Origin of the sequence: Bradyrhizobium erythrophlei (assembly GCF_042430365.1) — a bacterium.
Classification (GTDB): domain Bacteria; phylum Pseudomonadota; class Alphaproteobacteria; order Rhizobiales; family Xanthobacteraceae; genus Bradyrhizobium; species Bradyrhizobium erythrophlei.
The window spans coordinates 57,672-109,655 of sequence record NZ_JBHMET010000013.1 but is presented as its reverse complement, the minus strand read 5'-3'; the positions used below and the strand labels follow the sequence as shown (position 1 = coordinate 109,655).

At 61.5% G+C, this 51,984-nt stretch carries 53 protein-coding genes and 1 pseudogene (1 of these 54 cut by a window edge); 30 read left to right on the top strand and 24 right to left on the bottom strand.

Going from position 1 to position 51,984, the window contains the following annotated elements:
* Nucleotides 1-116 precede the first annotated feature (116 nt).
* Together ACFFWD_RS01905 and ACFFWD_RS01900 are read left to right on the top strand one after the other, a co-directional pair.
* On the top strand, nucleotides 117-566 hold the full coding sequence (locus ACFFWD_RS01905) for a hypothetical protein (protein WP_376960870.1): 450 nt from the start codon (nucleotides 117-119) through the stop codon (nucleotides 564-566).
* Between the two features lie 152 nt (nucleotides 567-718).
* The gene (locus tag ACFFWD_RS01900; protein WP_376960868.1) at nucleotides 719-1,294 is read left to right on the top strand and encodes a cytochrome b; all 576 of its coding nucleotides are present in this window, start codon (nucleotides 719-721) and stop codon (nucleotides 1,292-1,294) included.
* 104 nt (nucleotides 1,295-1,398) lie between these two features.
* Here ACFFWD_RS01900 and ACFFWD_RS01895 read toward each other — a convergent pair whose 3' ends face one another.
* The gene (locus ACFFWD_RS01895) at nucleotides 1,399-1,962 is read right to left on the bottom strand and encodes a hemerythrin domain-containing protein (protein WP_376960866.1); all 564 of its coding nucleotides are present in this window, start codon (nucleotides 1,960-1,962) and stop codon (nucleotides 1,399-1,401) included.
* A gap of 286 nt (nucleotides 1,963-2,248) precedes the next feature.
* Here ACFFWD_RS01895 and ACFFWD_RS01890 point away from each other — a divergent pair, with 286 nt between their 5' ends.
* The 9 genes from ACFFWD_RS01890 (at nucleotide 2,249) to ACFFWD_RS01850 (ending at nucleotide 13,631) form a co-directional block, all read left to right on the top strand.
* The gene (locus ACFFWD_RS01890; protein ID WP_376960864.1) at nucleotides 2,249-4,993 is read left to right on the top strand and encodes a nitrate/nitrite transporter; all 2,745 of its coding nucleotides are present in this window, start codon (nucleotides 2,249-2,251) and stop codon (nucleotides 4,991-4,993) included.
* A gap of 11 nt (nucleotides 4,994-5,004) precedes the next feature.
* Nucleotides 5,005-8,757: a nitrate reductase subunit alpha gene (locus ACFFWD_RS01885; RefSeq protein WP_376960862.1), complete on the top strand. Its 3,753-nt coding sequence runs from the start codon at nucleotides 5,005-5,007 to the stop codon at nucleotides 8,755-8,757.
* A complete protein-coding gene (gene narH / locus ACFFWD_RS01880; RefSeq protein ID WP_376960860.1) occupies nucleotides 8,754-10,274 on the top strand; it encodes a nitrate reductase subunit beta in 1,521 nt (506 codons plus the stop codon). Before ACFFWD_RS01885 ends, narH begins: the two co-directional genes overlap by 4 nt.
* Nucleotides 10,274-10,984 (top strand): nitrate reductase molybdenum cofactor assembly chaperone, encoded by a 711-nt coding sequence (narJ, locus tag ACFFWD_RS01875; RefSeq protein ID WP_376960858.1) that lies wholly within the window; start codon nucleotides 10,274-10,276, stop codon nucleotides 10,982-10,984. The genes narH and narJ overlap by 1 nt, the downstream gene beginning before the upstream one ends.
* Nucleotides 10,985-10,995: 11 nt before the next feature.
* Nucleotides 10,996-11,727, top strand: coding sequence for a respiratory nitrate reductase subunit gamma (narI, locus tag ACFFWD_RS01870; RefSeq protein WP_376960856.1), 732 nt, complete (start codon nucleotides 10,996-10,998; stop codon nucleotides 11,725-11,727).
* A gap of 4 nt (nucleotides 11,728-11,731) precedes the next feature.
* Nucleotides 11,732-12,556 (top strand): peptidylprolyl isomerase, encoded by an 825-nt coding sequence (locus ACFFWD_RS01865; protein WP_376960854.1) that lies wholly within the window; start codon nucleotides 11,732-11,734, stop codon nucleotides 12,554-12,556.
* A gap of 11 nt (nucleotides 12,557-12,567) precedes the next feature.
* On the top strand, nucleotides 12,568-12,903 hold the full coding sequence (locus tag ACFFWD_RS01860) for a hypothetical protein (RefSeq protein WP_376960852.1): 336 nt from the start codon (nucleotides 12,568-12,570) through the stop codon (nucleotides 12,901-12,903).
* A gap of 180 nt (nucleotides 12,904-13,083) precedes the next feature.
* On the top strand, nucleotides 13,084-13,296 hold the full coding sequence (locus ACFFWD_RS01855; RefSeq protein ID WP_376960850.1) for a DEAD/DEAH box helicase family protein: 213 nt from the start codon (nucleotides 13,084-13,086) through the stop codon (nucleotides 13,294-13,296).
* On the top strand, nucleotides 13,281-13,631 hold the full coding sequence (locus ACFFWD_RS01850) for a DUF2478 domain-containing protein (RefSeq protein ID WP_376960849.1): 351 nt from the start codon (nucleotides 13,281-13,283) through the stop codon (nucleotides 13,629-13,631). Before ACFFWD_RS01855 ends, ACFFWD_RS01850 begins: the two co-directional genes overlap by 16 nt.
* Nucleotides 13,632-13,674: 43 nt before the next feature.
* On the opposite strand, the gene ACFFWD_RS01845 is transcribed toward ACFFWD_RS01850, so the two are convergent.
* The gene (locus tag ACFFWD_RS01845) at nucleotides 13,675-14,181 is read right to left on the bottom strand and encodes a Spy/CpxP family protein refolding chaperone (protein WP_376960847.1); all 507 of its coding nucleotides are present in this window, start codon (nucleotides 14,179-14,181) and stop codon (nucleotides 13,675-13,677) included.
* 263 nt (nucleotides 14,182-14,444) lie between these two features.
* Here ACFFWD_RS01845 and ACFFWD_RS01840 point away from each other — a divergent pair, with 263 nt between their 5' ends.
* The 3 genes from ACFFWD_RS01840 to ACFFWD_RS01830 all read left to right on the top strand — a co-directional run bounded on the left by ACFFWD_RS01840 (nucleotide 14,445) and on the right by ACFFWD_RS01830 (nucleotide 16,005).
* Nucleotides 14,445-14,753: an SHOCT domain-containing protein gene (locus tag ACFFWD_RS01840; RefSeq protein ID WP_376960844.1), complete on the top strand. Its 309-nt coding sequence runs from the start codon at nucleotides 14,445-14,447 to the stop codon at nucleotides 14,751-14,753.
* Nucleotides 14,750-15,103: a DsrE/DsrF/TusD sulfur relay family protein gene (locus ACFFWD_RS01835; protein WP_376960842.1), complete on the top strand. Its 354-nt coding sequence runs from the start codon at nucleotides 14,750-14,752 to the stop codon at nucleotides 15,101-15,103. The genes ACFFWD_RS01840 and ACFFWD_RS01835 overlap by 4 nt, the downstream gene beginning before the upstream one ends.
* A 260-nt stretch (nucleotides 15,104-15,363) precedes the next feature.
* A complete protein-coding gene (locus tag ACFFWD_RS01830) occupies nucleotides 15,364-16,005 on the top strand; it encodes a phosphoribosyltransferase (protein ID WP_376960841.1) in 642 nt (213 codons plus the stop codon).
* A gap of 24 nt (nucleotides 16,006-16,029) precedes the next feature.
* Here the strand turns inward: ACFFWD_RS01830 and ACFFWD_RS01825 are convergent, their stop codons facing one another.
* Together ACFFWD_RS01825 and ACFFWD_RS01820 are read right to left on the bottom strand one after the other, a co-directional pair.
* Nucleotides 16,030-16,248 (bottom strand): ChaB family protein, encoded by a 219-nt coding sequence (locus ACFFWD_RS01825; protein WP_376960839.1) that lies wholly within the window; start codon nucleotides 16,246-16,248, stop codon nucleotides 16,030-16,032.
* 7 nt (nucleotides 16,249-16,255) lie between these two features.
* On the bottom strand, nucleotides 16,256-16,672 hold the full coding sequence (locus ACFFWD_RS01820) for a DUF3775 domain-containing protein (protein ID WP_376960837.1): 417 nt from the start codon (nucleotides 16,670-16,672) through the stop codon (nucleotides 16,256-16,258).
* Between the two features lie 251 nt (nucleotides 16,673-16,923).
* Here ACFFWD_RS01820 and ACFFWD_RS01815 point away from each other — a divergent pair, with 251 nt between their 5' ends.
* On the top strand, nucleotides 16,924-18,777 hold the full coding sequence (locus tag ACFFWD_RS01815) for a heavy metal translocating P-type ATPase (RefSeq protein ID WP_376960835.1): 1,854 nt from the start codon (nucleotides 16,924-16,926) through the stop codon (nucleotides 18,775-18,777).
* A gap of 68 nt (nucleotides 18,778-18,845) precedes the next feature.
* Here the strand turns inward: ACFFWD_RS01815 and ACFFWD_RS01810 are convergent, their stop codons facing one another.
* On the bottom strand, nucleotides 18,846-19,250 hold the full coding sequence (locus tag ACFFWD_RS01810; protein ID WP_376960833.1) for a thiolase C-terminal domain-containing protein: 405 nt from the start codon (nucleotides 19,248-19,250) through the stop codon (nucleotides 18,846-18,848).
* Between ACFFWD_RS01810 and ACFFWD_RS01805 the strand changes: the two genes are divergently transcribed.
* Genes ACFFWD_RS01805 through meaB (ACFFWD_RS01795) form a run of 3 tightly spaced genes read left to right on the top strand, consistent with a single transcriptional unit; the run spans nucleotide 19,161 to nucleotide 21,388 of the window.
* Nucleotides 19,161-20,060 (top strand): amidase family protein, encoded by a 900-nt coding sequence (locus ACFFWD_RS01805; protein WP_376960831.1) that lies wholly within the window; start codon nucleotides 19,161-19,163, stop codon nucleotides 20,058-20,060. The two genes, ACFFWD_RS01810 and ACFFWD_RS01805, sit on opposite strands and share 90 nt — an antisense overlap.
* Entirely contained in the window at nucleotides 20,057-20,470 is a 414-nt protein-coding gene (locus tag ACFFWD_RS01800; RefSeq protein WP_376960829.1) for a cobalamin B12-binding domain-containing protein, read from the top strand. The genes ACFFWD_RS01805 and ACFFWD_RS01800 overlap by 4 nt, the downstream gene beginning before the upstream one ends.
* A 39-nt stretch (nucleotides 20,471-20,509) precedes the next feature.
* Entirely contained in the window at nucleotides 20,510-21,388 is an 879-nt protein-coding gene (meaB, locus tag ACFFWD_RS01795; RefSeq protein WP_376960827.1) for a methylmalonyl Co-A mutase-associated GTPase MeaB, read from the top strand.
* A gap of 14 nt (nucleotides 21,389-21,402) precedes the next feature.
* Here the strand turns inward: meaB (ACFFWD_RS01795) and ACFFWD_RS01790 are convergent, their stop codons facing one another.
* The 10 genes and pseudogenes from ACFFWD_RS01790 to ACFFWD_RS01745 form a co-directional block, all read right to left on the bottom strand.
* Entirely contained in the window at nucleotides 21,403-21,645 is a 243-nt protein-coding gene (locus ACFFWD_RS01790; protein ID WP_376960825.1) for a TetR-type transcription factor C-terminal domain-containing protein, read from the bottom strand.
* Nucleotides 21,578-21,790, bottom strand: a complete 213-nt coding sequence (locus tag ACFFWD_RS01785) for a recombinase family protein (protein ID WP_376960823.1) — start codon at nucleotides 21,788-21,790, stop codon at nucleotides 21,578-21,580. Before ACFFWD_RS01785 ends, ACFFWD_RS01790 begins: the two co-directional genes overlap by 68 nt.
* Nucleotides 21,791-22,102: 312 nt before the next feature.
* A pseudogene (locus tag ACFFWD_RS01780) lies at nucleotides 22,103-22,198 on the bottom strand (integrase); the annotation flags it as partial.
* Between the two features lie 228 nt (nucleotides 22,199-22,426).
* Nucleotides 22,427-23,602, bottom strand: a complete 1,176-nt coding sequence (locus tag ACFFWD_RS01775) for an ABC transporter substrate-binding protein (RefSeq protein WP_376960877.1) — start codon at nucleotides 23,600-23,602, stop codon at nucleotides 22,427-22,429.
* Between the two features lie 73 nt (nucleotides 23,603-23,675).
* Entirely contained in the window at nucleotides 23,676-24,428 is a 753-nt protein-coding gene (locus ACFFWD_RS01770) for an enoyl-CoA hydratase/isomerase family protein (protein WP_376960821.1), read from the bottom strand.
* Nucleotides 24,429-24,485: 57 nt separating this feature from the next.
* Entirely contained in the window at nucleotides 24,486-26,486 is a 2,001-nt protein-coding gene (locus ACFFWD_RS01765) for an acetyl/propionyl/methylcrotonyl-CoA carboxylase subunit alpha (protein ID WP_376960819.1), read from the bottom strand.
* 16 nt (nucleotides 26,487-26,502) lie between these two features.
* On the bottom strand, nucleotides 26,503-28,110 hold the full coding sequence (locus ACFFWD_RS01760) for a carboxyl transferase domain-containing protein (RefSeq protein ID WP_376960817.1): 1,608 nt from the start codon (nucleotides 28,108-28,110) through the stop codon (nucleotides 26,503-26,505).
* A 205-nt stretch (nucleotides 28,111-28,315) separates the two neighbouring features.
* Nucleotides 28,316-28,732 (bottom strand): Zn-ribbon domain-containing OB-fold protein, encoded by a 417-nt coding sequence (locus tag ACFFWD_RS01755; protein WP_376960815.1) that lies wholly within the window; start codon nucleotides 28,730-28,732, stop codon nucleotides 28,316-28,318.
* A complete protein-coding gene (locus tag ACFFWD_RS01750) occupies nucleotides 28,732-29,913 on the bottom strand; it encodes a thiolase C-terminal domain-containing protein (RefSeq protein ID WP_376960813.1) in 1,182 nt (393 codons plus the stop codon). Before ACFFWD_RS01750 ends, ACFFWD_RS01755 begins: the two co-directional genes overlap by 1 nt.
* Nucleotides 29,910-31,451 (bottom strand): class I adenylate-forming enzyme family protein, encoded by a 1,542-nt coding sequence (locus ACFFWD_RS01745; RefSeq protein WP_376960810.1) that lies wholly within the window; start codon nucleotides 31,449-31,451, stop codon nucleotides 29,910-29,912. Before ACFFWD_RS01745 ends, ACFFWD_RS01750 begins: the two co-directional genes overlap by 4 nt.
* Nucleotides 31,452-31,580: 129 nt before the next feature.
* Here ACFFWD_RS01745 and ACFFWD_RS01740 point away from each other — a divergent pair, with 129 nt between their 5' ends.
* Nucleotides 31,581-32,390: an enoyl-CoA hydratase/isomerase family protein gene (locus ACFFWD_RS01740; protein ID WP_376960808.1), complete on the top strand. Its 810-nt coding sequence runs from the start codon at nucleotides 31,581-31,583 to the stop codon at nucleotides 32,388-32,390.
* Nucleotides 32,391-32,452: 62 nt separating this feature from the next.
* On the opposite strand, the gene ACFFWD_RS01735 is transcribed toward ACFFWD_RS01740, so the two are convergent.
* On the bottom strand, nucleotides 32,453-34,399 hold the full coding sequence (locus ACFFWD_RS01735; protein ID WP_376960806.1) for an AMP-binding protein: 1,947 nt from the start codon (nucleotides 34,397-34,399) through the stop codon (nucleotides 32,453-32,455).
* A 66-nt stretch (nucleotides 34,400-34,465) separates the two neighbouring features.
* On the opposite strand from ACFFWD_RS01735, the gene ACFFWD_RS01730 reads away from it, so the two are divergent.
* Nucleotides 34,466-35,278: an enoyl-CoA hydratase/isomerase family protein gene (locus ACFFWD_RS01730; RefSeq protein ID WP_376960804.1), complete on the top strand. Its 813-nt coding sequence runs from the start codon at nucleotides 34,466-34,468 to the stop codon at nucleotides 35,276-35,278.
* Nucleotides 35,279-35,284: 6 nt separating this feature from the next.
* On the opposite strand, the gene ACFFWD_RS01725 is transcribed toward ACFFWD_RS01730, so the two are convergent.
* On the bottom strand, nucleotides 35,285-35,839 hold the full coding sequence (locus ACFFWD_RS01725; protein WP_376960802.1) for a TetR/AcrR family transcriptional regulator: 555 nt from the start codon (nucleotides 35,837-35,839) through the stop codon (nucleotides 35,285-35,287).
* Nucleotides 35,840-35,982: 143 nt separating this feature from the next.
* On the opposite strand from ACFFWD_RS01725, the gene ACFFWD_RS01720 reads away from it, so the two are divergent.
* Complete coding sequence (locus ACFFWD_RS01720; RefSeq protein ID WP_376960800.1) at nucleotides 35,983-36,165, top strand: hypothetical protein; 183 nt, start codon at nucleotides 35,983-35,985, stop codon at nucleotides 36,163-36,165.
* A gap of 90 nt (nucleotides 36,166-36,255) precedes the next feature.
* Here ACFFWD_RS01720 and paaI read toward each other — a convergent pair whose 3' ends face one another.
* Both paaI and meaB (ACFFWD_RS01710) read right to left on the bottom strand, forming a co-directional pair.
* On the bottom strand, nucleotides 36,256-36,720 hold the full coding sequence (paaI, locus tag ACFFWD_RS01715; protein WP_376960798.1) for a hydroxyphenylacetyl-CoA thioesterase PaaI: 465 nt from the start codon (nucleotides 36,718-36,720) through the stop codon (nucleotides 36,256-36,258).
* Nucleotides 36,704-37,708, bottom strand: a complete 1,005-nt coding sequence (gene meaB / locus ACFFWD_RS01710) for a methylmalonyl Co-A mutase-associated GTPase MeaB (RefSeq protein WP_376960795.1) — start codon at nucleotides 37,706-37,708, stop codon at nucleotides 36,704-36,706. Before meaB (ACFFWD_RS01710) ends, paaI begins: the two co-directional genes overlap by 17 nt.
* A gap of 21 nt (nucleotides 37,709-37,729) precedes the next feature.
* Between meaB (ACFFWD_RS01710) and ACFFWD_RS01705 the strand changes: the two genes are divergently transcribed.
* The gene (locus ACFFWD_RS01705) at nucleotides 37,730-38,371 is read left to right on the top strand and encodes a phenylacetate--CoA ligase family protein (protein WP_376960793.1); all 642 of its coding nucleotides are present in this window, start codon (nucleotides 37,730-37,732) and stop codon (nucleotides 38,369-38,371) included.
* A gap of 319 nt (nucleotides 38,372-38,690) precedes the next feature.
* Here the strand turns inward: ACFFWD_RS01705 and ACFFWD_RS01700 are convergent, their stop codons facing one another.
* Nucleotides 38,691-39,212, bottom strand: a complete 522-nt coding sequence (locus tag ACFFWD_RS01700; protein WP_376960791.1) for a TetR/AcrR family transcriptional regulator — start codon at nucleotides 39,210-39,212, stop codon at nucleotides 38,691-38,693.
* Nucleotides 39,213-39,472: 260 nt separating this feature from the next.
* On the opposite strand from ACFFWD_RS01700, the gene ACFFWD_RS01695 reads away from it, so the two are divergent.
* The 3 genes from ACFFWD_RS01695 (at nucleotide 39,473) to ACFFWD_RS01685 (ending at nucleotide 42,926) form a co-directional block, all read left to right on the top strand.
* A complete protein-coding gene (locus tag ACFFWD_RS01695; RefSeq protein ID WP_376960789.1) occupies nucleotides 39,473-41,395 on the top strand; it encodes a class I adenylate-forming enzyme family protein in 1,923 nt (640 codons plus the stop codon).
* A 35-nt stretch (nucleotides 41,396-41,430) separates the two neighbouring features.
* Nucleotides 41,431-41,604, top strand: coding sequence for a hypothetical protein (locus tag ACFFWD_RS01690; protein ID WP_376960786.1), 174 nt, complete (start codon nucleotides 41,431-41,433; stop codon nucleotides 41,602-41,604).
* A gap of 68 nt (nucleotides 41,605-41,672) precedes the next feature.
* Nucleotides 41,673-42,926, top strand: coding sequence for a thiolase family protein (locus ACFFWD_RS01685; RefSeq protein WP_376960784.1), 1,254 nt, complete (start codon nucleotides 41,673-41,675; stop codon nucleotides 42,924-42,926).
* A 158-nt stretch (nucleotides 42,927-43,084) separates the two neighbouring features.
* Here the strand turns inward: ACFFWD_RS01685 and ACFFWD_RS01680 are convergent, their stop codons facing one another.
* Together ACFFWD_RS01680 and ACFFWD_RS01675 are read right to left on the bottom strand one after the other, a co-directional pair.
* Complete coding sequence (locus ACFFWD_RS01680) at nucleotides 43,085-43,381, bottom strand: hypothetical protein (RefSeq protein ID WP_376960781.1); 297 nt, start codon at nucleotides 43,379-43,381, stop codon at nucleotides 43,085-43,087.
* The gene (locus ACFFWD_RS01675; protein WP_376960778.1) at nucleotides 43,333-44,352 is read right to left on the bottom strand and encodes an AraC family transcriptional regulator; all 1,020 of its coding nucleotides are present in this window, start codon (nucleotides 44,350-44,352) and stop codon (nucleotides 43,333-43,335) included. Before ACFFWD_RS01675 ends, ACFFWD_RS01680 begins: the two co-directional genes overlap by 49 nt.
* A 160-nt stretch (nucleotides 44,353-44,512) precedes the next feature.
* On the opposite strand from ACFFWD_RS01675, the gene ACFFWD_RS01670 reads away from it, so the two are divergent.
* From ACFFWD_RS01670 to ACFFWD_RS01655, 4 genes are all read left to right on the top strand, one after another.
* Nucleotides 44,513-44,692 (top strand): hypothetical protein, encoded by a 180-nt coding sequence (locus tag ACFFWD_RS01670; protein WP_376960776.1) that lies wholly within the window; start codon nucleotides 44,513-44,515, stop codon nucleotides 44,690-44,692.
* A 113-nt stretch (nucleotides 44,693-44,805) separates the two neighbouring features.
* Nucleotides 44,806-45,672 carry a TauD/TfdA dioxygenase family protein gene (locus tag ACFFWD_RS01665; RefSeq protein WP_376960774.1) on the top strand — a complete coding sequence of 289 codons (867 nt, stop codon included), beginning with the start codon at nucleotides 44,806-44,808 and terminating at the stop codon, nucleotides 45,670-45,672.
* Between the two features lie 110 nt (nucleotides 45,673-45,782).
* Nucleotides 45,783-46,577 (top strand): SDR family NAD(P)-dependent oxidoreductase, encoded by a 795-nt coding sequence (locus ACFFWD_RS01660; RefSeq protein WP_376960772.1) that lies wholly within the window; start codon nucleotides 45,783-45,785, stop codon nucleotides 46,575-46,577.
* A gap of 65 nt (nucleotides 46,578-46,642) precedes the next feature.
* Nucleotides 46,643-47,914 (top strand): MFS transporter, encoded by a 1,272-nt coding sequence (locus ACFFWD_RS01655; RefSeq protein WP_376960770.1) that lies wholly within the window; start codon nucleotides 46,643-46,645, stop codon nucleotides 47,912-47,914.
* Between the two features lie 1,177 nt (nucleotides 47,915-49,091).
* Here ACFFWD_RS01655 and ACFFWD_RS01650 read toward each other — a convergent pair.
* Nucleotides 49,092-49,244, bottom strand: a complete 153-nt coding sequence (locus tag ACFFWD_RS01650; RefSeq protein ID WP_157860843.1) for a hypothetical protein — start codon at nucleotides 49,242-49,244, stop codon at nucleotides 49,092-49,094.
* An 874-nt stretch (nucleotides 49,245-50,118) separates the two neighbouring features.
* Between ACFFWD_RS01650 and ACFFWD_RS01645 the strand changes: the two genes are divergently transcribed.
* The gene (locus ACFFWD_RS01645) at nucleotides 50,119-51,402 is read left to right on the top strand and encodes an adenylate/guanylate cyclase domain-containing protein (RefSeq protein ID WP_376960768.1); all 1,284 of its coding nucleotides are present in this window, start codon (nucleotides 50,119-50,121) and stop codon (nucleotides 51,400-51,402) included.
* Between the two features lie 404 nt (nucleotides 51,403-51,806).
* On the opposite strand, the gene ACFFWD_RS01640 is transcribed toward ACFFWD_RS01645, so the two are convergent.
* On the bottom strand, nucleotides 51,807-51,984 hold the 3' portion of the coding sequence (locus ACFFWD_RS01640; protein ID WP_376960766.1) for an AfsR/SARP family transcriptional regulator. Its footprint extends 3,758 nt past the window's final position; 178 of the gene's 3,936 nt are visible here — the last part of the coding sequence; its start codon lies off the right edge, out of view; its stop codon occupies nucleotides 51,807-51,809.

Genomic DNA, 51,984 nt, shown 5'->3' with positions numbered 1-51,984 from the left:
GGGGGGGCGCGCGTCGCGAGCGGCTTCGCTCCAGCTACACCACCAGCTGGGACACGACCTGGCTGGGCTAGATGTTGACTACGACCCGCTCAAGCCACAATAGAAGGATGAGGGGTATGGCATCGGCAACAAAAGCCGGATCGATCGCGGGTAGATTGATCGACAGGATTTCGGACTGGCTCGGCAGGTCCCGCGACGTCTCTGACATCCGCAGTCTCAGCGCCGCCGAGATCGGATCCATCGCGCGTGATCTCCGCATCTCGCGGGCAGAGCTCGAAACTCTCGCTGCTTACGGACGGCAAGGCCGCGAGGAACTGACGCGGCTGCTCAAGGCGCTCGGGATTGACGAGGCAATGATTGCGCACCAGGAGCCAGGTGTGCTGCGCGACTTGGCGGTGGTATGCGCGCTCTGCGTCGCAAAATCGCGCTGCAATCGCGAGATCGAGGCTGGGACGGCAGCGCTCCGTTACCGGGAATACTGCGCCAACAGCTACACACTGGACGCGCTCAAGACGAAACCAAAGCCCGGCGCTGTCGATACTCTTCACGGTCCCAACCGGCGCTAAGCGGCATCGTTCGCCACCTGTTTGTCGCTATCCGTTGTGCCCGGCGCGAGCACGATGCGAGGTGTCCGCCAACCAAATCGATACCTTCTGTTGATTTTGATCAGCTTCGTCCGCGTGGGCTGGCCTAATCTGCAAACGAGAGAGGCGAGGTCATGAAAAGCCCAACGAGCGACGCCTACGGCGCTATTGCCAAGACGTTCCATTGGGCCATGGTCCTCCTTGTCGTCGTCGCCTGGGCGTCAGGAACGTTCGGCGACGGATTGTCCCAGGGAGCGGGGCAGGACAACTGCCTTCGTGCGCACGTCTGGATCGGGCTAACGGTTCTAGCGCTCGCAGCGGTGCGGATAACATGGCGTATTGCAAATCCGCCGCCAAAAGTCGTTCCCACCGAATTCGGCAGGTGGCTGATCGAATGGACCGATCCAGCATCCCGGACCATGCACTATGTCCTCTATGTATTATTGGTGGTCGTACCCGCTTTTGGTATTGCGCTGCTGTTCGCGCGAGGGCATCCGCTGCCGCTGTTCGGACTTGCCGAAATTCGATCACCGTGGCCGGCGGACAAGGCATCTGCGCGCAACTTGGAGACAGCCCACGAAATTCTCGCCAATCTCCTCGTCATTCTGGCGCTATTTCACATGCTGGCCGCGCTGCTCCATCATTGGGTCTTTGGTGACAATACCCTGAAGCGGATGCTTCCGCACTCACGTAATCCGAATGCCGATTAAGCGGGGAGTCCCACCATCCGGCGCAAAGTTCGCGGAGAACCTTGATGCGGATCCGCACACCATGAGGCAGTGCGGTTCACTCGAAGGTTAGGGGGCGCGCTCTACTAATGCCGCTCTGCTTCAGCCTCTTGCTCCAACCGCAAGATATGCGCTCGCAGTGCATCGAACGTCTCTTCGGCCGCCTCGCTAAACAAAGGATCCTCATGACTGATCATGGCCGAAGCAATCTCTGTCCAATCCTGAGGTTCTAGAGCTTTGAGGGCAGCAGGGAAGAAGTCACGTTCTTCCATCATCATGTGATGTCGCTCTTGAACAATGAAATCGCGAACGATGTTGTCCACATTTTGCCTAAGGATTTCACGATCCGCGAGGACACTATCGACCGCTTGAGCGACGCGGTGCAAGCGCTCGGTTCCCTGTTCGTGCTCACGCGCGAGATCGCCGACTTTTGCAGCCGCAGCTGGATCGCGAATCTTTAGTTTGGCAAAGACCAGGTCTTCCTGAGGATGGTGGTACACCTCCGGGTAAACCTCGAAGTAGCTGATGATGGCCCGAATGATCTCATAATCGGGGCGATCCCCGCGGTCAAAGATCGCTAACTCACGCTCAAGGACAGCTAGCAGCAACTCGATGTTGTGATGCTCTCGGCGCAAAAGCTCAATGATCATTGCAGCGCTCCATAGAGGGAGCCAGTCTAACCTCCAGGCGATCTCAGCTTTTGCGCTAGATCAAATCAGGGTCGCTAATCCTTCCGGCCCTCACTGCGCCCAAGGGACATTGAAAGGTTGCGACATCTGATAAATCAGCGCTAATCAAAGGGCGGTCGTTGTGCTAAATCGGAAACTCGCAGTGCAGCCAACAGGAGCGTTACGGCCGCTCGATTGATCCAGCGCAAATTACCTCGCCCCAAACCTTGCGATCTTGTCTCCGAAGCAATCCCTTGGAGATCCCACTATGGGCGCCGCAAGTTTGAGCTCGGCTCGCGAAGGCAGGGCACTCTGGCTATCGACCATCGCGTTTACGATTTGCTTTGCCGTCTGGACGATCTTCTCGATCATAGGTATTCGGATCAGGCAGGAGCTCGGGCTGAACGATACCGAGTTCGGGCTGCTGGTCGGCACACCGATCTTGAGCGGATCCCTGATACGTCTGGTGCTTGGCATCTGGACCGATCAGTACGGTGGTCGGCGCGTCTACACGATCGTGATGCTGTCGGCGGCGGTTGCGACCTATCTGTTGACGTGGGCGCACAGCTATCTCGAATTCCTGATCGCCGCCTTCTTCGTCGGCATTGCCGGCGGCTCCTTTGCCGTCGGCGTCGCCTATGTTTCGCGGTTTTATCCCACGGCCAAGCAGGGAACCGCCCTTGGCATTTTCGGTGCCGGTAACGTCGGCGCAGCCGTTACGAAGTTCCTCGCCCCGTTCGTGCTCGTTGCCTATGGCTGGCAGGCCGTTGCCCAGGTCTGGGCGCTCGCGATTGCCGCGATGGGCATCATCTTCTGGATTTTCTCCGAAGAAGACCCCGTCGTTCGCGCGCGGCGCAAAAAGCATGAGAAGCCGAAGAGTGCCTGGCTAGAACTCGCGCCGCTGAAGAATGTCCAGGTCTGGCGCTTCGCCCTGTACTACTTCTTCGTGTTCGGCGCCTTTGTCGCGTTGTCGCTGTGGTTACCGCAGTACCTGATCAAGGTTTACGGCGTCGACATCAAGACAGCCGGCATGATGGCAGCGATGTTCTCGTTCCCGGCGAGCGTGTTTCGCGCCTACGGCGGCCATCTCTCTGATCGCTATGGCGCCCGGCGCGTCATGTACTGGACGTTCCTTGTAGGCGCCATCGCCACCTTCGTGCTATCCTATCCGCCGACGGATTATCTGGTGAGGACGGTCAACGGCACCGTCAGCTTCCATCTGGAGATGGGCGTGGTGCCGTTTACGGTCACCGTGTTCGTGCTCGGCTTCTTCATGGCGCTCGGCAAGGCCGCCGTCTACAAGCACATTCCCGTTTACTATCCGAACAGTGTCGGCGCCGTCGGCGGGCTGGTCGGCATGATCGGCGGGCTCGGCGGCTTCGTGCTGCCGATCGCGTTCGGCGCGCTCGTCGACCTGACTGGGCTGTGGACGAGCTGCTTCATGCTGCTGTTCGTGCTGGTCACATCGGCGCTGGTCTGGATGCACGTCTCGATCCGGCAGATGGAGCGCGGCGTTGTCGGCGAGGCGTTGAAGAAGCTTCCCGAGCTTCCCGAGATGGAAGGGATCCACAAGCCCGAGCATATCGGCGCCCTGGCCGGCGCTGTCCTAACCGATTGGCGACCGGAGGACCGGGCATTCTGGGAAGGCGGCGGGCGTGCCGTTGCGCGGCGCAATCTCTTTGTCTCGATCCCGGCACTGCTCCTGTCGTTCGCGGTATGGCAGGTCTGGTCGGTGGTGGTGGCAAAACTGCCGTCGGTCGGCTTCACCTTCACCACCGATCAATTGTTCTGGCTGGCGGCGTTGCCCGGCATCTCCGGCGCCGTGTTGCGGATTTTCTATTCGTTCATGGTGCCGATCTTTGGTGGAAGGCTGTGGACGACGCTTGCGACCTGGTCGCTGCTGATCCCCGCGGTCGGCATCGGCTATGCGGTGCAGACGCCGTCGACGCCGTATCCGATCTTCCTGGCGTTGGCCCTGTTGTGCGGCTTCGGTGGCGGCAACTTTGCCTCGTCGATGGCCAATATCTCCTTCTTCTTCCCGCGCTCGGAAAAGGGTAACGCGCTCGCGCTCAATGCCGGCCTTGGCAATCTCGGCGTCAGCGTCGTGCAGTTCGTCGTGCCCATCGTGATCACCACAGGCGTGTTCGGATGGTTTGGTGGCGATCCGACCGTGGTCAAGAGCGGAAGTACCCAGGTGCCGCTTTGGCTGCAGAACGCCGGCTTCATCTGGGTGCCGTTCATCGTCGCCAGCGCCTTCGCGGCGTGGTTCGGCATGAACGACATCGCGTCCGCTAAGGCATCGTTCGCCGACCAGGCGGTGATCTTCCAACGCAAGCACAACTGGATCATGTGCTGGCTCTATACTGGCACCTTCGGCTCGTTCATCGGCTACTCGGCGGGCTTTCCGCTGCTGGCGAAGACACAGTTTCCAGCCGTGGACGCGCTGCAACTCGCCTTTCTGGGCCCGCTGATCGGAGCGCTGTCACGCTCTGCGACGGGATGGATGGCAGACAGATGGGGCGGCGGCCGCGTGACGCTGGGCGCATTCGCGCTGATGATGGCAGGCGTGCTCGGAGTGCTCTATTTCCTCGGCATCAAGGAACAGCCCGGCGCGTTCTGGGGATTCTTTGCAATGTTCCTGCTGTTGTTCTTTGCAGCCGGCGTCGGCAATGCGTCGACCTTCCAGATGATCCCTAACATCATGCGGCAGGAGATGGATCGGCTGATGCCGACCACTGACGCGACGCTTCGGTTACGCCAGGCTGAGAAGGAGTCCGCCGCAATCACCGGCTTCACCTCGGCAATTGCAGCGTTCGGCGCCTTCTTCATTCCGAAATCATACGGAACGTCGATCGATCTCACTGGCGGTGTGCAGGCGGCGTTATGGGGATTTTTCATCTTCTACGTGACCTGCGTTGTCATCACCTGGGTCGTCTACACCCGCAAGGGTGGCCTGCTTCACGACATCGAACGTGGCGGCCGGCTTCCCGCCGCACCCCAGCCCGCTGAATAAGGAGACGAGGGATGAGCCATTTCCTGGACCGGCTTTCGTTCTTTACGCGAACGAAGACGGAATTCGCCGGAGGGCACGGCATAACCACAACCGAGGATCGATCCTGGGAGGAGGGCTACCGGAAGCGTTGGCAGCACGACAAGATCGTGCGCTCGACCCACGGCGTGAATTGCACCGGCTCTTGCTCATGGAAGGTCTATGTCAAGGGCGGCATCGTCACCTGGGAAACCCAGCAGACCGACTATCCGCGCACCCGCCCCGATCTTCCCAACCACGAGCCACGCGGCTGCGCGCGCGGCGCGAGTTATAGCTGGTACCTCTATTCCGGCAACCGCGTGAAATACCCACTCGTGCGCTCGCGCCTGATCAAGCTGTGGCGAGCGGCGCGCGCGACGATGACGCCGGTTGCGGCATGGAAGTCGATCGTCGAGAATCCGCAACAGCGCGCATCCTATGTGCAGAAGCGTGGTCTCGGCGGCTTCGTTCGCGCGAACTGGGCCGAGGTCAACGAGATCATCGCGGCGGCCAATGCCTACACCGCGAGGACCTATGGCCCGGACCGAGTGTTCGGCTTTTCGCCGATCCCTGCGATGTCGATGGTGAGCTATGCGGCCGGCGCCCGGTACCTGTCGCTGCTCGGCGGCGTCTGCATGTCGTTCTACGACTGGTATTGCGACCTGCCGCCGGCCTCGCCCCAGACGTGGGGCGAGCAGACCGACGTGCCGGAAAGTGCGGATTGGTACAATTCCGGCTTTCTTATCCTGTGGGGCTCGAACGTCCCGCAGACGCGCACCCCCGACGCGCATTTCTACACGGAGGTTCGCTACAAGGGCGCGAAAAGTGTCGTGATCTGCCCGGACTACTCCGAGGCCTCGAAGTTCGCCGATCTCTGGGTCTCCCCGAAACAGGGGACCGACGCCGCGTTGGCAATGGCCATGGGCCACGTCATCCTCAAGGAATTCCACGTCGATCGGCAGACCAAATATTTCAACGACTACGCGCGCCAGTATACGGATATGCCATTTCTGGTGCGTCTGGTGAAATCCGAGGGCCGGCTCGTGCCTGAGCGGTTCGTACGCGCCTCGGATTTCGCTACTTCTCTTGATCAGTCCAATAACTCCGAATGGAAGACCGTGGCCTATGATGAGGAAACGGGCGAGATCGTTGTGCCCAACGGCTCTATCGGTTTCCGCTGGGGTGAGAAGGGCAAGTGGAACTTGGAGGAGAAGGACGCAAGTAGCCGCGCCACGAAGCTTCGCCTTTCGCTCGCGGATGTGAGGGACGAACTGGCCGATGTCGCTTTCCCATATTTCGGCAATCGTGAGCATGATCACTTCCGCGGCACGGATCATCCCGACGTTCTGTTGCGTAAGGTCCCGGCCAAGCGCCTCGCGCTGAAAGACGGTGAGGTGCTGGTGGCGTCGGTGTTCGATCTGTTCGTCGCCAACTACGGCGTCGATCGCGGCTTTGGCGGCGAGCACCTCGGCAAGAGCTACGACGATGTCGAGCCTTACACGCCGGCATGGGCCGAGAGGATTTCGGGCGTGCCGCGCGAGCAGGTCATCACGGTGGCACGGGAGTTCGCGAAGAACGCGGAGAAGACCGGTGGCCGCTCCATGGTCATCGTCGGTGCCGGGTTGAACCACTGGTACCACATGGACATGAACTACCGCGGCATCATCAACATGCTGGTGATGTGCGGCTGCATCGGCCAATCCGGTGGCGGCTGGTCGCACTATGTCGGCCAGGAGAAATTGCGCCCGCAATCCGGCTGGACGCCGCTGGCTTTTGCGCTCGACTGGGGACGGCCGCCGCGCCAGATGAATTCCACCTCGGCCTTCTACGCCCACACCGACCAGTGGCGCTACGAGACGCTCGACGTCAGCGAGATCCTGTCGCCAACGGCCCCTAAGGAACCTTGGGACGGCGCGCTGATCGATTACAACGCGCGTGCCGAGCGGATGGGCTGGCTGCCGTCGGCGCCGCAGCTCGCGACGAATCCGCTCGAAGTTTCCAAGCTCGCGGCGAGCGCGGGCCGCGACGCAAAGGACTATGTAGCCAAAGCCCTGAAGTCAGGCGAACTGCAACTTTCCTGCGGGGACCCGGACAATCCGAAGAACTGGCCGCGCAATCTATTCGTCTGGCGTTCCAACCTGCTCGGCGCCTCGGGCAAGGGTCACGAGTATTTCCTAAAACATCTGCTCGGAACCAGGCATGGTGTCCTCGGCAAGGATCTCGGCGAGTACGGCCGCAACAAGCCGGTCGAGGTGACCTGGCGCGACGAGGCGCCGGAGGGGAAGCTCGATCTTCTGGTCACGCTCGATTTCCGGATGTCGACGACCTGCATGTATTCCGACATCGTGCTGCCGACCGCGACCTGGTACGAGAAAAACGACCTCAACACCTCCGACATGCATCCCTTCATTCATCCGCTGTCGGCAGCGATTGATCCGGTCTGGGAAGCGCGCAGCGACTGGGACATCTACAAGGGCATCGCGGAGGCTTTCTCAAAAGTGGCACCCGAGGTCCTTGGCCTCGAAAAGGACGTGGTGCTTACGCCGATCATGCACGACAGTGCCGGCGAGATCGCGCAAGCGCTCGATGTGAAGGACTGGAAGAGGGGCGAGATCGACCCGATCCCCGGCAAGACCATGCCGGCCGTCACCGTCGTCGAGCGCGACTATCCCAACCTCTACAAGCGCTTCACCTCGCTCGGACCGTTGATGAACAAGCTCGGCAACGGCGGCAAGGGCATGACCTGGAACACCGACCACGAGGTGGATCTGCTCAAGAAGCTGAACGGCACGGTGATCGACGAGGGCGCGACCAAGGGGCTCGCCCGCATCGACAGCGCCATCGACGCCTGCGAGGTGATCCTGAGTCTGGCGCCGGAAACCAATGGCGAGGTCGCGGTCAAGGCATGGGCCTCGCTGGAGGACTTTACCGGGCGCAACCATACCCATCTTGCGATCCCGAAGGAGGACGAGAAGATCCGATATCGCGACGTGGTCGCGCAGCCCCGCAAGATTATCTCTTCGCCGATCTGGTCGGGCCTTGAATCGGAGAAGGTCTGTTACAATGCGGGCTATACGAATGTCCACGAATTGATCCCGTGGCGTACGCTCACCGGGCGCCAGCAGCTCTATCAGGACCATTTGTGGATGCGCGCCTTCGGCGAAGGGTTCTGCGTCTATCGTCCGCCGATCGACACCAAGACGATCAGGCCCGTGATCGACCGCAAGCCGAACGGCAACGCGCAGGTAGTGTTGAACTTCATCACACCCCATCAGAAATGGGGCATCCATTCCACCTACACCGACAACCTGTTGATGCTGACCTTGTCGCGTGGCGGCCCGATCGTGTGGATCAGCGAAGTCGACGCCAAGGCCGCCGGTATCGTCGATAACGACTGGATCGAGGCCTACAACACGAACGGCGCGCTGGTCGCGCGTGCGGTGGTTTCGCAGCGCGTCAAGCAGGGCATGTGCCTGATGTATCACGCGCAAGAGAAGATCGTGAACATGCCGGGCTCTGAGCAGACCGGCCAGCGCGGCGGCATCCACAACTCGGTCACGCGTACCGTGCTGAAGCCGACGCACATGATCGGCGGCTACGCGCAACAGGCCTATGGCTTCAACTACTACGGGACTGTCGGCGCCAACCGCGACGAGTTCGTGATCGTCCGCAAGATGTCGAAGGTCGACTGGCTGGATCAGCCGACAGCCGATCAGCCCGACAACGTCCGTCTGGAGGCCGCAGAATGAAAATCCGCGCTCAAATCGCGATGGTGTTGAACCTCGACAAATGCATCGGATGTCACACCTGCAGCGTGACTTGCAAGAACGTGTGGACCAGCCGCGAAGGCATGGAATACGCCTGGTTCAACAATGTCGAAACCAAGCCCGGCATCGGCTATCCTAGGGATTGGGAGAACCAGTCGCGCTGGAAGGGCGGCTGGAAGCGCAACCGCAACGGCTCGATCCAGCCGCGCATCGGCGGCAAGTGGCGGGTACTGGCGAACATCTTCGCCAATCCGGATCTGCCGGAAATCGACGACTATTACGAGCCTTTCACCTTCGACTATCCGCACCTGCAAGCCGCGCCGGAATTGCCGGCGATGCCCACGGCGCGGCCGCGCTCGCTGGTTTCGGGGGAGCGGCTGGAGAAAATCCAGTGGGGCCCGAACTGGGAGGAAATCCTCGGCGGCGAATTCTCCAAGCGCTCGCAGGACTACAATTTCGACGGCGTACAGAAGGAGATTTATGGCCAGTTCGAAAACACCTTCATGATGTACTTGCCGCGGCTGTGTGAGCACTGCCTCAATCCGGCTTGCGTCGCTGCGTGCCCGTCCGGCGCGATCTACAAGCGTGAAGAGGATGGCATCGTCCTGATCGACCAGGACAAGTGTCGCGGCTGGCGGATGTGCGTCTCTGGCTGCCCATACAAGAAGATCTATTACAACTGGCAGTCCGGTAAATCGGAGAAGTGCATCTTCTGCTATCCGCGCATCGAGGCGGGCCAGCCGACGGTCTGTTCGGAGACATGCGTCGGGCGCATCCGCTATCTCGGCGTGGTGCTCTACGATGCCGACCGTATTGCGGACGCCGCGAGCAAGCCCGATGAGCGCGATCTCTACCAGGCCCAGCTTGACGTATTCCTCGACCCCAATGAGTCCGCGGTTATCGCCGAAGCCGAAAGGCAGGGCATTCCGCGTGCCTGGTTGGACGCGGCGAAGGCTTCGCCGATCTGGAAGATGGCGATGGAGTGGAAGGTCGCGTTCCCGCTGCACCCCGAGTATCGCACGCTGCCGATGGTCTGGTACGTGCCGCCGCTGTCGCCGATCACCTCGGCGGCGTCCGCGGGCAAGATCGGGTTCGACGGCGAGATGCCTGACGTGAAGTCGCTCCGCATTCCCGTGCGATATCTCGCTAACCTTCTAACCGCAGGCGACGAGAAGCCGGTTACGCTCGCTCTCGAACGCATGCTCGCAATGCGCACGTTCATGAGGGCCAAGACGCTCGACGGGGTGGTGGATGAAGCCGTCGCGAAGCGGGTCGGGCTCAGGCCTGAACAGATCGATGAAATGTATCGCATCATGGCAATCGCTAACTACGAAGACCGCTTCGTCATCCCGACCGCACATCGCGAGCTGGGGGCCGATGCCTTCGATATCCGCGGCTCCTGCGGCTTCACCTTTGGCAACGGCTGCTCCGGCGGGGAGAACGAGTTCAATCTGTTCGGCTCGCCGCGCAAGGCCAAGAATCCGATGGAGATGGCGTGATGAAGACCTTCAAAGTGCTTTCTGCGCTACTCACCTATCCCAGCGACGAGCTCGCCAAAGCCGCGCCTGACTTCGGCGCTGTTCTGCATGCCGAAGACCTTATCCCTGCCGCGCAACGGCCTGCGCTCGATCTCCTAATCGAAGAAATCGCAACATACGATGTCTACGATCTGCAGGAACGCTATGGCCTGTTGTTCGACCGCAGCAAGACGCTGGCGCTCTATCTGTTCGAGCACGTTCATGGTGAGAATCGCGACCGCGGGCAGGCCATGGTCGACTTGCGCGCCATGTACGACAAGGCAGGCCTCTCCATCGGGGCGAGTGAGCTGCCCGACTATTTGCCGCTGTTTCTCGAGTTTCTCTCGACTCGGCCGGTCGCGGAAGCGCGGGCGCTGCTTTCCGATACCGCGCATATCCTGGCGGCGCTCGCCGAACGGCTGGGCCGGCGGCAGTCGGTCTACAAGGCGGTGTTTGACGCGCTGGTCGCGGTCGCGGAAGACGCGCCGCAGCGCGAGGCCGTGGACGCGGTGCTACAGGGCCCGGATGTCGACCCGATGGATCTCGTGGCGCTCGATGCGGCCTGGGAAGAGGAGGAAGTGCGGTTTGGGCCGAGCGCGCAGGGTCAGGGCGCCTGCAGCCATGATGGCCTCATCGCGAAGCTTCGCCATGCTCGGCGTGCCGTCGGCCCGGCGCCCTCACACCCGCAATGAGAGGCGAGACCATGCAAACGCTCAACGCAATCGTCTTCGGCTGGTATCCCTATCTTTGCCTCACCGTCTTTCTGCTCGGCAGCCTAGTGCGGTTCGACCGCGAGCAATATACTTGGCGCAGTGGATCGAGCCAGTTGCTGCGGCGACGGCAGCTGATATGGGGGTCGAACCTCTTCCACGTCGGCATCCTCTTCATCTTCTTCGGTCACTTCGTCGGCCTTTTGACCCCGATTTGGGTATTCGACCTGCTCGGGGTGTCGCACGGCTTCAAGCAGATGCTGGCGATCGTCGCGGGCGGTATCGCCGGGCTGATCTGCCTGGTCGGGATCTTGTTGCTGACGCACCGGCGGCTGTTCGATCCACGCATTCGTGCAAACTCGTCGTTCGGCGATACCGCGATCCTGCTCATCCTGTTTGCACAGCTACTCCTGGGCCTTGCCACCATTCCGGTGTCGTTGGGTCATCTCGACGGGCATGAGATGGTGAAGTTCATGGGATGGGCGCAGGGGATCCTGACGCTGCAGCCGGGGATTGCCGCCAGCATTCTGGACGTGCATCCGATCTTCAGGGCCCATCTCGTGCTGGGCATGACGATCTTCCTGCTCTTCCCATTCACGCGGCTCGTTCACATCTGGAGCGCGCCGGTCTGGTATCTTGGCCGCCGCGGCTATCAGGTCGTACGCAGCCGCGATGATGTCCGTCGCGCCGGCGTCGCCGATCGCCCGCTGCAGCCCGCGGAGTAGCGCCATGGATTGCTCTTTGGCCGACGCGCTGCCCAAGCCGAAGACCGTCAGTGTCAACGGCGCAGTCATCCCGCGCGAAGCGATCGCGCGCGAGGTGCAGAGCCATCCAGCGGAAAAGCCCATCCTCGCCTGGCAAGCAGCAGCGCGGGCGCTCGTCGTGCGAGAGTTGTTGCTGCAGGAGTCGTCGCGACTTGGTATCACTGCCGAGCCGCTGCGCGACGAGAAAGGACGCAGCGAAACGCCCGAGGAAGCGGCGATGCGCGCCTTGATCGAGCGGGAGGTGGTGACGCCTGAACCCGATGAGGTCGCATGCTTGCGGTTCTACGAGCAGAACCGCCAGCGCTTCCGCACCGCTGACCTCTATGAAGTTGCACATATCCTGATCGCAACGCCGCGCGACGATACGGCCGCGCGTTGTGCTGCGCGTGCGGCGGCGGAGACCGTGCTCTCTGCGGTGCGCGCAGATCCCGCGCTCTTCGAGGAGCTGGCACGCGGCCGTTCCGACTGCCGGACATCGGCCGAGAATGGCGGCCGGCTCGGCCAAATAGCGCGCGGCCAGACGGTGGAGGAGTTTGAAGCTGCGCTCGCACGCATGCGTGAAGGTGAAGTTTCCATCGCCGAAACCCGCTTTGGTTTCCACATTGTCCGTCTCGATCGGCTCGCGGTAGGGCAAGCCATGCCGTTTGAGCTCGTGCGTGACCGCATCGCCGATTACCTCGCAGCGAGTGTGCAGCGTCGAGCACTTGCGCAATACGTTTCATTGCTGGCCGGCCGCGCTGAGATCACGGGAATTGCGTTCGCGCCTTCGACGTCGCCCCTCGTGCAGTAGGAGAAGCACCCATGCTGCTCGGCGATATCATTCGGGACTTCAGCCAGGAGGCCAAAGCGACCGAGGCGTTGCTTTGCTGCAATGACGTCAGCCTGCTTGTGAGGGTCGGTGAGTCCGCCGAACGCTATCGAGAGGCGGTCGGCGAATACGCTGCGGGGGCGGTCCGCCGCTTTGCCAATCTTGCGACAAGCGAAGACTGGCTAAGTTTGATGAATGTGATCGAACGTGCCCACGATCCCGGTATCAGCTGTCTGGCCATGATGATCAAATGGTCGCTGAAGCAGGATGAGGCCGCAGTGCCGGTCCAATCCGGTTGTACGTGCGGAGGTGGTGGGGGTTGCTCATGACCGTAGACTGGCGGCCGATTTCGGGAGATCTCGCAAAGAGGGGTATTCCCGTTATCTCCGGCCGCGCGAGCCGCGACGAATACGAGGATCTGAGCGGCAAGGCTATCGAAGCCTTCCTTGGCAAAGTGATCCGATACTGCCTCGACCTAATAGGCACTGCTCCCATTGGGGTGAATTTCGATGTCTGCACACCTTTCCGCACTGGTTCCTAACAGTTCATCTTTCGTACGGCCGCTCGCAGCGATCATCTACGCCGAAAACGCGTATCCCGATGCAGCTTTTAAGGCGCTTGTGGAGCGATGCCGCGGCCTCGGGCTGTCGTTGGCCGGTGTCCTGCAACGCCGCATGTCCGAGGGCCCGACCGCCGATGTGATGTCTTGCTGGAAGATCTGAGCACCGGTCACTGTACGTCGATCTTTGAGGATCGTGGTGCGGGTGCTGCAGGCTGCAGGCTCGACGAAGCGGCGCTCAGCGAAGCCGCTGCCCGGATCGAGGGAAGTATGGAGATTAGGCCTGATCTGCTGGTCCTGAACAAGTTTGGCAAGGCTGAGTGCTCCGGCGGTGGGCTGCTCGACCTGATTGCCGGCGCGGTGGATCGTCAAATCACCGTGGTGATCGGCGTTCCGAAAAGCAACCTGCAGGCATGGAGGAATTTTGCAGGCGATTTCGCAATCGAATTATCGATTGATACCGGAGAAATCGAGCGGTGGGTAGAACATCTACGATAATATTTTAGTCGATTCGGCGCGGGCAGGACTACGCCAGAGACAATTACCAAGAGTACCTCCAGTGCCAGAACCTGCGGCCCTGAAAGGAATCCAGCTTGGCTTTTTGATCGTCGGTTAACGTCGCATAAAATGCTTCCAGCGCCGGTCGCGTCGAGCGGATTGCTTGCAGCATTGCGTCCATGCGCTTTTCCATGGCCTCCGCGCGAGCAACGATGGTGCCGGGGATATCGGCCAGGCAAGCATCGCTCATCATTTCGCCCGCCTTGATTGACGCAGCCTTGAATTCGTCGAATTTGGCGCGTTGCGCATCGGTTAGGCTGACGTCGTCTACCAGCCGATCAGTCCACCATTCGACGGAGCCGGTCGCAGCCGGATTGCACATTCCGAAGAGTCGGCGGCCCATCATCCCCGATCCCATCATGCCGGGCCCTGCCATCATCCCGGGCCCCATGAACGCGCCACCAGGACCGAAGGGTTGAGCGATTGCCGGGCCAGAGACTGCGATAATTGTCAATACAGTGGTCAGCACGGTACAGAATTTCGAGGTCATGTCGTCCTCCAAGGCTGACACAGGGCAATAGGCTATCGATCCGCGGTGTTAGCCGATTGACATACGTCAAATCAGATGAGGCACCTTTCGCGCGCGCTGGATCGTCCGGCTTGGACTTCGATCCGGCGCTACCTGCACAGCATCCAATGCCCCTGGCCCGGTGGAGGGCGCCTGCTCGACTTGACTCAAATCAATGTCAGCGAAGCGGCTGGGGTCCAAGGAATTAAAAGTTCGGTCCATTGTTGAGAGCAGGAGACAAGTCAATGGATGACCATGCCAAATCTGCTGCGGAGCATCACATGAGTTGTGGATGCGGCGGCCCTCGTAGCGCGCAAAGGGACTCTGCCGTGCATCATCAATCTCGCGATGATGCTCACCGCGCTGGCTCTGCCCTGGATATACTTGACGAGCGGTTCGCGCGTGGCGAGATCGACAAGGTCGAATACCTCGAAAAAAAGCAGCTGATCTCCCAGCGCGCGTCTATCCCGAAATCAGATCAATCTGAGAAAGAGCCGGACGCGCCGAAAACACTACCGACGCCGAGGAAACCTCCACGGGAGCGGCGGCGATGAAAGTCCTATTCATCGTCAACGATCCACCCTACGGCACGGAGCGTGTCTACAACGCGCTGAGGCTCGCGCTGGTTCTGCTCAAGAAGGATCCTTCCGCGCAAGTCACCGTCTTTCTGATGGCGGATGCTGTGCTTGCAGCCAAGGCTGCGCAGAAAACACCCGATGGCTACTACAATGTCGAACGGATGCTCAAGCGCCTGCTCGCCAGCAAGGGAACGGTGCTTCTATGCGGCACGTGCATGGACGCGCGTGGAATTGGCGATGGGGAGCTTACCGCGGGGGCCAGCCGCAGCACGATTGACGAACTGGCCGCGGCTACGGTCGAAGCTGACAAAGTAATGATCTTTTGATCTGCTCTTTTGCCCCGAGTCCTTGCATGTCGTGATGTGCGGATCGATAAGGATCCAGAGCGTTCTTGCCTTTGGACTGGCGAGGTCAGCGGTTCGACGCGGGGCTGCAGAGACCGCGCCAGCCCACGCGTGTCATGCGCCGAGACATCAACCATCGCGCGGAAACTAACAGCGATCAATCGAGGCCACCGGGACTTGACGTGGATTTACAGTTGCAAGGTCACGGCAGATAGTGTGGAGCGGTCCGTGGGGACCTAGACATGTTGTTCCAAGATAGAACCGATGCCGGTCGGAAACTCGCCAAAGCGCTGCTGAACTACAAGAGCCGCCACCCGGTCATCCTGGCCCTGCCGCGCGGGGGAGTGTTGGTTGCCGCGGAGGTCGCCGCAGAGCTCGATGCTCCTCTTGACCTGCTGCTCGTTCGAAAGATCGGCCTGCCGAGCCAACCGGAGCTTGCGATGGGGGCCATGGCGGATGGGGAGGAGCCGACCATTGTTCGCAACGACGAGGTCATTGAATTGTCCGGCGTCAGCGAGCAGGAATTTGAGGAGGTCTGCAGGGAGGAGCATGCCGAGCTCGAACGACGGCGCCAGCGCTATTTGGGCGATCGGGCACGATCGGAGGTGAAAGGCCGGGTGGCGATCATCATCGATGATGGAATTGCCACTGGCGCCACGACCCTTGCGGCCATCAAAGCTGCCCGCAAGCGGGAGCCGAAAGAGCTTGTGTTGGCGATTCCTGTCGCGCCGTTGGATACCGTCAAGAGGCTGCATCCTGAAGTCGACGCGATTGTTTGTCTGGATACGCCTCAGGACTTCGGCGCGATCGGCTACTTCTACCGTGACTTTCGCCAGATCAACGATGATGAGGTAATCGCCATCCTGCGTCGCTTCCCCCGGTAATAAGTTGCGCAAGTTCCGCGGAGTTCATCCAAATGCCGTTCGCGGAACCCATCGGTCACTCATCCGAACATAAGATCGTTTAACCGCCGCCCAGGCGATACGATGAGCGATCGTCTCCTGCGCCTTCTCTCGCGCATGAGCAGCATAGGCATGATTGAAGGCCTCTCGGTAGATATCCTGCGCGTGGGGCGGTAGATGGCCGCGGACAGGGGCCGGCAGGTCGGCATTCGTGCGATATGGCATGGCTTCGTCAGGCTGGTTGTTCGAAATCTTCCGGCGAATGCCCCAATTGGGTCAGACCTTCTTCCAGGTAGTCGCCCAGCAGCGGTGTGCCCAGAAGGTATTCGGCAGTCCGCTTGTTATGTGCACGGGCCGCCTCGGCGCGGATGTCCTCCCAGTCGTCGACGTCACCGTCGCCGCGACCGAGCCAGGCGAGGGCGACAAGATCGATCTGTTCGTCCTCGTTCAGTCCTCGGATGATGGCGGTCAGTTCGGTCCGGACAGGATCATCGGCGTGATCTTCTAGGACAGACAGCATCCCGTCGTCGCTGGCATTGGAACCGGAGTCCGGATCGGTGACCACGTCTTTGACGTCAAACTGGCGAGCCTTGCTGAGGATTGCAGCAACCTTTGCAGCCGATATCGCAAGATCCGGGATTTGCGTCATGGCCGGCGTCTCCTGGAAAACCACCCTTACTATAGCTGTCACAAACGTTCACTTGTTGATGAGAGTCAAATCGCAAGCGATCTTCTTTTCGCCGTACGCATGTCAGCGGCACTGCTGCCGATCCGTTGGCTGTCCTCTTGTTGACCCGTATCAAGAAAGTGGGCTTTCGCCAGGGTAGAAAGGCTAGCCAGGTCGTCATGTATTAGCGGACGCTGATGTGCCTCGAGCTTTTCGAAACTAAGAAGCAACCGATGTCCCCGGACGTCTCCATTAGACCCTTTCTCGTGGGATTCCCTGCCGCCGGGATCGGTCTGGGACTTGGGCTACGGTTGGCCGGAGTCGGATGGTCATCAAACTGGGTCTTTGCTCTGTTCGCCATTCCGGTGTTACTGGCGCTTTTGGTCAGGATCGCGCGGAGCTTGCGCCACGGCGAATTCGGACTGGACCTAGTTGCAGCCCTCTCGATGACCATGGCGTTGGTGTTTAGGCAAGAGCTGGCGGCGATCGTCGTTGCACTGATGTATGCCGGAGGCCAGCACCTCGAGGCATTTGCCGAAGGGCACGCGCGGCGCGAAATGACTGCGCTGCTGTCGCGTGTACCAAGGACGACCATGCGTCATCGCGACGGGAAGTTGCAGGAAATCGAGATTGACGCAGTCGCTGTCGGAGATCGCCTTCTCATCCGCCAAGGGGAGGTGGTTCCCGTTGATGGCATCGTTGCCGATGGATTGGCGGTGATCGACGAATCGGCGCTGACCGGGGAGCCGCTCCCACGCCAGCGGAAGAACGGCGAAGGCGTCATGAGCGGATCGAGCAATGTCGGCGAGGCATTCGACCTTGTCGCCTCGCGTCCGGCCGCTCAGAGCACCTACGCCGGAATCGTCCGTCTCGTGGATGAGGCGCAGCGGTCAAAGCCTCCTATTGCCAGGCTTGCCGATCGGTTTTCGTTGGTATTTCTCGGCGTGGCGCTCGCCCTCGCGGTGGGTGCGTGGCTTTGGTCCCACGACCCAATCCGGGCAGTGGCTGTGCTCGTCATTGCGACGCCATGTCCGTTGATACTTGCCGTGCCGGTGGCGGTCGTCTCTGGGCTGTCCCGGGCGGCGAGGCACGGCATTCTGATGAAGGGCGGCAAAGCTCTCGAAGTCATGGCGCGAATCCGCTCTCTCGTCGTAGACAAGACTGGAACGCTCACTGACGGTCGGGCCAAGGTCGTTTCGGTGCGCGCCGAGCCCGGCATTTCCGAAGATGGAGTCATCCGGATTGCAGCCTCGCTCGATCAGGCTTCGACGCACGTTATCGCACAGACCCTCGTTTCCGAGGCACGCCGTCGTGGCCTGGAGCTCGCGGTCCCATCCGAGGTTGTTGAAGTCTCTGGCGAGGGAATCAGCGGCAAGGTTGCTGGTCGGGAGGCCGTCGTTGGGGGTATCCGTTTCGTGTCGTCGCAGCTGTCGAGGGCTCACGGGTCACGATGCAACGAGGGGTTCAAGCATTCCCATGCAGCGGGCGCAGTCGTGGTTGCTCTGGGGGTGGACGGGCGGCTGGCCGGGCAGATCGTGCTCGCCGATGAGCTTCGCACGGGCATCGAGCAACTTCTGGGAAAGGTGAGAGCGCTTGGCGTCGAACGGATTGTGCTCGCCACCGGGGATCGGCGCGATGTTGCTGAGAGCGTGACCGCAGGACTCGACTTCGATGCTGTTCGAGCCGAGCTGACGCCGGATCAGAAAGTCATGGTCGTATTGTCGGAACGGAAAGCTGGGCCGGTGATGATGGTCGGTGACGGCGTTAACGATGCCCCCGCCCTGGCCGCCGCGGATGTAGGCGTCGCCATGGGAGCGAAGGGCGCGGCCGCTTCCGCCGAGGCTGCCGACGTGGTCCTGCTGGTTGATCGCCTGGACCGCATCGTCTCGGCTATCGAGATTGCGCGACGCGCCAGGTTCATTGCGCTTGAAAGCGTCTTCGTCGGCATCGGGCTTTCAACTGCCGGGATGGCTGCGGCCGCGGTCGGATACCTGACTCCGGTACAAGGCGCGCTGCTCCAGGAAGTGATCGACGTCGCTGTCATCTTCAATGCGCTGCGGGTGCTGCGCGAACCAGAGAATGGCTGAGGTAGTACCCGTTGATCCAAGCCATAGCCCCCTGAAAGAACTATTTTGTGATAAGTTAACTATGCAGATCACACCTGCGAAGAGTTCTGCAGGATGTGCACGAATCCGGCGCTGCCCAAGCCGGCGTTTTGTTGCAGCCCAGTGCGAGCGCCTTCAACCTGGCGTCGACCGGCACTACCGCGCAGTTGCCACGTAAGTTCCGCGATCTGGGCTAGCCCCGTAGCCCCGAGGGGATGCCCCTTTGACAGCAGGCCGCCGGACGGATTGACTACAATGTCTCCTCCAAAGCTGCTACGGCTTTCGAGGATGAACCGTTCAATCTCGCTTTCGGAGCAAAAGCCGAGCGCTGAATACATCAGTGCCTCATTGCTGGTGAAACAGTCGTGCAGCTCGACGATGTCGATGTCCTTTGGCCCAACCCCGGCATTCTCATAGGCTTTATCTGCGGCATCCCGACCCAGCGCACGGAACATGAGATCCAGCGGATCACCCGCAAAATGTTCGCTACGATCACCTGCGGCGTCAAAGATGTCTTCGATATTGCGGGAGTAACAACGGGCTTTGGCAATCCTGTCTGGGCGCGAACCCATCCGCCGGCCAATGCGCATGCCTGGGCCGTCGAGCGCGTGCGTTCTTGTGGCGCGCAAGTGGTGGGCAAGACCATCTCTGACGAACTGGCCTTCAGTCTCAACGGCGCAAATCATCACTATGGAGCTCCGCTGAACAGCGCTGCGCCCGATCGCCTGACCGGGGGCTCTTCCTGCGGGTCGGCAGCGGCTGTGGCAGCAGGGCTTTGCGACTTCGCGCTCGGAACGGACACCGCCGGCTCCATCCGTGCGCCCGCTAGCTTCTGCGGTCTGTTTGGCTTTCGTCCAACTCATGGCGTTGTGCCTACCACCGGAGTTTGCGCACTTGCACCATCGTTCGACGTCGTCGGATGGTGCGCGCGCGCCCCTGGGATATTGGAGCGGGTGGGAGATGCGCTGTTGCCGCCGGACCAAGTCGACCTCGATCCATCCGTTTTCTACTGGGATGTCGAGGCATGGGGAATTTCCGAAGCGTGTGATGCAACACAAATCCGCCCATTGATTGCCGATCTGCTGTTGCCGAACATCCGTCTTGAGGACGGAAGAGTGAGCGAGCAGGGGCTCGACACTTGGTTCGAGACGTTTCGCGCATTGCAGTTGGCGGAGGTCTGGGCCCAGCTCAAGGACTGGCTGGAGATCGCAAGGCCCGCGCTAGGATCAACACCCCCGCCCCACGAGGAGCCAGTACGCCTATGAGCACTCTCAAGGGAAAGCGGATTTTGATCGCCAAGCCTGGCCTTGACGGTCATGATATCGGAGCAAAAATCATCGCGCTGGCGCTGCGCGATGCCGGCGCCGAAGTGATCTATACGGGACTGCGCAAGACACCAGGCTTCACCGCGCGCGTCGCGGTCGACGAAGATGTCGACGCGGTTGGCCTGTCGCTCCTTTCCGGGAGTCACAAGGAACTGGTCGCCGAAACCATGCAGGAGCTTCGGGCCCTCGATGCGGACGACATTCCCGTGTTTGTCGGCGGCACCATCCCGGTCGAGGATCGCGCAGCGTTGATGGAAACGGGCGTGACGGGTATCTTCACGGCGGAGATGCGACTCGACGACGTCGTTGCGGAAGTCGCGCGCGTGCTCGCGCCGGTGAGGGCTGCGTAGGTGGCTGTGGCAGCAGCTTCGGGCAAGCCGGACGGACAAATGGACCGCCGTGCGCTCGGTCGGTCGCTCTCGAAGATTGCCAACGCGTCGGTTGAGGAAGCGCTGGCCGGCATGCGCGAGATTGCGGGCGGCGCAAGCCGGATCGGAATTACCGGTCCGCCCGGCGCGGGCAAAAGCACCTTGATCGGCCGTCTGGCGCGGCGGCGTCTTGACAACGGCGCTGCAGTTGCCGTTGTGGCGGTCGATCCAACCAGCCCCCACACGCGCGGTGCAATCCTCGGCGATCGCATCCGGATGGATAGCGTTGCCGACGATCCGCGGTTGTTCATTCGGTCTCTGGCAAGCCGTGGGGCGAATGACGGCCTTGCCGACAACATTGCCGACGTGCTGGCGACGCTGGATGGTTACCCGTTCGACGAGGTGATCCTGGAAACCGTGGGCGTCGGTCAGGCGGAATACGCCGTGCGGGCCCTGGTCGACACGCTGGTATTGGTACTCATCCCCGAATCCGGAGATCAGATCCAGGCCATGAAGGCGGGAACGCTCGAGATGGCCGACATCTACGTCATCAACAAGGCGGATCTGCCCGGTGCGGAGAGAATTGCAAGCGAGATCCGCGCCGTCGCGAGATTACGCCGGAGGCTGGCGTCGGACTGGGAGCCACTGGTGATCATGACCGCTGCGGAGAGTCCGGATGGTATCACGGCCCTCAACGCCGCGGTTTCCCGCCATCTGGACTTCGTGCGGGCATCGCGGAACACGGACGAAGTTCGCCGTCTGCGGAGGGAGTATCACGTCAAGAGTCTTATCATGCGCGCCATCGCCGACATCCTGGCGGAAAACCCGGAAGTCATCGATTGCTCTCCCCGCGAGGCCTTTGAACTTGTGGTAGGGCGCTTGAAGGAGCGACGTCCCTGAGAAGGCGTTGAGGTTCACGTCCGACGTATGACGCTGAGCAGCTTGCGAGCAATGCTTGTCGGGGTCTCGCCACCGGGCCGGTACCAGGTGATCGCCCAGTTCATCGACCCCAGCAGTCCAAGCCTGAAGACGCGTAGGTCGATTCCGGCCGGCAATTGAAGCTCCGCGATCAGATCCTTGAACACGGCTTCATAGCTGTCTCGGAGAGGAACGAACTGTTCCGGCATGCTCTCCTTTGCGAGCTGCGAGACCAGCACCGTGGCGAAGCGATTCTCTGAAGAAGCTCTGCCGGTTCCAGATGATTCGCCCGACGTACAATTCGTTTTGCAGGATGCCGTTCAAGCGCTTGCGGCTGCCGGCGATCGTCGAGGCGTTCCAGACGCCGCCACGTGGGCCTGGCACGTTCTTTCTAGCGCAGCCGCGATGTCGCGCGGCGACCTTGCGTCGAGGTCGGCGAAAATTTTGCGGACCATCCCGGCCTGAGCTTTATCAATCTCTAGTTCACCGGGCTTGCCCAGCATCGGCCGGTAGCCGTAGCTGCGCCCGCCGTTGTGTCGGCCGTCGCGGATGACGCCCGCCTGGCCGCGCCGCGTCTTCTGCGCCAGGTCCTTGAGCTAAAGCGATCCCAGCAATCCTTTCACGTCGATGTGGATGCCGCCGGCAATACCGTCCTGTACGGTGCGAATGTTTATGCCCGCGAAGCGAAGTCGCTTGTGAATGCCGCATCGCGAGCCGATCACCTTTATCTGCCTGGGTGACCCGGAATTTCAAACTCTCTTCCAGCCGCATGCCGAAACCCATTTGCAGGCGCGGATATTCGGGCGAGTAAACGGACAATCTGTTCTGCCCGTCGCCGCAGGGGAACGCTTGCTGTAGAGCCAGAACCGGATCGTTCGGGTCGGGGGGCGATTCGTTCCCCGCTACCAATCCTACGATTTTGTACGCCAAACGGGCAGGCAGGACGCGCGGGATTCTACCGGCGCGTCGCACTCGTAAACGTCACTTAGGCTTGGCCTCTCCTGCCAAGCTTGAATCGCCCTATTTCTTGAGAAGCGCGCACTTCGACTCGTTGACGGGCCGGTAGGCGTTCTCGCCTTTGACCGTTTTCACGATCTCCAGATAGTCCCACGGCTCCTTCGACTCGGACGGTTTCTTGACGCGGGCGAGGTACATGTCGCGAATGACCCGGCCATCCTCGCGCAGCTTGCCGCCATGCACGAACGCGTCATCGATTGGCAGTTCGCGCATCTTGGCCATCACCGCGGCCGAATCGTCGGTACCTGCCGCCTGGATCGCCTTGAGATAGTGGAGCACGGAGCCGTAGACGCCACTGTGGATCATCGTCGGCATGACCTTGGTTCTGGCGAAGAATTTCTTCGACCAGGCGCGGGTGGCCTCATCCATGTTCCAGTAGGAAGCCGTGGTCATGTAGGTGCCTTGCGCAGCCTGCAGGCCAACAGCGTGCACATCGGTGTCAAACATCAGGAGGCCGACCAGCTTCTGTCCAGCCTGGACCAGCCCGAATTCGCCGGATTGCTTGATGGCGTTGTCGGTGTCCTGGCCGGCGTTCGCGAATGCCACCACATCGGCCTTGGAGTTCTGCGCCTGCAGGACGAAGGAGGAAAAATCCGCCGTGTTGGTCGGATGCCGCACGCTGCCGAGGACCTTGCCGTCCAGCTCCTTGATGAAACGTGTGGCGTCCTTCTCTAGTTGCTGACCGAATGCATAGTCCGCGGTGACAAAGAACCAGGACTTGCCGCCCTCGTTGAGGACCGCCGAGGCCGTCACCTTGGAAAGTGCATAGGTGTCGTAGGCGAAGTGAACCGTATTGGGGCTGCACAGCTCGTCTGTCAGGGAACTGGCGCCGGGCCCGGAGAGCAGGGCGATCTTGTTGCGCTCCCTGACCATGTTGTGGACCGCGATCGCAATTCCCGAATTCGGAATGTCGGCAACGGCATCGACCTTGCCGTTGTCGAACCAGTCCCGCACGATCTGCAGGCCGACATCGGTTTTCATCTGGTGATCTGTGCTGACGATCTCGATCGGCTTGCCCAGAACCATCGGGCCGAATTCCTCGACCGCCATTTTCGCCGCCTCGACTGATCCGGGACCGCTGTTGTCGCGCCCCCAGCTGGAAAGATCGGTCAGGACGCCGATGCGGACGACGTCATTCGATATCTGCGCGGACGCCGTCGATGTCGCCGCGGCGAGCATGGCCAGGGCCAGGAAATGCTTCTTCACGTAGTCTCCCTCGTTTTCCTATGGTGGGTGGCGGGTTCAGGTATGGCTAGTTGCCGCCGAATCGGGGCTTGCGCTTCTCGCGAAAGGCGTTGATGCCTTCGCGTGCGTCGGCATGCGTCAACAGGAACGGAAAGCCGTCGATCGCGTGGCGCATCTCATCGCCGCCGAGCCCGCGGTTGTAGAACGACTTCGCCATCTGCACGGCAAGGCGGGGTTGCGCAGCAATGCGCTCCGCGAACGTCAGCGCCTCAGGAAGAAGTCTGTCACCGGGGACAGCGCGAGACACGATGCCGAGGCGACATGCTTCGTCAGCGCTGACAGGCTCGCCGAGCATGCTCATTTCCTTGGCTTTCGCGCGGCCGACGATGTCACCCAGACGCACGATGGCGAAGCCTGGCAATATCCCAAGCTTGATTTCCGGTACGGCGAAACGGGCACTTTCCGCAGCGATGATGAAGTCGCATGCGATCGCAAGCTCGAAGCCGCCGCCATAAGCGATGCCGTTGACCGCGGCTATCACCGGCTTGAGCGCACGTTCCGGCGCGGCGAGAACATCCATGGCGTCGATGAAGAACGCGCGCGCCTTCTCCGGGTCGAAATCGAAATTGCCGATATCGGCGCCGGCACAGAATGCCTTGCCGCCGGCGCCCGTAATGACGGTTACGCGGACCGCGTCGTCCTGATCGGCGCGCTTCAGGCCTTCGAGAATGCCTGTGCGAATACCGGTGGTCAGAGCGTTCAGCTTGTCCGGTTCGTCGAGCGTCAAGACCGCGATCTTGCCCCGGACCTCGTAGTTCACGCTTTCCAATCGCAACATGTTCATCCCTGAATTGTCATGAATGTCTTGAAGACCACGCTATTGCGCGGCCTGATCCGGCTCGACGACGGCAACGATCGCATTTCGCTCAACGGTTTCACCGGGCTTGATGTGAACCGCGGTGACGACGCCGTCCACCTCACTGGCAATACGGAGCTCCATCTTCATGGACTCCATGACGACGGCCGTGTCTCCGGCTTTCACGCGAGTGCCAACTGCGACATTGACCTTCAACACCGCGCCCGTCATTGGGGCGCGCAGTTCACCGCTGATCTCGGAACTCGTGCTGATGTACCTGAGATAGGGGATAGCGATCATCGTGTGCGCGCGGCGCGGATCGTGCACAAAGATGCAGTTATCCTTCTGGCGGATACGTACCGTCTCGCGCCGTGAGTTCACCACGGCGACAAATTCGTCATTGCCGATCGGCGAAAGCTTCACCGCAATCCGGTCGTCGTTTACGCCGATCAGCATCGAACCGTCGGGCTGCAGCGGAGCGAAGCGGATTTCTGCGCTGGTGCCTGCGCTCTCAAGGTGCAGCAGGGGGATCGGGGACATCCCGTCGCCTCCGGTCCCCATGTGCCAGCCGGTCAATCCGCTGGAGCGCCACGGGCCCTCGGACATAGATTGGCGCTGGCGCATCATCCAGAAATAGGCTCCCAGCGCGAGCGCTCCTGCGTCGATGTCATCGGTCCGGTCCACAAGTGTGTCGAATTCCTCATCGATCAGGCGTGTATGGAATGTGGCGTTCCGGGTCGCGGGCAGGGCGATCAGTCGTCCGAGAAACTCCCGATTGGTGGTGACACCGAAGATCGAGGTCTCGTCGAGCGCGCGGCGAAGCTTATCGAGCGCCTGATCGCGCGTCGCGGCGTGCGCGATGAGCTTGGCGAGCATCGAGTCGTAGTAAGGTGTCACGGTCGAGCCGTTCTCCACACCGGTCTCGACGCGGATGTCGTCGCGGGGAAAGCTGACATAGGCGAGGTCGCCCGTGGACGGCATGAAGCCGTCGTTCGGATCCTCGGCGCAGATGCGGGCCTCGACGGCATGCCCGCGGCACGTGATATCGTCCTGCGCCGTCGGCAAGCCTTCGCCGGCGGCGATGCGAAGCATCGTTTCGACGATATCCATACCCGTCACCATCTCCGTCACGGGATGCTCGACCTGGAGGCGTGGATTAACCTCCAGGAAGTAGTACTCGAGGCCGCTGACGACGAACTCGACCGTGCCGACGCCGCGATAGTTGAGGCGACGGCCGAGTCGGACGGCGTCGCCAAGGATGCGCGCACGAAGCTCTGGCGGCAGGTTGGCGGCAGGGGCTTCCTCGATCAGCTTCTGGTGACGGCGCTGGAGCGAGCATTCGCGCTCGAACAGATGAACGACGTTGCCGTTGCCATCTCCTGCGATTTGCACCTCGAGGTGCCGGCCGCGCTGGATCAGTTTTTCCACGATGAGGCCGGCGTCGCCAAAGGCATTTCTGGCCTCGCGCATCGCGGACTCGATTTCGTCGCGCAGTCCGTCGAGAGAGGAGATCGCCCGCATGCCCTTGCCGCCGCCGCCGGCCGCAGCCTTTAGCATGACGGGCAGCTCGAGTTTGCGGATGGCGCGTTCGATCTCGGCAGGGTCGTGGCTCGGAGCCTTGGTGCCGGGCACCGTCGGAACGTCGGCCGCAGCGGCCTCGTGTTTCGCGGATGCCTTGTCGCCGAGCCGCTCGATGGTCTCCGGCGTCGGCCCGATGAAGGCCAGTCCGGCCGCCTCGACCGCGCGGGCGAAGGCGGCGTTCTCGGCCAGGAAGCCGAATCCCGGATGAATCGCTTCGGCGCCGGTGGCCTTTGCGGCGGCGATCACGGCGTCGATCCGCAGGTAGCTCTCCGAGGCTGGTGCGCCACCGATCTCGATGGATTCGCCGATGGACTTGACGTGCAAGGCGTCGGCATCCGCGGTGGAATGAACGCCGGCCACCGCAACGCCGAGACGTCGACAGGTGCGGGCGATGCGGCAGGCGATTTCGCCTCGGTTGGCGATCAGGATCTTCTTGAACACGGCTGGTCTCCTGCGTTTACATCCGGAACACGCCGAAATCGGTGTGCTGATGCGGGATCCTGCCGGCGAGGTCGAGTAGCAGCGCCATCACGCTGCGGGTTTCGAGCGGATCGATCACCATGTCGCACCAGGTGTTGCGGGCGAAGTTGTAGGCATTGGCGAAGGCTTCGAACGTCTGCCGGGTCGGCGCCATGTAGGCCTCGCGCTCGGCGTCGGTCCACGTCGTACCTTCGCGCTTGTGCACTTCGTCGCGGACCATCGCGAGCGTCGTGGCGGCCTGGTCGGGACCCATGATCGCGGAACGGGCGTTGGGCCACATCATCATTGCGTTCGGCCGGAACGCGCGGCCGCACATCGCGAGGTATCCCGCACCGTAGGCGTTGCCGATGATCAGCGTGTATTTCGGCACATTGGCGCTCGCCATCGCCGTGACCATCTTCGCCCCGTTCTTGGTGATGCCGCTTTCCTCGGCATCGCGGCCGACCATGAAGCCGGTGACGTCGGCCATGAACAGCAGCGGAATGTCACGCTTGCAGCACAGCTCGATGAAATGCGTCGCCTTCAGCGCGCTCTCGGAAAACAGCACACCGTTGCTGCAGAGGATGCCGATCTCGAAGCCCATGATCCGTGCGAAACCGGTAATGAGAGTGTCGCCGTAGAGCGGCTTGAATTCATGGAATTCGCTGCCGTCTACGAGACGGGCAAGGATGTCGCGATTGTTGGTGGGAACGCGGGGATCCGAGCTGATCAGACCATAGAGTTCTGCCGGATCGAGCAGGGGATCGCGTACCGGGCCGATCGTCCAGCTCTGCTTTGGGATTTCGCCGAGGTTGGCCACGATCTCGCGCGTGACGGCAATCGCGTGTGCGTCGTTCTCGGCGAGATGATCGGTTACTCCGCTGATGCGGCTGTGCATCTCGCCGCCGCCCAGTGCCTCGATGCCGACTTCCTCGCGCGTGGCGGCGTAGACGAGCTGCGGGCCGCCCAGGAACATCGCACCCTGGTTTCTGATGATGACGGTCTCATCGCACAGGGCGGGTATGTAGGCGCCGCCCGCCGTCGACGGACCGTGCACGATCGCGATTTGCGGGATGCCTTCGGCGGACATCCGGACCTGGTTGTAGAAGATCGAGCCGAATTGGCCGTCGTCGGGGAAGATGTCGGGCTGGTCGGGCAGATTGGCGCCACCCGACTGGATCATGGTCACGCACGGAAGCCGGTGCTGCCAGGCGAAGCGCTGGGCGCGGACGTGCTTCTTGCAGGTGATGCCGTAGTAGGTCCCGCCCTTCACGGTGGGCTCGTTGACGATGATCATGCAAGGGCGGCCGGATATCATTCCGACGCCCGTGATAATGCTGCCGCCGGGCGGCACGCCGTCGTACAGCCCTTCGCCCGCAAGCTGACAGAATTCGAGGAATGGCGATCCGGGATCGATCAGGGCCGCGATCCGCTCGCGCGGCAAGAGCTGGTCACGCTCCTTGTGCAGCTTGCGCGCACGCTCGGGCCCGCCGATCGCAGCCGCGGCCCGGCGACGTAGAAGATCGGCGACACGTGCGGAGTAAGCGTCGCGGTTGCGTAGATATTCCTCACTCGAGGTGACGACGTCCGATTTCATGATCGCCATTGCGCGCGCCCCTGGTTGCTAGGCTCGCCCATCGATGGCTTGCCGATGTTGTTGTGGATTGCTCTGCAGGTCACGCGCATTTCGGTGTCCGAATGCGCGTCTGTCCGTGGGTAAAGTTGAAATTCATCTGGCTGATCATCCCGTAAAAATCTAACGATTGTTAGAATCAGTCGCGCGCCGATGCAAGGAGAACTCATGCAAGCCTCTAGGCTTTCCGGAATCGCGGCAGCGTGATGTCGTCGGAGGCGCGTTCGAAGATCAGCTCGACATCCATGTCGAAGGTGACGTCCGCCGGGTTACTTCCGGTCAGGGTGCTGATCATGCGCGGCCCTTCTGCGAGCTCGACGAGCAGTACCGCGTACGGAACGTCGGCCTTGAAGGCCGCGCCCGGCGCGCGATGCACCACGCTGAAGGAGTGGACCTTGCCTCGGCCCCGTGCCGGCCTGTGCTCAAGCTCCTCGCCGCCGCACTGACGGCACGTCGCTTGCTGATAATACTGCACATGCCGGCACCGGCGGCAGTGCTGCAGAAGCAGCTTTCCCTCTTGCAAGCCGCGCCAGAACACGGCCGTGTCGGCGTCCGGGGCGGGGAGGGGCTTTCGGGCAGCGTCTTCGACCGACATCACAAGGCCTCCCGCGTGCCCAGAACGGTGCTGGCGTTGGTCGCAAATCCTGCTCCAAGGCTGTGCACCAGCCCAAGCTGCGCGCGCTCGACTTGCCGATCGCCGCACTGGCCGCGTAGTTGCGCGATCACCTCATGGAAGTGAAACAAGGAGCCAGGCATTCCCGAATGGGCGAACGACAAGAGGCCACCATGAGTGTTGGACGGAATTTGTCCGCCATATGTCATCTGCCCGTCGGCGACGAACGGTCCGCCTTCTCCTTTGCGACAGAAGCCCAGATCCTCGACCATCATGATCACGGTTCCGGTGAAGCAATCGTAGATACCGGCAACATCCATGTCGGCCGGTCCGTAACCGGCCATGGCATAGGCAAGTCGGCCAGACTCGACTGCCCCCGTCGATGTAAGGGAAGGCATCAGGAAGATGTGCTCGTGGGTGTAGCACTCGCCGCAGCCAAGGATGTAGACAGGGCTTTCGATGCCGAGCGTCTCGGCATGTTCGGCGGAAGCGAGGACGAACGCCGCTCCACCGTCCGATATCAATGAACAGTCAAGCTTGTGATAGGGCGTGGTGACCATCGGCGAGGCGAGCACGTCCTCGACCGTGATCGGCGTTGTCTGCTGCGCGCCCGGGGTCCGCGCCGCGTGGCGCCTGTGCACCACCGCGACCTCGGCAAGTTGCTCGGCCGTGGTGCTGAATTCCTTCATATGCCGGTGCGCGGTCATCGCGAAGGTATTGGCAACGGGAATTCCGAACGGCATTTCGTATTGCTGATCCCGGCTCTCGGTGAGGGAACGCAGCGCGAGATCCGGCGTCAGTCCGGTCAGAAGGCTGTCAGCCGCGACAACCAGCACGACCTTGGCAAGGCCGCCGTGGATGGCAGCCGCGCCAATGCTGAACATCGTCGCCGCCGTGGCACCGGAGACTTGCAGAGTGTTGGAGAATGTGGGGCGAATCCCGAAATATTCGCTGAATGCGACGCTGAAGCGATGGAAAGGAGACGCGAAAGCATGGCTCGAGAGGACGCCGTCCACTTCGCTCTTTGATATCCCGGCATCGGCCAGCGCGTTCCTGGCTGCCTCGGCAGCAAGCGAGAGCGGGCTGCGGCCCGGCACCTTGCCGACCGCCGACATTCCGGTGCCGATGACGGCGACCTTTCCTCGAAGACTGGTGTCGCTCATGTGGAGGCCTTCAACAGGCGTTCGAGTTCGTGGCGCTGGACCTTGCCGCTCGTGGAGCGCGGAAATTCGTCAAAGGCGATGAAGCGGAATTCACGCGGCCGCTTGTAGCCGGCCAGTTCGCGGCGGCACAAATCGACGAGCTCGGCCTCCGTCGGCTGGGCATCGGTACGGCATGCAACAAAAGCAACGGGAGCCTCCCCCCACCGGGCGTCGGCGGCGCGCACGACCGTGACCTCCGTGATCCGCTCGTCGCTCAGCAGCACGCGCTCGATCTCGGCGGGATAGATGTTCTCGCCGCCCGACTTGATCAGGTATTTGGCGCGGTCGACGAAATCGAGCGATCCGTCGTGGTTGCGCCTGAATACGTCGCCCATGTGAAACCAGCCGCCGCGGAAGTCGTGCGCGTTGGTCTCGTCGGCCTGCCAATAGCCCGAGAACAGTGTGGGGCTTCGGATCGCCAATTCGCCGGGCTCGCCGGGTGTAACCTCGTTGTCGGATGAATCGACGAGTTTGATCTCGCAGAATGCGTTCTGACGCTTGGACAGGCTCGCCGGCACCTCACCCGGAGCGATCAACGCCCTTGTCGCAGGCGGCAGGCCGGTTTCGGTCGAGCCGAAACTGTTGAGATAGGGGGCATCGAGAAGCTCGGTCACCGCGGCGATGGCGTGCGGGGGCACGAGGTCCGCCATGGCCCCGCAAACCTGCACACCCTTGACGTTCGCCCGTTGCGCCTCCAGGCCCTCGACGAGGGCCTCCACCATGCCGGGGATCAGTACCAGCCAGCCGATGTCGTGCCGGGATACCGCCGTCAACAGCGGTTCGAGCTGGAATCCGTCCACCACAATAACCGTTCCGCCGCGCAACAGCGTGGCGAGTGCATGATCGGTCGATGCCATGTGGAACAGGGGTGTCCACGCGACGAACGTCGCGTGCGGCGCTATGCCGAGCTCCGACGAGAAGACCAGCGCGCGCATCACCATCGCGCGGTGCGAAATGACGGCGCCCTTCGGCAGGCCAGTCGTTCCGCTCGTGTAGAGAATGACTAGTCCGTCTTCGGGCCGCGCCACGGGCGGGGGGGCGCGCCCATCCTGCCGCGCGAGCTCGCTTTCATATCGTGGCCCGATCTCCAGGATCGGGTTGATCCTGGCCGCGGGGGGAAGGCTTGCAGCGAGATCGGCCTCGACGACCAGCAGCTTGGGCGACACCAGCTCGATGCAATAGGCGAGCTCGCGTTCCGACAATCGCCAGTTCAAGCATGCCGTAATGATCCCCAGGTTGGCGGCTGCCAGCTCGATCTCGAGATATTCTGGGCGATTTCGCGACAAGAGGCCAAGGCGGTCACCCCGCCGCAATCCCCGCGCGGCGAGGGCAGCAGTCAGACGATGCACCCGGTCGCGTAATTCGCCATAGGTCACACGCCTCTCGCGGTGTTCGATCGCGACCCTTCCGGCATGGAGTTCGGCGCAGACATTGAATAGCGCTCCGACGGTTCCAATACCGGATACGGCGCCAATCTGGGGACTGAACTCAGTTACCATGCACGTTTCCTCGAGCGCTGCCTTTCGACAATCTTCCAAACCGGTGCTTGCGCCGGCGGATTACAAATTCTAACATTTGTTAGAAACAATTGGTAGTGCTTCTTATTCGTCAACAGCGGGAACATCAACATGTCCAATCGATACGCCACCTACACCAGGCTGAAGCTCGACTATCCGGCCGAACGGATATTGAGGATCACCTTCGACCGTCCCGAGACGTATAATTCCGTCGACGCGGAGACCCATACGCAGCTCACCCACATCTGGCGCGACATCGACAACGATCCCGATATCAACGCCGTCATCGTCACGGGCGCGGGCAAGGCGTTCTCGGCCGGCGGCGATTTCGAGCTGATCAAGTCGCTGCTCGACAATCCGGCGGCGCGGATGGCCACCTGGAAGGAGGCGAAGGACCTCGTCTACAACGTCATTAACTGCAACAAGCCGATCATCTCGGCCATCAACGGCGTTGCCGTGGGAGCTGGCCTCGTCGTCGGAATCCTCGCCGATGTGTCGATTTGCGGCAAATCGGCGCGGATCGTCGATGGACACACGCGCCTCGGCGTCGCGGCGGGCGACGTCGCCTGTATCATCTGGCCGCTGCTGTGCGGACTGGCGAAGGCGAAATACTATCTGCTCACATGCAAGCCGTTGTCGGGCGAGGAGGCCGAGCGGATCGGGCTGGTTTCGCTGTGTGTGGAAGATGCGGAGCTCCAGAAGATCGCGCTCGAGACGGCGCAGGATCTCGCAACCGGCGCCCAGAGCGCGATCCGCTGGACCAAATACGCCTTGAACAACTGGCTTCGTGTCAATGGGCCGTTGTTCGACACGTCGACGGCCCTTGAAATCCTTGGGTTTGCCGGCAACGAGGCGCGCGAGGGATTGGCTTCTCACCTGGAGAAGCGCAAACCTTCGTTCCCGACGGATTGCCCGATCTAGTCGCGATCGGTACGCGTCGAGGCAACTGACCTGGCTGGTTGCCTCGACGTCTGCCTTGGCCGCTACGTCTTAAGTCTGAGCCGGATATGTGCGATAGCCTCCGGATTAGCGAGCGCCGACAGGTCGCCGGGGTCCTTGTCCTCGAAGACGGCGCGTAGCACGCGGCGCATGATCTTCATGTTGCGCGTCCTTGGCAGATCGTCGACCAATAGAACCCTCTCCGGGCGGTACGAGGCGCCCATGCCGTGCACCAGTGCCTGGGACAGTTCCTCGGGCAGGGTCGACGACTCCTGTAGTCCTGCGCTCGGCACGCAGGCGCACACGATCGCCGAGCCCTTCACCGGATGAGGAATGCTGAAGACCGCAGCTTCCGCGACCTTGCCGGTCGCGGTCAGGATGCCTTCCAGTTCGGCCGGACCGACGCGCTTTCCCGAGATCTTGATGGTGTCGTCCGAGCGGCCGAGAATGTAGTAGAGGCCGTCCTTGCCGCGCATAGCGAAGTCGCCGTGCACCCAGATCCCGGGGATCGTATTCCAGTAGCTGTCGAGATAGCGCTGGTCAGCCTTCCACAGGCTCTTGGTGAGCCCGATCGATGCGTGACGCAGAACGAGCTCGCCGACCTCGCCGTCGCCGGCGCGACGGCCGGCCATGTCGACTATGTCTGCGCCGACCCCGAGCGCCGGTCGCGAGAACGAGCATGGGTTCATCGGATGGTTGGGCGTGCCGGTGAAAATGCAGCCGCCGACTTCCGTGCCGCCGGAGATGTTGATGATCGGAATCTTCGACTTGCAAACGTGCTCGAAGAACCATCTCCACGGCGTTTCTGTCCAGGCTTCGCCGCCCGAAGCGGTCATCCGCAGGCTCGAGAGGTCGTATCTCTCGACCTCCTCGCCGTATCGCATCATTCCCCGCACGATGGTCGGCGATACGCCGAGATAGGTGACCTTGTGCTCCTCGATGAGGCGCCAGAAGCGGCCCGTATCGGGATAATCCGGCGTTCCCTCCGCGACCAGCAGCCGGCCGCCGGCAAAGCTTGGGATACACGCGCACATCGCGCCCACCATCCATCCCATGTCGCTGAAGAAGAAGAAGAGATCGGTCGGCTTGAAGTCGCCGCAGATGATCATGTCCCGCGTCACCATGGAGCCGATGAAGCTGATATGCGTCCACACGCAACCCTTCGGCTCGCCGGTCGTGCCCGAGGTGTAGAGCAGGATGGCGGGATCCTCGGCGTCCATCTCGGTGGTCGGAAGGTCCGCGCCTTCTCGGGTGACTTCGTCCCACCATTGGTCCCGCCCAGCGCGCATGGGTGTGTCGATGCCGAGCCCGCCGCGGTCGGCCACAATGACATGCTGGACGCTCGGTGAAGCGTCGAGCGCCTCGTCAAGGACCGATTTCAGCGGGGCCGGAGCGCCACGGCGCCAGGTGCCGTTTGCTGTGATGACCGCTTTCGCTTCGCCGTGGTTGAGCCGCGAGCGGATCGGGTCGGGGCCAAAGCCTGAGAATAGCGGCATCACGATCGCGCCGATCTTCAGGATCGCAAAGAAGGCCACGAATGTTTCCGGTAGGTTCGGCATGTAGATGGCGACGACGTCACCCTTGCCTATGCCGAGCTGGCGCAGGCCGGAGGCCAACCGTCCGACGGAGGTGGCAAACTCGCCGTAGCTCAATCGACGCTGTTCGTGCTTGTCCTCGCCTTCCCAGATCAGAAAAGGCTTGTCCCAGACTGCCGTGCCGCGGTGCCTGTCGATGCAGTTGAGGACGATGTTCGTGGTCCCGCCGACGCACCAGCGCGCCCACGGCTCGCCTCGCGCACGATCCAGAACCTTGTCGAAACTGCGATAGAAGCGAACATCGCAGAACTTGAACACTTCTTCCACGAGCCACGCCGGATCGGCGTCCGCCTTGGCGGCCAGTGCGTCGTAGTCGGGTTGCCCCGTAGCGCGAAGAAACGCACTCAGGTTGCTCCTCTCCACGAGTTTCGCGGGCGGCGTCCAGAGATGCGCCATCTTGTTTCCTCCTTCAAGCCCTTCGCCATTCTGTTGCATTCGGCGTGCGGCGATGTATTCTAACAAATGTTAGAATACAAGGAAGAAGATATTGTGACTCACAAAGAACAGGTCCTCTATGCGGTCGAGGGCGGCATTGCGACTGTGACGATCGACCGCCCTGAGCGGAAGAACGCGCTGTCAGTCGAGGCCATGAATGGTTTGACGGATGCATGGAGCAGGGTGGAAGCCGATCCGTCGGTGCGCGTCGTCATTCTGACCTCGGCGGACTGCGGCGTGTTCTGCGCGGGACTCGACCTGAAACAGGCAGCGGAGATCCGGGCGCGGGATGGAGTGGATATCCTGACGCTGATGCGCGATCCGATGCAGAATGCGATGCGGAAGGTCTCCAAGCCGATCATCGCCGCCATGACCGGTTCCTTGATGGCCGGCGGGATGATGCTGGCGCTGAAGTGCGACCTGAGGGTCGCGTTGCGCGGCATGCGTGCCGGGATCACTGAAGTGAAGATGGGGCGCGGGACGCCCTGGGCAGTGCCGTTGCTGTGGATGCTGCCGCAGCCAATGCTGATGGAAATGGTTCTCACCGGAGAGACGATGCCGATCGAGCGACTGGCCGAGCATGGGTTTGTCAATTCTCTCGAAGAAACGCCGCAGGCGGTCCGGGGGCGTGCGCAGGAGCTGGCGCTCAAGATTGTGGAGGGCGCGCCGCTGTCGGTCAAGGCGGCCAAGGCCAGCGTGCTCGCCGCGATGGATCTCGGCTACGCGCAAGGACTCGTCGAAGCCGAGCGGCTCCATATCGAGACCTATGCAAGTCTCGATGCCGTCGAGGGGCCGAAAGCCTTCGCGGAGAGGCGCAAGCCGGTGTGGCAGGGCAGGTAGTGTGCCTCAGGAGGTGCGAACGCCCTCGAAGATCAGCAGCTCCGTGCGGTGCGCAAGTTCAAGTACCGCATCGCGGTTTTCTAGCTTGAACCATTCGATCGTCCAGTTGAGGGAGCCGATCACGAACATGCGCAACGGCACCACCTCCATGTCGGCCCGGATCTCGCCGGCGCGCCGCGCCTCGATGAAGAGCTTGTCCCAATATTCGGCGTAGGCGCGCCGCAACGGCCGATGCGGCTTCTTCAAATGCTCCGGCAATTGACCGTAGATGCGGATATTGGCTGACGTGAAGTCGCTGGTCTCGAGCAGCGCGACAAGGTGGGCCTCGATCGCGAGGCCGATCCTGCGCCGGTGCGACACCTTGCCTGCCCGCTCGACCGCATTCTTTACGGTTTCGAAGACGTGACGGAGGCCGCGGTCCAGGACCTCGTCAAGGATCTCTTCCTTGGAATCAAAATGGTAGTAGATGCTGCCGGCCTTTATTTTTGCCCTAGCGGCGATCTGGCGTAGCGTCGTGGCCGAAAATCCTTGGCGCCGAAACAGTTGTGCTGCGGACTGCAAGATCAGGTCTCGCGAGCGCTCGGACTTTGTCGCGGCTGCCGTGGGATTTTTGTCGCGGGCGGTCTTGCGCCCAGTGCCCGCGAGCGATCTCTTTGGTCGGCGCGCCTCCGCCAGCCGACGAGATCGGTCGCCGGAACGCACGGATGACGGCATGTCTGATCAAGCTCCCTGTCAAAATACTGGCCGGCTGGTTCGAGCAGCCTATGGTCGCTGTGGAAGCAGATTCCAGTGAGAATGGCAATATCCGCCCCGAGGGGCAAGGCGACACCCGCGATGATAAGGTCTGGGGCGCGCTCCCGGCCGGCGCCGGCGAATGCCGGCATTGATGGCTCGGCGTCCCCGAACTCGAACCCGTGCCTGGCGGCGATGGATCGCGCGAGCAGGCTGATTGCCACAGCGCGACAGCCGATGCGAGATCATCGCGCCGTGAGCGATCCGGCGTGAGAGTGCATCGCGTCGGCGATGGTCCGGGAATGGCCGCGGAATTCCGCCACGATCTTCCCGTTCGCCGCATTGATGAGGCTGCAGTCATAGATCGCCGTGCGGCCCGTGCGGCAGCGCTCCCGGACGTGCGCAATCAGGCGATCGCCGGGGTGTGCAGGGCGCACGAACGTGATGCTGCATTGTTGCGCAACCGACGGCCGGCCGTGGCTGTTGCAGGCGATCGAGAATGCCGTATCGGCCAGGGTGAACAGGACGCCGCCATGACATGTTCCGAACACGTTCAGGCCGGCTTGAGAGATGGTCATCTCAAGCTCGGCCTCGCCGGGGCCGGCCCGGCGAAGCGTAAAGCTGAATGCCTTGGCGGGTGCGTCGCCAGAGAGCATGAAGGCGGCGCAATGCTCTGCCAGTTGCTTTGGATCGTCAGGTAACGGGTTCATCGCGTCTGCTGCTGCTCGTGTGCGGGTTAGAGACGCGGTCACGCGCCTCGTGGTACGAGCCCAGCGCCGCGCGCGTCGCAGCGGCGTTCGAAACTTCGCCCGCCTCGACCTGCCGCAGCATGTTCAGGAATGGTTCGTCGGTCCGTTCCAAGATGGAGCGTCGGACCTCGGCCGCGGCGGTCTCCGCGAGGAGACGATGAATGCGGGTGCGACGGTGCGCTTGACGCTCGGCCGGCGTTCGCGGCGCGACATTGAAAACAGCTTCAACCAGCTCGACGACGCCCTGGCCGGAGCTTGCCACGGTCTCGATGACCGGCACATTCCTGTCGGTCTCGCGGCGCAGGCTCAACATGCTGCGGAGCTGCCGGACGGTGCGCGCGGCCAGGGGCAGATCGGCCTTATTGACGACGAGGACATTGGCGATCTCCAGTATCCCGGCCTTGATCGCCTGGACGTCATCGCCGATGCCAGGAGCGTTCACGACAACCCGGACATCGGCAACCTCGACGATCTCGACCTCGGACTGCCCAGCTCCAACGGTCTCGATCACGATCACGTCACGGCCCGCGAAATCGAGGATGTCGACGATCGGCTGAATGCTGTCGGTCAACCCGCCGAGATGGCCGCGCGAGGCAATCGAGCGGATGAATACGCCGGCGTCTTCAATATGCCGCCCCATCCGCACCCTGTCGCCGAGCACTGCGCCCCCTGAGAGCGGGCTCGAGGGATCGACTGCCGCTACGGCCACCGTCTGTCCGCTCCTGCGCAACTCGGCCACGAACGTGTCGATCAGTGTCGACTTTCCGGCACCGGGCGGCCCGGTGAAGCCGACTGTGAGCGCGCTCCCTGTCTGCGGCAGCACAGCGCGATGCAGGCTGGCGGCGGCGGCGCCACCTGCTTCGGCGATCGTGATGGCGCGTGCGATGGCCCTGGCATCGCCGGCCCGCAGCCGTACCGGGAGTGATGTTGCGATGGAATCCGAGGTCATTGCTCAGGCAACGATCAATGGATGTCCGAAACCGAGTTCGCGACGCAGGCAACTCACCACCTCGCCCCGTGGGGTACCAACGCGGAATGCGAGATGGGCCAGGGCGTGCATGTGATGCAGGATGAGGTCTGGACCGAGATCGTCGCGAAGGACAATCCCAACCGCGCGCTTCCAGACGGGGAGAGCGGGGCGGTCGTCTACACGCATCTGCGGCGGCAGTCGCAGCCAATGATTCGTTTCTATTCTGGCGATGAGTCGCACATGACGCATGCGCCTTGCGGCTGTGGCCGGACCTATCCGCGCCTCCCGATGGGTGTGTATGGTCGCCTGGACGACATGCTCCTGATCCGCGGCGCCAATGTCTATCCGAGTCAGGTCCAGCGTTCCCTGCTGTCGGTGCCGGGCACGGGGATCGAGTTCAAGATTCTGCTCGAACGCAATGGCGCGCTGGACACGGCGACCGTGCGTGTCGAACGCGATCCGGCGGCCAAGATGGATAATCTGGCGGAATTCGAAATCGAGCTGGCCAAGCAGGTCAAGCGCCGACTGAAGAACGATACCAACATCAATTTCGAGGTCGAGGTGCTGCCGCCGAATTCGCTGGAGCGGGCGATTTCGAAAGCCAACAGGGTTGATGATCGGCGCCCGCGGCTTCGTCCTTGATACCCTGAAGCAGAGAATTGTGCGTCAATTCCGGCCTCGGGTGCGCGGCGAACTTCGTGCCGTGACAAAACTGCGCCGACGACTTCAGACGGAGCGGGAGCCGCCGGCCATCATGACAGGCTCGGGCGGGCGCGATGGTATCGAGACGCTGAGCGCGGCGATTTCTCGCCGTCTCCTCTTCGTGCAGTCATCACGGGACGCGGCCGCCGCTTGGGGGCTGGAACATCCGTCAGGGATGGAAGGCTTGCTGGCGAGGCCTTTGCGCGGATTGCGGAGCGCCTGAACAACTGCAGCAGTATCTGAATTCCGATCGAACCGCTTACTCGCGCCGAATGATGTTAAGCAGTTTCCGCACGATGCTCGCAGGTGTCTCGCCGCCGGGCCGATACCAGGTGATCGCCCAGTTCATTGCACCCAGCAGTCCAAGTCTGAAGATGCGTTGATCGATCCCTGCGGGCAGCGTGAGCGCCGAGATCAGATCCTTGAAAATGGATTCGTAGCTGTCGCGCAGGGTAGCCACCTCTTCCGGCAGGCTGGTGACCGACAGGTGTGAGACCAGGACCGCGGCGAAGCGGTTTCTCTCGAGCAAGCCTTGCGCATGCGCGATGCAGGCGGCTTCTAGCCGAGTCCACGGATCCATGCGGCCTTCGATGGCCGCATTCACTGCCTCGCGCGATTGCGACACCGCAAAGGAATAGACGGCGACGAACAGTTCCTCCTTGGAGGGAAAGTGGTGATACAGCGATCCAGGCAGGATGCCGACCGCCGCCGCGATGTCGCGCATCGAGGTGTTTTCGTAGCCCTTGCTGCCGAACAGCCGGGCCGCCTCGTTGATCAGCACCTGTCGACGGTCATCCGGAAGCTCTTGCCGCCTGTCGTCCTTGTGCGGCCGGCGTGCTGCCTTTGTCGATTGAGTTCGTGGCGTGGGGCGGGCGCGTCTTTTCGCAATCATCGGACCGGTTCGCGTTCGGGCTGAAACGTCTCTTACCTGACATGCTCTGCCCCGTCGAGGACGGCAAGGGGTTGCCAAACAAACAGTTGTTTGGTAGCGAGATTGGCAGGCTCAGGATGGTTGAATGCCCGGATCAGCGAGGAGGGAAAATGGGAGCTTGGGAGGTGAGGGGCCCGGCGAGGGGTGTGTGCAAGTCGTGGCGTGACGTCTATCCGGAGCTTGCCGGGCAGGTCGTCAGGATCACAGCTCCGCACTGGCGCGGCATCGCGTGGGAAGGTTCGGAAATCTGCGCCTATCGCGACCGGCCGCGCAGTATTTCGCAGTGCCTTGCGACCAATGTAGCGCGCTGGCCCGATCGCGAAGCCTATGTCTTCCATCCCGGCGGCCAGAGAATGACCTGGGGCGATATCGGCAGCCAAGTTCAGCGCGTTGCCGCGCGGCTTCGGCAGGACTTCGGCTTTCGCAAGGGCGATCGGCTCTGCCTGCTGACGGCCGGGTGTCCAGAATACGTGACCAGCTATCTCGCAATCATCCAACTCGGTGGCATAGCGGTTCCGGTCAACCTCGGCCTGCACGCGGAGGGGTTGGCGGCGCAGATCAACAAGGTAGGCGCCAAGGGCCTCGTGGTCTCGCCCGAGGTCTGGAACGACAAGCTCGAATCGGTGCGAGGCAGCCTCGAGAGCGTAAAGGCCGTGTTTGTCATTGGCGGAGAGGCGCCGCAGGGAACGCTTCCCTTCGCCGAGCTGACTGGCCCCGGGACGAAGCCGGTCGAGCACGAGGCAGTCGACGAGTGGGATCTCTGCGCAATCTCGTTTACTTCCGGCACGACCGGTGTGCCGAAGGGCACTATGGCCATGCACATCAACGCGCTTGGCTGCGCCCAGAACGTTGTCATGGCCGCCAAGGGGCTCGGCGTTGACGACGTCAATCTGTGCATGCCGCCGCTCTATCACAACACCGCCGTCTATGCGGATTTCCTGCCGGCGCTGCTGAGCGGCGGCAAATGCGTGATCATGGCGGCCTTTACGCCGCTCGACGCGATCAAGCTCATCGAGGCCGAGCGGGCGACATGGGCGGTTGCGGCGCCGATCATGCTCTGGATGATGATGAACCATCCGGAGTTCCGAAGCCATGACTGCTCGACGCTGAAGAAAATCATCTTTGGCGGTCATGCCTCATCAGAGACGTTTATTAACCAGCTCAACCAGGAATTCGCGCCGATCGCGATGGTGAACGCCGGCTCAGTCTCGGAAAGCACTGCGCTCGGCTTCGCGCTGCCAACCGAGGACGCGATCCGCAAGATCACGAGTTGCGGTCTCGCAACGCCGAACACCGACATTGCGATCTTCGACGATGCCGGCAACGAAATCCTCGAACCCAATGTCATCGGCGAGGTCGCCTACCGCGGCCAGCAGACCAATGCGGGATACTGGGAAGAGCCTGGCAAGACGGCCGAAGTCTTCCGCCGCGACGGCTTTGTCCTGTCCGGCGACTGGGCTAGGATCGATGAGGAGGGCTACCTTTGGCTGCTCGATCGCAAGAAAGACATGGTCGTGCGCGGCGGCCAGAACGTCTACTGCATCGAGGTCGAGAACAAGCTGTACCTGCACCCGAAGGTCCTGCGGGCAGCGGTGGTCGGAGTACCCGACCACGTGTTCTCGGAGCGATTGAAGGCGGTCGTGGTACTCAAGCCCGGCCAGAGCGCGACGGCCGACGAAATCCGCGACCACTGCGCGAAGCATCTCGCCAGATACGAAACGCCGGAATACGTGGTTTTCGCAACCAGCCTGCCGGCCAACGCTGCCGGAAAGACCCTCAAGCCGCCGCTGGTCGATTTCTGGGGTGAATCAGCGAACGCCACGCTCGAACGATTTGCCGCGTTCTGTGCGAGCATGCCGCCTGCGCTGTTCGACATACCCCACCTGAAGATCGACGGAGAGACGGCCGCGCCACGTGAGGTGCTCGCAGAGCTCGAAGAGAGCACGAATCGCGGGCGAACCATCGCGCGAATTATCGAGGAGCAGGGCATTTGCGGGCTGACGACGCCAAACGAATCCAGATTCCGCAAATGAATGCCGACGCTCTAAGAAGACAGAGAGTTTGATCGATGCTGAACCTCGATTTCGCGGATCCAAAGACAAATGCCGATCCATTCCCCATCTTCGCACGGCTGCGCGAGAGTGATCCGGTGCACTGGTCGTCGGCCATGAAGACGTGGGTCATCACGCGGTATGACGACGTTAAACGCGTGGCGGTAGCGAACTCCGACAGCGGCTGTTGAAGGGGCATTGCAGTCGCTCCCGGTGCGTCTGCGCTGATCCACCTGCCATCTGACATTGGGGGCAAGATATGATGCCGGAAGTCTACGTGATCGGAACTGCGTGCACTTCGTTTGGCAAGAAGCCGCAAACAAGCTTCAAGGCACTGACGCGCGAAGCCTACCTTGCCGTCCTTGCCGATGCCGGGATGGAGGTTGGGCGCGACATTGCAATGACGTGGTTCGGGAACTGCGGCATGGGCACGTTCGGACAGCGCAATATCCGGGGGCAGGTCTGCTTTTCTCCGCTGGTGCGGGAAGGCCTGTTTCCCGAGCGCGTTCCAACGATGAATGTTGAAGGCGGCTGTGCCACGGCGTCTCAGGCCTTCCATGGCGCATGGAAGGACATCGCTTCCGGCGCAGTGGAGCTTTCACTGGCCATCGGGGTAGAGAAGACGTTCGTTCCCGACAACCCAACGCGAACGCAGGAGATCTTCGACGGTGGCATAGACCAACTGGATCCGGACGAGTGGCTCGGTTATTACGGCGAAGCCGGGCGAGCCTGCGGCAAGCCCTTCGCGGCTGCCGAAAAGCGTGGCACGATCTTCGTGGATACCTACGCCATGCAGGCGGCCTATCACATGAAACGTTACGGCACGACGCGGCGCCAGATCGCTGCGGGTGCGGCAAAGAATCACGACCACGGAAGTCTCAATCCTCTCGCACAATATCGCTTCAGGATGACTGCCGACGAAGTGCTGGCAGATCGCGAGATCAGCTATCCGCTGACCCGAAGCATGTGCGCTCCGATTGGCGATGGAGCTGCGGCGGCCCTTGTCTGTTCGCGAGATTACCTCGCGAGGTTGCCGAGCAAGGTGCGTGAGCGAGCAGTCAAAGTCCGGGCCAGTGCCTTGTCGGGCGGAAAATACCGGTCGTTTGACGAGCCAGGTCTCTCACGCATTGCGGCTGACAAAGCCTACAAGATGGCAGGTCTTTCGCCGTCGGAGATCGATATCGCCGAGGTTCACGACGCAACGTCGTTCTGCGAAATCTATCAGGCCGAAATGCTGAGATTCTGCGCAGATGGGCAGGGTGGTGCTTATGTCGCTTCCGGCGCGACCGCGCTCGATGGGGAGCGGCCCGTAAACCTGTCCGGCGGGCTCGTCTCCAAGGGACATCCTGTGGGTGCCACCGGCCTGTCGATGATCCACGAGCTTGTTCTGCAGTTGCGTGGGGAGGCGGGTGCGCGTCAGGCAAAAAGGGCGCGAATCGCGCTTGCCGAGAATGGCGGCGGTGTCATGGGCTTTGACGAAGCAGCTTGCGCGATAACGATACTTGAGAAGTAGGGCTCCAATCGCTGCTTTCACTCGACCTAACCAGAACCGATCTCGTCGACCGCGTGCGGATCGGTCCCAGGATCCATCACTGCTTCAGCAGCCGCGCAAAGCCAAGATGCGAATCGGCTCGCAACCTTGACGCCGCCAATATGAAGCGGATCAAGGCGCTAGCGTGCCGATCGGCGCCCGGACCCCGCGCTGAAGCACACGGCGCGTCCGGCCAGCGGAAGATCCGCCTTATTGACGACGAGGACATTCGCGATCTCCAGGATTCCAGCCTTGATCGCCTGGACGCGTTCGCCGAGCCCTGGAACGTTCGCGACGATCGGACTCGGTAACCTCGATGATCTCGACCAGGGCCGAATGACAGCCGTTCTTCGCAATTCAATATGGCGGAAGATCCACGACGATGGATTCAACGTGTCTTTTGACCCGTCAACCTTCGCCGAGGATCGCTGCGCCATTCCGTAATGCTGCAGCCGAATCGCTCTCGGAACCAACGTGCAAGCGCGCTTTGCGCGGAGAAGCCCAGAAGTGCCGCGACAGCGCTGAGCGAACGGTCCTTTTCTTCGATAAGGCGAACCACAGCTTCGGCTCGCTCCTTGTCAACAATCTCGGAAAAGCTCTTGCCGCTCTCGGCGAGCCTGCGTTGCACGGTGCGACCGTCGCAGCCCAGGTGCTGGGCCACGCGCTCCACCGAGCAGTGCCCCTTTGGCAGCAGTGTCGCGATCAACTCCCGGACTTTGCCGTCAAATGTCGACGAGCGCGCTGCAACGGTCTCGATATACCTCTGCGCGTATCTCGCTATCGATGGGTCTGCCGCAGCCATCGGGCGATCCATATCTCTGCTGTGGTAGATGATCCCATCGAATTCGGCCCCGAACGCGACATTGCACTTGAAGAAGCGTCGATATGTCTGGCGATTGCGCGGCGCCGGATACGTGAAGTGCACGTCCAACGGCCGCCATCCCGGTCCCAAAAAGGCGCTGAGAATGCGATAGGAGACCCCTACCGCAAGCTCTACCGCCTGCCTTGCCGGCACAGGGCGGCCAAGCAATAGCTCGGGTATGATCACCACGATCTCGCCGTTTCGCTCGATGCGCTGCCGCAGGGACTCATTGTGGATATGCATGTAGCGTCCGATCGCCTCCATCGCTGCTCCGACGGTTGGCTGGTCGCGCGCGATGACGGCCACTGGCCCGAGGTTGGAAAACCCGCCGCGCTCGGCCAGCCGAAGGCCGAAATCGTCGATCCCCGCGGCGGCCGCGGATGCCTCCAGTAGGCGGCGCACGCCGCCACCCGGAATCCGGACGTCCGGGTCGGTCACGCACGGCGGCAGACCCACGCTTTTCAGCATCCTGGCCGGATCGAGCCCGACGCTGCGCGCGGTCTCCGCATAGTGCGTCAGGCAGGCCGCGCGGATCAGGTCGACCATCGCAAAATCCCTCCCTGTCGCGAAATGTAAAGTCGGTGTCATGAATCGTCAAACGCGACGTCGCGGCCCGAAGTACTGATCGGTCAAACCCAAGAAAGCGGCCGGAAACCGGCGACATGACAGGGCGGAACGATCATGTGCACGATCCAAGCAGCGCAGCATGAGCACGACCGACAGCGGGTTCGGCGCGCTGGTCCCGGCCGCCTCGCTGACGATGACCATCGATACTCGGCCATCGCCATGGCAGTTCGATCGTTGGAACCGCCTGAAGGGCGCCGTCCTGGCAACTGTCTGGGGTCGTGCGGCGCCTGTCGAGGCCTGCTTGATGCACGCGCGATGATTGGCGTCAGCGAACGGCCGCAGGTGTCGTCCTGACGAGCGTGTTTCCGAGCCGCATGTGCGCCACCATCGTTCCCAAGTCCACCTAACCACCTGACCAAACTGGAGCCGGATATGGTCTACGAAACTATCGAGGTACGCAAAACCACTCCAACGATCGGTGCCGAGATCTTTGGCGTCGATCTCTCGCAGCAATTGAGTAACCGGCAATTCGACGAGATCCATCGGGCGTTGATGGAAAATCTCGTCATCTTCTTTCGGGACCAGCAGCTTACGGTCGAACAGCAAAAGGCGTTCGGCGCCCGCTTCGGCAAGCTGCACGTCCATCCAAACGCGCCGAAGGGCCTGCCGGATCACCCTGAAATCCTTGTGATCAAGGCCGACGAGAACAGCAAGCGCGTCGCCGGCGAATCCTGGCATTCCGACGTCTCCTGCGATGAGGAGCCGCCGATGGGCTCGATCCTCTATGTCCAGGAGATCCCGCAGGATGGTGGCGGTGACACGATGTTCGCCAACATGTATGAGGCCTATGAGAGCCTGTCGGAACCCCTGCGCAAGATGCTCGACGGGCTGACCGCGATCCACGATTCCTGGAAGGCGCATTCGGACCGCAAGCCCGGCGAGGGCAGCGATATGCAGTTCCCGCGCTTCGAGCATCCCGTGGTGCGCATCCACCCGGTGACCGGCCGCAAGCTGCTGTTCGTCGATCGCGGCTTCACCACGAATATCGTGCAGCTCCGTCGGGCCGAGAGTGACGCGCTGCTCTCCTTCCTGTTCCAACACATCGAGACGCCAAAGCTGTCGTGTCGCTTCAAATGGCAGAAGAACTCGATCGCCTTCTGGGACAATCGTTCCGCACAGCACCAGGCAATCTTCGATTACTGGCCGCATCGGCGCTACGGGCACCGTGTCACGATCTGCGGCGACAAGCCGTTCGGTGTTGGCAATCAGATCTCGAATGCGAACCTCGCAGCGAGCTGAACGTGCTTCGATGATCCGGGTCACCCACTCCGCGAGTGGCTGCGGTGCCGATATAGCGGTTGCGGTGGCCTGAGATTGATCAATCGCATCCTGACGAATTGAAGGTATCCATGACGGATCGTATCGACACGAACTTCCTCACTCACTGCTTCGGCTTGACAGGCCGTACGGCGATTGTCACGGGCGCCGGATCGGGCCTCGGCCGGCAGGCGGCGAAGACACTCGCCGCCGCTGGCGCTGAGGTGGCGTTGCTGGGACGCCGCGAGCAGCAATTGAATGAGACCGAAACCGAAATTCTTGGCGCGGGTGGGCGTGCACGGAGCTTTTCGGTGGACGTGACCGACCAGAAGGCGTTGGCCGGGGTTCTGGACCGGATTCAGCAGGACATGTCGCCGCTGTGGGCACTGGTCAACAACGCCGGTGTTGGGGGACGCAGCCCGCTCGCCGAGGTCAGCGAAGCTGCGGCTGACCACATCTTCGGCGTGAACACCAAGGCGGCACTGTTCGTGGCAACAGCCTTCGCGCGGCGCCTCACCGCGGCGCGCACCCCGGGTCGCATCATCAACATCTGTTCGCTCGCCGCACAGTCGAATCCGGCGGGTCTGGGAATATACGGGGCCAGCAAGGCGGCTCTCGAGCACCTGACCCGCACCATGGGTCGCGAATGGGCGGCGCAGGGCATCAACGTGAATGCCATCAATCCGGGATTCATCGAGACCGACATCAACCGTGCCATGCTGCAAACTCCAGCCGGACAAAAGATGATCGAACAGTTGCCGCGCAAGCGCGTGGGCACGCCTGAGGCATTGGACGGTGCGATCTTGTTGCTGGCGTCGCCAGCCAGCGCCTTCATCACCGGTTCGACGCTGATCGTCGATGACGCGCAGCGTTTCGGAGCCATCTAGGGCCTCGATGCAATCTGGACCGAGAAACTCATAGCGCGAGCGTAATCATGCCACTGGAGACAAGAATGCTCTGGAAGAAGCGCCCCACTGCGGTGCTGGCCAGCTTGCTGGTCATTCACGTGCTGGCTCACATCGACCGCAACATGTTGCTGGGCTTCTCGCCGCAGATCATCGCGGACCTCAAGATCAGCAACACCCAATACGGCTTTCTCGTGGGAGTTGTGTGGGTCCTGAGCTTCGGCTTCATGGCCCTCTTCCTCGGGTCGCTGGCCGATCGATTTAGCCGCACACGCATCATCGCCGCCGGCGTGTTCATCTGGAGTCTCTGCACTTGGGCTTCTGGTCACGCCCAGAGCTTCGAGCAGATGGCGTTGGCGCGCTTCTTCGTCGCCAGCGGAGAGGCGGCCCTGGTGCCTGCTGCCGTTTCAATCCTGACGGAACTGTTCTCGGAGCAGAGGCGCAGCACGATCATGGGCATCTTCTTCATGGGCATTCCCATGGGGATCGGCGCCAGTTTCCTGCTGGCCGGCACGTTCGGAGCGTCGCATGGTTGGCGCTCGACGTTCTATGCCTTGGGGTGGATGGGGATTGTCATCGCCGTGCTGCTGGCTTTCCTGAATGAAGATCGCAGCCAGGCGGTGACGCATGAGCGCGGTGCACCGTTCGTTCAGCAAGTCCGTACGGTGCTGGGCTTGATGCGGAGCCGTCCGGCGCTGTTGTTCCTGATCATCGCGTTCGTCTTGCTTCACATCCTCTTCGCCGGTCTGTCGTTCACTCAACTATGGATGGTGAAAGAGAGGGGCATGGACGCGTCTTCTATCGCGGCACACATCGGCACATTCCAGTTGCTGTTTGGCGCCACGGGGTCTGTCGTCGGTGGTATCGTCGGCGATCGCCTGGCGCGTCGACTTCCCGGGGGCCACCCGGCGGTCATTGTGCTGTTCATTGCCATGTGCGCTGTCCCGATGGTCGCCTATCGCTTCGTAGCTCCGGGCTCATGGGCGTTCTATGTTGGCATGTGCGCCGGATTTTTTCTGCCACTGGCCTGCTATGGGTCGGCAAATGCCGCGATCATGAGCATGGTGCCGTCACAGACGCGCTCCACGGTGGCCGGGTTCACGATGCTGTGCATCAATGTCTTTGCGATCGCCCTTGGAAACTTGGCGGCTGGCCGAGCGGTCGACATGCTCGCGGCACAGGGCGTTTCCGCGCCGCTGACGCACGTGGTTCTGGCGACCGATTTCATCGCCATCGGCTCGGGAGCTTTCTTTGCGCTGGCCGCCTTGTTCTCAGTGCGGCGGCGCGAGTCGGTGATCCCTGTGCCTGCCCGCGCGTAGCTTGGGCCGAATGTGCTCACCGTAAGAACCGTGATCTCGGGTTTTTCACCGCTCGGCGGCCAAGTTCTGAATGCGCGCCCGACACGATTCGAACGTGTGTCCTGCAGTTGCGAAGGGCAACAGTCACGCAGGGGCAGCTACGCGGCTGCCATGCCAACCACCGATTGACCACCGAAACACCGTGAACAAACGGAGATAAGGGGGGGCAATCGCGAGCAAAATTCATTGTTTTTGTTGATCTTTTCGTTTGCTACTTACGTTCGCGACGCTGGGGCTGCGGGTCGGCAATGGGCAGACTTGTAATTTACATTTCGGTTGTAACCTATTGATCTATATTGCCCCGCTGAGAAGGGTTTTTACAGCTAAGTATCTGTGATGACTCGTAAAGGATCAGACTCTTATTCAGCGGGCTTGTCGGAGCGACTTAAACTATCACGCGCGACGGCGTTCGGTCGACAGCAAGCCATGTCCTCCAAGCGTCGCGGACATCGCCAGGAAATGGCAGCTCGTTGGGCGCAGCCTTACGCGAACGATTTTTCAGCGTAGATCTCGGACGATCATCGACCGCCCGGCGCTTTCGTTCGGCAGTGGCTGGGCAGGCAGCTTGGCTTTGACGACGCTACGGCAACCGTTCGCTTTTCGGATTGAACATGGGTTGCAACGAAGTAGAGCAGGCCGGCGATACACACGGTCGCCAGGCTCGCGACCACTACGCGCATCCCACCTTGAAGCAGTAGCTTACCTAACTGGATCACCATGCCCCATGGGATAAAGTTGAGTCGTTAATCGTCCGTACGACCGTGCCCGTTCGATGCAAGCAGCGAAGCTCCAAAATTCGGATTCGCGCACTGCCGTACGAAACGGTATTCTAGCGATCGCGCGTCAGGGATGTTGAGGCGAAGCCTGCGCGCCAGCGCTGGATTACAAGCCGTCCTTCGTCATAAGCGCGGCAACGCTGCTGCCAGACGAGATTGTCTTGTCCGTTTAGCTTTTCGGGTGCCCAGCTTAGAACTTTGGGCCATGAGCCGGCGCATTTCATGGGATGCCGCCGTCTAGGGCTTCGACGCGAACTTGGTCGAGCACGTATTCGAGACGCCCTTAACTCCGGGGGGATTTCATTCATGATGTTCTAGGGACATTCCAGATTGCGGCTTGTCCCGATCGGCACGAAGGCGACTTAGTCGGCCAAGCGCCGAATCGCGACAATGCGCCAACGAGCCCCGTCGAACCACTTCTCTGCCACGCTACGGGCCGAGTCCTCGTTGAGCGCTTTGAGGTCGGTCTTGAGGCTCTTTTCCCCGTCGGCGAGTTGAATTCGAAACATTGCCATTTGCGACTCCTAGTATGGGTCAGCAGGGTGGCGCCCACATGGTTAATCGGAGGTTAATGGAGCGGCCTGCGGGGCATGTTCCAATGACGTTGGTCTTATCGGTCGACTCCGGAGCCTCGTTGCGGCCGGCTGCCAAGATGCGGGTAAGCGCCATCCGAAGGCGCGCGCCCGCCGAGATTGGCCGGTACCGTCCGATTAAATCCTGTTGCCAACTCGCAGCATAGCCATTCCGACAACGCGAAATTGTCTAAGGATCTCAATCGCCCGGAAGGCTGCAAAATGTCGGAATGGATGTTGAAAACACTATAGAAATTCGAAGACTTCCAAGCTGAATACGAGGGTTCGATTCCCTTCACCCGCTCCAATCCTGGCAACGTAAAAGTCACGACAAAACAAGGTGTTGCATGTGCCGTCGCCTGCAGTCAAATCTGCACGCGAGGCTTGGCTGGTGCGCTTTCGGTCGCAGATAGGGCGCAGATTTGCGAGAGCATTTGCGTTCTCGACCCTCAACATTCTAAGTCGTCAGACTGAATGGAAGATGCCTTCCTGCTTGCGTTGTGATTGTCCGCAGTTTGTCACGGCAAGTCGTCGCACCTCGCGGAGACCATGCGATCGCGCTTTGCGAAATTCAGCTTGCAGCAATATCTGCAGGTTTCGGAAAAAGCTCAGAAGCGTCGTGACCACATCATAGGGTCATGATGATCCTCTTCCTCAAACGGCTCCGACCGTGAGCCGCTCCCGAACAAGATGCGCAGCATCTCTTCGGCCTCGAATGCCACGGGCCTTACTAAAGCGGCCGTCAAGCGGTAGGATCATTACCTAAGGCGGCGCTAATCCTCTGATTGAGTGTCAGCCGGATGTCGGGAGGACAAAAATGTCATTCCCAATTCCTGCCAACGAACCCGAACGGCTTGCTGCCGTTCGCGCACTCAATATCCTCGATACCGCGCCGGACATTGCCTATGACGAAGTTGGTGAACTGGCTGCGCAGATTTGTCAGTGTCCGGTGGCCTATATCAGCTTGATGGATGACGATCGCCTTTGGCTCAAGGCCAAGTATGGTTTGCCGCCGGATTTCCACCAGTGCCCACGCGAAATTGCCTTCTGCGCGGAGACGGTTTGCGGCACTGAGCTCGTCGTGGCGCCCGACCTCAGGCAGGATGCGCGGTTCAGCAGTATCCCGTTTGTTACAGGCGAACCGTACTTCAAATTCTATTGTGGCATGCCGCTTGTTACCGGCGAGGGGTATGCACTTGGGACACTGTGTGTCATGGATTTCGAACCGCGCCAGCTTGCCTTCGAACAGGCTGAATCGTTGCGCCGTCTATCGCATCAGGTGATGACGCAGCTGGAGCTGCGTAGAAAACTGATCGAGTTTGACCGGGCAAATAAGGATCTTGACCAGGCGCGTAAGGATATCGCCGCCGAGAAGACGCGCACCGAAGAACTGCTCACCAATATACTGCCCGTATCGATTGCCGACGAGCTTAAGACGAATGGCAAGGTCCAGCCGAAATACGTCCCCTCGGCCACTATCCTGTTTGCCGATTTCAAGGGGTTCACTTTGCTGGCAGAGCGTATCGAGCCGGTCGCTCTGATCGGACTGCTCGACCAATATTTCACCGCTTTCGATGAGATCATGACGCGACATGGGCTCGAAAAGCTCAAGACGATCGGCGATGCCTACATGGCAGTCGCCGGCGTGCCCGCGGCCAATCGCCGGCATCCTTTCGATGCCTGCCTCGCGGCGCTCGAACTTCAAGGCGCAGTTGCCCGCATGAAGGCGCAGCGCGAGAAGATGCGATTGCCGTCGCTCGAGCTGCGCGTCGGCGTCCATACCGGGCCGGTCATTTCGGGCGTGGTCGGTCGGCGGAAGTTCACTTTCGACATCTGGGGCGATGCGGTGAACACGGCGGCGCTGCTGGAGACGAACGGCGCTCCTGGCCGAATCAATGTCTCGGAGACGGCCGCCGGACACGTGAAGTCACTCTTCGATCTCGAGCCAAGAGGCGCCATTGAAACGAAGCACCACCGACTGCTTGAAATGTTCTTCCTCAACCGCCTGAAACCGGAATTCTCGCGCGACGCCGAAGGGCGACTGCCAAACGAGAAGTTTGCTGCCGAATGCAGCCGACTTTTGACTGGCTTCTCCAGCTAGATCCGCTCGCCCGGCAGACCAACGAGCTGTGCGCCCTTGCATTCTCGGGCGCTCATCGAGCGCAGAATTTCCAGAGCTGGCGGGTTCTAGAACGATTCTCGGTGAAGTCAGTTTTGGCCGAACGTGTTGCAATCATGAACATAAGTGACGTTCAGCGACGTTTGCTGATCGTACCAAATTCGGCCTTCCAGGCTGAATACGGGGGTTCAATTCCCTTCACCCGCTCCACGATTTTCTACGCCACTCAACGATCCAGTGCGATTTGGCACCCTTTTGAACGCCGCGTCTCCTATCCGCCGACCTCCCTGAGACGCGGACTGTTCTCGACCACTGCCATATTCTTCCTTCTCATCTTCCGGAACTGGGCTGCGCAGCTAGCGCCAACGCCGGACGCCGCCGTGGGCTCAATCGGCGATCTGTTCCAACACTGTCCTTGCCTCTCGCAGAATCGGCGTGTCGAGCCCTTCTGTGAACCAGCTGTAGATCGGCGCGAGCAGATCGCGGGCTTCATCACGCTTGCCCTGGGCCAGCCACAAGCGTGCGAGAGAGGTAGCGGCGCGCAGTTGCAAAGTCCTCGCGTCC

What these genes read in the sequence shown, in the direction of transcription:
- ACFFWD_RS01720 (WP_376960800.1), top strand. Translation starts at nt 35,983, where the DNA reads ATGACGGCATGTCTGATCAAGCTCCCTGTCAAAATACTGGCCGGCTGG.
- ACFFWD_RS01800 (WP_376960829.1), top strand. Translation starts at nt 20,057, where the DNA reads ATGAGCACTCTCAAGGGAAAGCGGATTTTGATCGCCAAGCCTGGCCTT.
- ACFFWD_RS01735 (WP_376960806.1), bottom strand. Translation starts at nt 34,399, where the DNA reads ATGGCGCATCTCTGGACGCCGCCCGCGAAACTCGTGGAGAGGAGCAAC.
- ACFFWD_RS01750 (WP_376960813.1), bottom strand. Translation starts at nt 29,913, where the DNA reads ATGAGCGACACCAGTCTTCGAGGAAAGGTCGCCGTCATCGGCACCGGA.
- ACFFWD_RS01755 (WP_376960815.1), bottom strand. Translation starts at nt 28,732, where the DNA reads ATGTCGGTCGAAGACGCTGCCCGAAAGCCCCTCCCCGCCCCGGACGCC.
- ACFFWD_RS01810 (WP_376960833.1), bottom strand. Translation starts at nt 19,250, where the DNA reads ATGTTCCGTGCGCTGGGTCGGGATGCCGCAGATAAAGCCTATGAGAAT.
- ACFFWD_RS01885 (WP_376960862.1), top strand. Translation starts at nt 5,005, where the DNA reads ATGAGCCATTTCCTGGACCGGCTTTCGTTCTTTACGCGAACGAAGACG.
- ACFFWD_RS01745 (WP_376960810.1), bottom strand. Translation starts at nt 31,451, where the DNA reads ATGGTAACTGAGTTCAGTCCCCAGATTGGCGCCGTATCCGGTATTGGA.
- ACFFWD_RS01825 (WP_376960839.1), bottom strand. Translation starts at nt 16,248, where the DNA reads ATGCCATATCGCACGAATGCCGACCTGCCGGCCCCTGTCCGCGGCCAT.
- ACFFWD_RS01650 (WP_157860843.1), bottom strand. Translation starts at nt 49,244, where the DNA reads ATGGCAATGTTTCGAATTCAACTCGCCGACGGGGAAAAGAGCCTCAAG.
- ACFFWD_RS01740 (WP_376960808.1), top strand. Translation starts at nt 31,581, where the DNA reads ATGTCCAATCGATACGCCACCTACACCAGGCTGAAGCTCGACTATCCG.
- ACFFWD_RS01660 (WP_376960772.1), top strand. Translation starts at nt 45,783, where the DNA reads ATGACGGATCGTATCGACACGAACTTCCTCACTCACTGCTTCGGCTTG.
- ACFFWD_RS01855 (WP_376960850.1), top strand. Translation starts at nt 13,084, where the DNA reads ATGTCTGCACACCTTTCCGCACTGGTTCCTAACAGTTCATCTTTCGTA.
- ACFFWD_RS01860 (WP_376960852.1), top strand. Translation starts at nt 12,568, where the DNA reads ATGCTGCTCGGCGATATCATTCGGGACTTCAGCCAGGAGGCCAAAGCG.
- ACFFWD_RS01680 (WP_376960781.1), bottom strand. Translation starts at nt 43,381, where the DNA reads ATGGCGCAGCGATCCTCGGCGAAGGTTGACGGGTCAAAAGACACGTTG.
- ACFFWD_RS01775 (WP_376960877.1), bottom strand. Translation starts at nt 23,602, where the DNA reads ATGCTCGCCGCGGCGACATCGACGGCGTCCGCGCAGATATCGAATGAC.
- meaB (WP_376960827.1), top strand. Translation starts at nt 20,510, where the DNA reads ATGGACCGCCGTGCGCTCGGTCGGTCGCTCTCGAAGATTGCCAACGCG.
- ACFFWD_RS01815 (WP_376960835.1), top strand. Translation starts at nt 16,924, where the DNA reads ATGTCCCCGGACGTCTCCATTAGACCCTTTCTCGTGGGATTCCCTGCC.
- narH (WP_376960860.1), top strand. Translation starts at nt 8,754, where the DNA reads ATGAAAATCCGCGCTCAAATCGCGATGGTGTTGAACCTCGACAAATGC.
- ACFFWD_RS01685 (WP_376960784.1), top strand. Translation starts at nt 41,673, where the DNA reads ATGATGCCGGAAGTCTACGTGATCGGAACTGCGTGCACTTCGTTTGGC.
- ACFFWD_RS01705 (WP_376960793.1), top strand. Translation starts at nt 37,730, where the DNA reads ATGTCCGAAACCGAGTTCGCGACGCAGGCAACTCACCACCTCGCCCCG.
- ACFFWD_RS01730 (WP_376960804.1), top strand. Translation starts at nt 34,466, where the DNA reads ATGTTAGAATACAAGGAAGAAGATATTGTGACTCACAAAGAACAGGTC.
- meaB (WP_376960795.1), bottom strand. Translation starts at nt 37,708, where the DNA reads ATGACCTCGGATTCCATCGCAACATCACTCCCGGTACGGCTGCGGGCC.
- ACFFWD_RS01655 (WP_376960770.1), top strand. Translation starts at nt 46,643, where the DNA reads ATGCTCTGGAAGAAGCGCCCCACTGCGGTGCTGGCCAGCTTGCTGGTC.
- ACFFWD_RS01695 (WP_376960789.1), top strand. Translation starts at nt 39,473, where the DNA reads ATGGGAGCTTGGGAGGTGAGGGGCCCGGCGAGGGGTGTGTGCAAGTCG.
- ACFFWD_RS01690 (WP_376960786.1), top strand. Translation starts at nt 41,431, where the DNA reads ATGCTGAACCTCGATTTCGCGGATCCAAAGACAAATGCCGATCCATTC.
- ACFFWD_RS01645 (WP_376960768.1), top strand. Translation starts at nt 50,119, where the DNA reads ATGTCATTCCCAATTCCTGCCAACGAACCCGAACGGCTTGCTGCCGTT.
- ACFFWD_RS01675 (WP_376960778.1), bottom strand. Translation starts at nt 44,352, where the DNA reads ATGGTCGACCTGATCCGCGCGGCCTGCCTGACGCACTATGCGGAGACC.
- ACFFWD_RS01900 (WP_376960868.1), top strand. Translation starts at nt 719, where the DNA reads ATGAAAAGCCCAACGAGCGACGCCTACGGCGCTATTGCCAAGACGTTC.
- paaI (WP_376960798.1), bottom strand. Translation starts at nt 36,720, where the DNA reads ATGAACCCGTTACCTGACGATCCAAAGCAACTGGCAGAGCATTGCGCC.
- ACFFWD_RS01865 (WP_376960854.1), top strand. Translation starts at nt 11,732, where the DNA reads ATGGATTGCTCTTTGGCCGACGCGCTGCCCAAGCCGAAGACCGTCAGT.
- narJ (WP_376960858.1), top strand. Translation starts at nt 10,274, where the DNA reads ATGAAGACCTTCAAAGTGCTTTCTGCGCTACTCACCTATCCCAGCGAC.
- ACFFWD_RS01820 (WP_376960837.1), bottom strand. Translation starts at nt 16,672, where the DNA reads ATGACGCAAATCCCGGATCTTGCGATATCGGCTGCAAAGGTTGCTGCA.
- ACFFWD_RS01905 (WP_376960870.1), top strand. Translation starts at nt 117, where the DNA reads ATGGCATCGGCAACAAAAGCCGGATCGATCGCGGGTAGATTGATCGAC.
- ACFFWD_RS01845 (WP_376960847.1), bottom strand. Translation starts at nt 14,181, where the DNA reads ATGACCTCGAAATTCTGTACCGTGCTGACCACTGTATTGACAATTATC.
- ACFFWD_RS01895 (WP_376960866.1), bottom strand. Translation starts at nt 1,962, where the DNA reads ATGATCATTGAGCTTTTGCGCCGAGAGCATCACAACATCGAGTTGCTG.
- ACFFWD_RS01840 (WP_376960844.1), top strand. Translation starts at nt 14,445, where the DNA reads ATGGATGACCATGCCAAATCTGCTGCGGAGCATCACATGAGTTGTGGA.
- ACFFWD_RS01830 (WP_376960841.1), top strand. Translation starts at nt 15,364, where the DNA reads ATGTTGTTCCAAGATAGAACCGATGCCGGTCGGAAACTCGCCAAAGCG.
- ACFFWD_RS01760 (WP_376960817.1), bottom strand. Translation starts at nt 28,110, where the DNA reads ATGGCGATCATGAAATCGGACGTCGTCACCTCGAGTGAGGAATATCTA.
- narI (WP_376960856.1), top strand. Translation starts at nt 10,996, where the DNA reads ATGCAAACGCTCAACGCAATCGTCTTCGGCTGGTATCCCTATCTTTGC.
- ACFFWD_RS01835 (WP_376960842.1), top strand. Translation starts at nt 14,750, where the DNA reads ATGAAAGTCCTATTCATCGTCAACGATCCACCCTACGGCACGGAGCGT.
- ACFFWD_RS01670 (WP_376960776.1), top strand. Translation starts at nt 44,513, where the DNA reads ATGAGCACGACCGACAGCGGGTTCGGCGCGCTGGTCCCGGCCGCCTCG.
- ACFFWD_RS01890 (WP_376960864.1), top strand. Translation starts at nt 2,249, where the DNA reads ATGGGCGCCGCAAGTTTGAGCTCGGCTCGCGAAGGCAGGGCACTCTGG.
- ACFFWD_RS01665 (WP_376960774.1), top strand. Translation starts at nt 44,806, where the DNA reads ATGGTCTACGAAACTATCGAGGTACGCAAAACCACTCCAACGATCGGT.